Source organism: Pandoraea iniqua, assembly GCF_902459685.1.
Classification (GTDB): domain Bacteria; phylum Pseudomonadota; class Gammaproteobacteria; order Burkholderiales; family Burkholderiaceae; genus Pandoraea; species Pandoraea iniqua.
This window is the reverse complement of sequence record NZ_CABPSF010000001.1, coordinates 858282-914587: the sequence shown is the minus strand read 5'-3', so window position 1 is coordinate 914587 and position 56306 is coordinate 858282. Positions and strand designations below refer to the sequence as shown.

Annotated in this window: 54 protein-coding genes (2 of these 54 cut by a window edge); 23 read left to right on the top strand and 31 right to left on the bottom strand. The window is 63.5% G+C overall.

The window, feature by feature from the left end:
- A protein-coding gene (locus PIN31009_RS04070; protein ID WP_150789379.1) for a 2-hydroxyacid dehydrogenase crosses the window boundary here: on the bottom strand, positions 1-926 show its 5' portion. 22 nt of this gene lie to the left of the window's left edge; only the first 926 of its 948 coding nucleotides appear in the window; it begins with the start codon at positions 924-926; its stop codon lies beyond the left edge, outside the window.
- Between the two features lie 578 nt (positions 927-1504).
- Here PIN31009_RS04070 and PIN31009_RS04065 point away from each other — a divergent pair.
- Together PIN31009_RS04065 and PIN31009_RS04060 are read left to right on the top strand one after the other, a co-directional pair.
- On the top strand, positions 1505-2824 hold the full coding sequence (locus PIN31009_RS04065; RefSeq protein ID WP_150683088.1) for an MFS family transporter: 1320 nt from the start codon (positions 1505-1507) through the stop codon (positions 2822-2824).
- 195 nt (positions 2825-3019) lie between these two features.
- Positions 3020-4045 (top strand): MerR family transcriptional regulator, encoded by a 1026-nt coding sequence (locus PIN31009_RS04060; protein ID WP_150789378.1) that lies wholly within the window; start codon positions 3020-3022, stop codon positions 4043-4045.
- A gap of 43 nt (positions 4046-4088) precedes the next feature.
- Here PIN31009_RS04060 and PIN31009_RS04055 read toward each other — a convergent pair whose 3' ends face one another.
- The 11 genes from PIN31009_RS04055 to PIN31009_RS04005 form a co-directional block, all read right to left on the bottom strand.
- On the bottom strand, positions 4089-4997 hold the full coding sequence (locus PIN31009_RS04055; RefSeq protein ID WP_058377248.1) for a LysR family transcriptional regulator: 909 nt from the start codon (positions 4995-4997) through the stop codon (positions 4089-4091).
- A 37-nt stretch (positions 4998-5034) separates the two neighbouring features.
- Positions 5035-5616 (bottom strand): Holliday junction branch migration protein RuvA, encoded by a 582-nt coding sequence (gene ruvA / locus PIN31009_RS04050; protein ID WP_058377247.1) that lies wholly within the window; start codon positions 5614-5616, stop codon positions 5035-5037.
- Between the two features lie 144 nt (positions 5617-5760).
- On the bottom strand, positions 5761-6723 hold the full coding sequence (locus PIN31009_RS04045) for an amidohydrolase family protein (protein WP_150789377.1): 963 nt from the start codon (positions 6721-6723) through the stop codon (positions 5761-5763).
- A gap of 63 nt (positions 6724-6786) precedes the next feature.
- The gene (locus PIN31009_RS04040) at positions 6787-7725 is read right to left on the bottom strand and encodes a VOC family protein (RefSeq protein WP_150789376.1); all 939 of its coding nucleotides are present in this window, start codon (positions 7723-7725) and stop codon (positions 6787-6789) included.
- A 25-nt stretch (positions 7726-7750) separates the two neighbouring features.
- A complete protein-coding gene (locus PIN31009_RS04035; RefSeq protein WP_150789375.1) occupies positions 7751-8671 on the bottom strand; it encodes a fumarylacetoacetate hydrolase family protein in 921 nt (306 codons plus the stop codon).
- A gap of 59 nt (positions 8672-8730) precedes the next feature.
- Positions 8731-9132: a RidA family protein gene (locus PIN31009_RS04030; RefSeq protein ID WP_058377243.1), complete on the bottom strand. Its 402-nt coding sequence runs from the start codon at positions 9130-9132 to the stop codon at positions 8731-8733.
- A gap of 31 nt (positions 9133-9163) precedes the next feature.
- Positions 9164-10237 (bottom strand): Ldh family oxidoreductase, encoded by a 1074-nt coding sequence (locus PIN31009_RS04025; protein ID WP_150789374.1) that lies wholly within the window; start codon positions 10235-10237, stop codon positions 9164-9166.
- A complete protein-coding gene (locus PIN31009_RS04020) occupies positions 10227-10649 on the bottom strand; it encodes a cupin domain-containing protein (protein WP_087689703.1) in 423 nt (140 codons plus the stop codon). The genes PIN31009_RS04025 and PIN31009_RS04020 overlap by 11 nt, the downstream gene beginning before the upstream one ends.
- Positions 10650-10754: 105 nt before the next feature.
- The gene (locus tag PIN31009_RS04015) at positions 10755-11525 is read right to left on the bottom strand and encodes an ABC transporter permease (protein WP_087723885.1); all 771 of its coding nucleotides are present in this window, start codon (positions 11523-11525) and stop codon (positions 10755-10757) included.
- A complete protein-coding gene (locus PIN31009_RS04010; protein ID WP_150789373.1) occupies positions 11513-12373 on the bottom strand; it encodes an ABC transporter ATP-binding protein in 861 nt (286 codons plus the stop codon). Before PIN31009_RS04010 ends, PIN31009_RS04015 begins: the two co-directional genes overlap by 13 nt.
- The gene (locus PIN31009_RS04005; protein WP_150683080.1) at positions 12370-13401 is read right to left on the bottom strand and encodes an ABC transporter substrate-binding protein; all 1032 of its coding nucleotides are present in this window, start codon (positions 13399-13401) and stop codon (positions 12370-12372) included. Before PIN31009_RS04005 ends, PIN31009_RS04010 begins: the two co-directional genes overlap by 4 nt.
- 561 nt (positions 13402-13962) lie before the next feature.
- Between PIN31009_RS04005 and PIN31009_RS04000 the strand changes: the two genes are divergently transcribed.
- The gene (locus PIN31009_RS04000) at positions 13963-14721 is read left to right on the top strand and encodes a GntR family transcriptional regulator (RefSeq protein ID WP_174996937.1); all 759 of its coding nucleotides are present in this window, start codon (positions 13963-13965) and stop codon (positions 14719-14721) included.
- Between the two features lie 8 nt (positions 14722-14729).
- Here the strand turns inward: PIN31009_RS04000 and PIN31009_RS03995 are convergent, their stop codons facing one another.
- Positions 14730-15683 (bottom strand): LysR family transcriptional regulator, encoded by a 954-nt coding sequence (locus tag PIN31009_RS03995; RefSeq protein WP_150789371.1) that lies wholly within the window; start codon positions 15681-15683, stop codon positions 14730-14732.
- A 193-nt stretch (positions 15684-15876) separates the two neighbouring features.
- On the opposite strand from PIN31009_RS03995, the gene gtdA reads away from it, so the two are divergent.
- The 6 genes from gtdA to PIN31009_RS03965 all read left to right on the top strand — a co-directional run bounded on the left by gtdA (position 15877) and on the right by PIN31009_RS03965 (position 22213).
- Entirely contained in the window at positions 15877-16914 is a 1038-nt protein-coding gene (gene gtdA, locus PIN31009_RS03990) for a gentisate 1,2-dioxygenase (RefSeq protein WP_150789370.1), read from the top strand.
- Between the two features lie 50 nt (positions 16915-16964).
- Entirely contained in the window at positions 16965-17663 is a 699-nt protein-coding gene (locus PIN31009_RS03985; RefSeq protein ID WP_087689714.1) for a fumarylacetoacetate hydrolase family protein, read from the top strand.
- 13 nt (positions 17664-17676) lie between these two features.
- On the top strand, positions 17677-18318 hold the full coding sequence (gene maiA / locus PIN31009_RS03980; RefSeq protein WP_150789369.1) for a maleylacetoacetate isomerase: 642 nt from the start codon (positions 17677-17679) through the stop codon (positions 18316-18318).
- Positions 18319-18373: 55 nt separating this feature from the next.
- The gene (locus tag PIN31009_RS03975) at positions 18374-19591 is read left to right on the top strand and encodes a 3-hydroxybenzoate 6-monooxygenase (RefSeq protein WP_150789368.1); all 1218 of its coding nucleotides are present in this window, start codon (positions 18374-18376) and stop codon (positions 19589-19591) included.
- 101 nt (positions 19592-19692) lie between these two features.
- A complete protein-coding gene (locus tag PIN31009_RS03970) occupies positions 19693-21036 on the top strand; it encodes an MFS transporter (RefSeq protein WP_150789367.1) in 1344 nt (447 codons plus the stop codon).
- Positions 21037-21304: 268 nt separating this feature from the next.
- Positions 21305-22213 (top strand): 2-hydroxyacid dehydrogenase, encoded by a 909-nt coding sequence (locus tag PIN31009_RS03965; protein ID WP_087724166.1) that lies wholly within the window; start codon positions 21305-21307, stop codon positions 22211-22213.
- 38 nt (positions 22214-22251) lie between these two features.
- On the opposite strand, the gene PIN31009_RS03960 is transcribed toward PIN31009_RS03965, so the two are convergent.
- Together PIN31009_RS03960 and PIN31009_RS27825 are read right to left on the bottom strand one after the other, a co-directional pair.
- Positions 22252-22980 carry a helix-turn-helix transcriptional regulator gene (locus PIN31009_RS03960; RefSeq protein ID WP_150789366.1) on the bottom strand — a complete coding sequence of 243 codons (729 nt, stop codon included), beginning with the start codon at positions 22978-22980 and terminating at the stop codon, positions 22252-22254.
- Between the two features lie 270 nt (positions 22981-23250).
- Positions 23251-23457: a hypothetical protein gene (locus tag PIN31009_RS27825; RefSeq protein ID WP_174996935.1), complete on the bottom strand. Its 207-nt coding sequence runs from the start codon at positions 23455-23457 to the stop codon at positions 23251-23253.
- 79 nt (positions 23458-23536) lie between these two features.
- Between PIN31009_RS27825 and PIN31009_RS03955 the strand changes: the two genes are divergently transcribed.
- The 3 genes from PIN31009_RS03955 to PIN31009_RS03945 are packed head-to-tail and all read left to right on the top strand — an operon-like array spanning position 23537 to position 26140.
- Positions 23537-24457: an aKG-HExxH-type peptide beta-hydroxylase gene (locus tag PIN31009_RS03955; protein ID WP_174996933.1), complete on the top strand. Its 921-nt coding sequence runs from the start codon at positions 23537-23539 to the stop codon at positions 24455-24457.
- Positions 24454-24852 (top strand): carboxymuconolactone decarboxylase family protein, encoded by a 399-nt coding sequence (locus PIN31009_RS03950; RefSeq protein ID WP_217426754.1) that lies wholly within the window; start codon positions 24454-24456, stop codon positions 24850-24852. Before PIN31009_RS03955 ends, PIN31009_RS03950 begins: the two co-directional genes overlap by 4 nt.
- Positions 24839-26140, top strand: a complete 1302-nt coding sequence (locus PIN31009_RS03945; RefSeq protein WP_343039022.1) for an MFS transporter — start codon at positions 24839-24841, stop codon at positions 26138-26140. The genes PIN31009_RS03950 and PIN31009_RS03945 overlap by 14 nt, the downstream gene beginning before the upstream one ends.
- On the opposite strand, the gene PIN31009_RS03940 is transcribed toward PIN31009_RS03945, so the two are convergent.
- Together PIN31009_RS03940 and PIN31009_RS03935 are read right to left on the bottom strand one after the other, a co-directional pair.
- A complete protein-coding gene (locus tag PIN31009_RS03940) occupies positions 26134-26385 on the bottom strand; it encodes a hypothetical protein (RefSeq protein WP_217426753.1) in 252 nt (83 codons plus the stop codon). The genes PIN31009_RS03945 and PIN31009_RS03940 overlap by 7 nt on opposite strands.
- Positions 26386-26471: 86 nt before the next feature.
- Positions 26472-27125: a hypothetical protein gene (locus PIN31009_RS03935; RefSeq protein ID WP_246185492.1), complete on the bottom strand. Its 654-nt coding sequence runs from the start codon at positions 27123-27125 to the stop codon at positions 26472-26474.
- Between the two features lie 193 nt (positions 27126-27318).
- Here PIN31009_RS03935 and ku point away from each other — a divergent pair, with 193 nt between their 5' ends.
- Both ku and ligD read left to right on the top strand, forming a co-directional pair.
- On the top strand, positions 27319-28341 hold the full coding sequence (gene ku, locus PIN31009_RS03930; protein WP_150789361.1) for a non-homologous end joining protein Ku: 1023 nt from the start codon (positions 27319-27321) through the stop codon (positions 28339-28341).
- A gap of 8 nt (positions 28342-28349) precedes the next feature.
- Positions 28350-30944 carry a DNA ligase D gene (gene ligD / locus PIN31009_RS03925; protein WP_150789360.1) on the top strand — a complete coding sequence of 865 codons (2595 nt, stop codon included), beginning with the start codon at positions 28350-28352 and terminating at the stop codon, positions 30942-30944.
- Positions 30945-30957: 13 nt separating this feature from the next.
- On the opposite strand, the gene PIN31009_RS03920 is transcribed toward ligD, so the two are convergent.
- Positions 30958-31929, bottom strand: a complete 972-nt coding sequence (locus PIN31009_RS03920) for an AraC family transcriptional regulator (RefSeq protein WP_150789359.1) — start codon at positions 31927-31929, stop codon at positions 30958-30960.
- A gap of 344 nt (positions 31930-32273) precedes the next feature.
- Between PIN31009_RS03920 and PIN31009_RS03915 the strand changes: the two genes are divergently transcribed.
- A complete protein-coding gene (locus PIN31009_RS03915) occupies positions 32274-33323 on the top strand; it encodes an aldo/keto reductase (RefSeq protein ID WP_150789358.1) in 1050 nt (349 codons plus the stop codon).
- Positions 33324-33353: 30 nt separating this feature from the next.
- Here the strand turns inward: PIN31009_RS03915 and PIN31009_RS03910 are convergent, their stop codons facing one another.
- The 6 genes from PIN31009_RS03910 to PIN31009_RS03885 form a co-directional block, all read right to left on the bottom strand.
- Entirely contained in the window at positions 33354-34496 is a 1143-nt protein-coding gene (locus PIN31009_RS03910) for a porin (RefSeq protein ID WP_425495456.1), read from the bottom strand.
- Between the two features lie 158 nt (positions 34497-34654).
- Positions 34655-35995, bottom strand: a complete 1341-nt coding sequence (locus PIN31009_RS03905; RefSeq protein ID WP_150683069.1) for an MFS transporter — start codon at positions 35993-35995, stop codon at positions 34655-34657.
- A 161-nt stretch (positions 35996-36156) separates the two neighbouring features.
- Positions 36157-36909 (bottom strand): class II aldolase/adducin family protein, encoded by a 753-nt coding sequence (locus PIN31009_RS03900; protein WP_150789357.1) that lies wholly within the window; start codon positions 36907-36909, stop codon positions 36157-36159.
- A gap of 75 nt (positions 36910-36984) precedes the next feature.
- Complete coding sequence (locus PIN31009_RS03895) at positions 36985-37848, bottom strand: VOC family protein (protein WP_150789637.1); 864 nt, start codon at positions 37846-37848, stop codon at positions 36985-36987.
- Positions 37849-38023: 175 nt separating this feature from the next.
- Positions 38024-38944, bottom strand: coding sequence for a LysR family transcriptional regulator (locus tag PIN31009_RS03890; RefSeq protein ID WP_058380070.1), 921 nt, complete (start codon positions 38942-38944; stop codon positions 38024-38026).
- 134 nt (positions 38945-39078) lie between these two features.
- Positions 39079-39975: a LysR substrate-binding domain-containing protein gene (locus tag PIN31009_RS03885; protein ID WP_150789356.1), complete on the bottom strand. Its 897-nt coding sequence runs from the start codon at positions 39973-39975 to the stop codon at positions 39079-39081.
- A gap of 159 nt (positions 39976-40134) precedes the next feature.
- Here PIN31009_RS03885 and yfcF point away from each other — a divergent pair, with 159 nt between their 5' ends.
- Positions 40135-40812, top strand: a complete 678-nt coding sequence (gene yfcF, locus PIN31009_RS03880; protein ID WP_246185491.1) for a glutathione transferase — start codon at positions 40135-40137, stop codon at positions 40810-40812.
- Positions 40813-40846: 34 nt separating this feature from the next.
- Here yfcF and PIN31009_RS03875 read toward each other — a convergent pair whose 3' ends face one another.
- On the bottom strand, positions 40847-41203 hold the full coding sequence (locus PIN31009_RS03875; RefSeq protein WP_150683066.1) for a hypothetical protein: 357 nt from the start codon (positions 41201-41203) through the stop codon (positions 40847-40849).
- A 351-nt stretch (positions 41204-41554) separates the two neighbouring features.
- Here PIN31009_RS03875 and PIN31009_RS03870 point away from each other — a divergent pair, with 351 nt between their 5' ends.
- Both PIN31009_RS03870 and PIN31009_RS03865 read left to right on the top strand, forming a co-directional pair.
- The gene (locus PIN31009_RS03870; RefSeq protein WP_150789355.1) at positions 41555-42652 is read left to right on the top strand and encodes a branched-chain amino acid aminotransferase; all 1098 of its coding nucleotides are present in this window, start codon (positions 41555-41557) and stop codon (positions 42650-42652) included.
- A gap of 181 nt (positions 42653-42833) precedes the next feature.
- Positions 42834-43481: a YitT family protein gene (locus PIN31009_RS03865; RefSeq protein WP_087689746.1), complete on the top strand. Its 648-nt coding sequence runs from the start codon at positions 42834-42836 to the stop codon at positions 43479-43481.
- On the opposite strand, the gene PIN31009_RS03860 is transcribed toward PIN31009_RS03865, so the two are convergent.
- Positions 43466-44365, bottom strand: coding sequence for a LysR substrate-binding domain-containing protein (locus PIN31009_RS03860; RefSeq protein ID WP_150789354.1), 900 nt, complete (start codon positions 44363-44365; stop codon positions 43466-43468). The genes PIN31009_RS03865 and PIN31009_RS03860 overlap by 16 nt on opposite strands.
- Positions 44366-44545: 180 nt before the next feature.
- Between PIN31009_RS03860 and PIN31009_RS03855 the strand changes: the two genes are divergently transcribed.
- The 3 genes from PIN31009_RS03855 to PIN31009_RS03845 all read left to right on the top strand — a co-directional run bounded on the left by PIN31009_RS03855 (position 44546) and on the right by PIN31009_RS03845 (position 48574).
- On the top strand, positions 44546-45571 hold the full coding sequence (locus PIN31009_RS03855) for a DUF1338 domain-containing protein (RefSeq protein ID WP_150789353.1): 1026 nt from the start codon (positions 44546-44548) through the stop codon (positions 45569-45571).
- A 102-nt stretch (positions 45572-45673) separates the two neighbouring features.
- A complete protein-coding gene (gene amaB / locus PIN31009_RS03850) occupies positions 45674-47173 on the top strand; it encodes an L-piperidine-6-carboxylate dehydrogenase (RefSeq protein WP_150789352.1) in 1500 nt (499 codons plus the stop codon).
- A 201-nt stretch (positions 47174-47374) separates the two neighbouring features.
- Positions 47375-48574, top strand: a complete 1200-nt coding sequence (locus tag PIN31009_RS03845) for an aminotransferase-like domain-containing protein (protein WP_150789351.1) — start codon at positions 47375-47377, stop codon at positions 48572-48574.
- 351 nt (positions 48575-48925) lie between these two features.
- Here PIN31009_RS03845 and PIN31009_RS03840 read toward each other — a convergent pair whose 3' ends face one another.
- Entirely contained in the window at positions 48926-50380 is a 1455-nt protein-coding gene (locus PIN31009_RS03840) for a 2-hydroxymuconic semialdehyde dehydrogenase (RefSeq protein WP_150789350.1), read from the bottom strand.
- A gap of 203 nt (positions 50381-50583) precedes the next feature.
- Between PIN31009_RS03840 and PIN31009_RS03835 the strand changes: the two genes are divergently transcribed.
- Positions 50584-51369: a GntR family transcriptional regulator gene (locus tag PIN31009_RS03835; RefSeq protein ID WP_150789349.1), complete on the top strand. Its 786-nt coding sequence runs from the start codon at positions 50584-50586 to the stop codon at positions 51367-51369.
- Here the strand turns inward: PIN31009_RS03835 and PIN31009_RS03830 are convergent.
- The 3 genes from PIN31009_RS03830 to PIN31009_RS03820 all read right to left on the bottom strand — a co-directional run bounded on the left by PIN31009_RS03830 (position 51299) and on the right by PIN31009_RS03820 (position 55161).
- Positions 51299-52465, bottom strand: a complete 1167-nt coding sequence (locus tag PIN31009_RS03830) for a M20 aminoacylase family protein (RefSeq protein ID WP_150789348.1) — start codon at positions 52463-52465, stop codon at positions 51299-51301. The two genes, PIN31009_RS03835 and PIN31009_RS03830, sit on opposite strands and share 71 nt — an antisense overlap.
- Positions 52466-52562: 97 nt before the next feature.
- Positions 52563-53798, bottom strand: a complete 1236-nt coding sequence (locus PIN31009_RS03825; protein WP_150789347.1) for a diaminopropionate ammonia-lyase — start codon at positions 53796-53798, stop codon at positions 52563-52565.
- A gap of 64 nt (positions 53799-53862) precedes the next feature.
- Entirely contained in the window at positions 53863-55161 is a 1299-nt protein-coding gene (locus PIN31009_RS03820) for a Zn-dependent hydrolase (protein ID WP_150789346.1), read from the bottom strand.
- A 171-nt stretch (positions 55162-55332) separates the two neighbouring features.
- Between PIN31009_RS03820 and PIN31009_RS03815 the strand changes: the two genes are divergently transcribed.
- Positions 55333-55806, top strand: coding sequence for an Lrp/AsnC family transcriptional regulator (locus PIN31009_RS03815; protein ID WP_150789635.1), 474 nt, complete (start codon positions 55333-55335; stop codon positions 55804-55806).
- Between the two features lie 26 nt (positions 55807-55832).
- Here PIN31009_RS03815 and PIN31009_RS03810 read toward each other — a convergent pair whose 3' ends face one another.
- Positions 55833-56306, bottom strand: the final stretch of a protein-coding gene (locus PIN31009_RS03810) for a GlxA family transcriptional regulator (protein ID WP_150789345.1). The gene runs 492 nt beyond the window's last position; the window shows 474 of its 966 coding nt (coding positions 493-966); its start codon lies off the right edge, out of view; it ends in the stop codon at positions 55833-55835.

Genomic DNA, 56306 nt, shown 5'->3' with positions numbered 1-56306 from the left:
TAGACAAATGGCAGTGGCGCGCCTCGCAAGTGCGCACCGAGCACATCGGCCACCTGCCGCGCCCGCGCCGCGTACGACACGGTGGAGGCGATGTGCGGCGTGATGACGATCTTCGGATGGCGCCGCAGCGCGTCATCGGGTGGCAGCGGTTCGAGATCGAAGACATCGAGCACGGCCGAGCGCAACCGGCCACTGTCGAGGGCGTCGAGCAACGCCCGCCGGTCCAGATGTGCGCCGCGTCCGACCTGAATCAGACTCGCACCGGCGGGCAGGCGAGCGAATAACCCGCGATCCAGAATGCCCCGCGTCGCAGGCGTATCGGGCAGGAGATTGATCAGAATGTCGGTCTGCGCGAGCATCGCGTTGCGCTGCGATTCACCGGCGAAGACGTTCACGCCTTCAAGCGACTTCGACGTGCGTGCCCAACCGTTCACTTGGAAGCCATGCACACGCAGCCGCGACGCCACGGCCCGGCCCAGTTCGCCCAGCCCCAGCACACTGACACGGGTGTCGCGGGCGAGCCGCCCGGTGCGCGCGTTGGCCCACTCGCCGTCGCGCTGCGCGGCGATCAGCACCGGCATGTCGCGCACGATGGAGAGCGCCGCCCACGTCACGTAGTCGCTCATGCGCTCGCGCGTCTCGTCGGTCATCATGCGCACGATCGGCACATTGGCGGGCAACGCCGGGTCGGCCAGAATATGGTCGACGCCCGCCGCCGCGCTCAGAATCAATCGCAACTTCGGATAGTCGGCCAGCCGCCCGTGATCGGGCTGAAACACGAGCGCGTATTTCACGCAGCGTGCATCGACGAAGGGATCGTCCCAGCCGTACACCCGCAGCCCGGGCATCAGGCGGGCGAAGTGATGCTGCCACTCTGTGAGCGCCGCCTCACCGCCCGACTTGATCAATAACGTATCGCCTTGCATGACTTCACTGCTGGTTTGCTTCTGGCCGAATCGGGCCAAATCGGACCACTTCGGACGGCCCGCACGCGTGAGGGCCAACGGACGAAGTAGCCCTTCATGGTACTGACCCGCCCGCGCGCGGCTAACCAATGGATATCGAAAAGCAAATAAGTGCCTGCGAGAAATACGCTTCGCGTCCGGGTCATAACGAGTCATAACGGTTCGCGGCGGCTCGCTGCGGTTTGCAGCGGATCGCACCGTGCCATGTGGCCGCCCCCCGTCTCGCATGGCGAGAAATTCAAAGAATTTTTGCGCCCTCGTACTCCCTGCCGAAACAGGCCTTCACGCGGTGCAGATCACCGTCTGACGCGGCCGATCACCATGCTGCAACGCAACAATCCCGGCGATTATTTCCAATTCCGAAATGATCAATCCGGCGCGTGGGCATTGCCCCGGCCTGCGGGTAACCGCTATAGTTGCCCCGCCCCCGCGACGCGATGTGCGGATTCGTTAATGTGTGAAGTGCATATTGGATGGACCCATCGCATTTGCGTCATGTTGCAACGTGATTAACGCGATGCCGCACATCGCCAATAGAAATGAGAGACACAGTCACAACGAGCGCCGACACCACCAACGCCCCGCCCACGCCGGAAGAAGTGCGCAAACGCGTCTTCGCCATCGTGGCGGCCTCGTCCGGGAATCTGGTCGAGTGGTTCGACTTCTATATCTATGCGTTCTGCGCGATCTACTTCGCGCCGGCGTTCTTCCCGAGTTCCGACCCGACGGCGCAGTTGCTCAACACGGCGGGTGTGTTTGCGGCGGGCTTCCTGATGCGCCCGATCGGCGGCTGGATCTTCGGCCGTATCGCCGACCGTCAGGGCCGCAAGAACTCGATGGTCATCTCCGTGATGATGATGTGCTTCGGCTCGCTGCTCATCGCCGCGCTGCCCACGTACGCCAGCATCGGCAACTGGGCGCCGGCGCTGCTGCTGTTCGCGCGTCTGCTGCAAGGTCTGTCGGTCGGTGGCGAGTACGGCACCACGGCAACCTACATGAGTGAAGTCGCGCTCAAAGGCCGTCGCGGCTTCTTCTCGTCGTTCCAGTACGTGACGCTCATCGGCGGCCAGTTGCTCGCCGTGCTCGTGGTTGTGATTCTTCAGCAATTGCTCGACGAAGCCGAACTCAAGGCATGGGGCTGGCGCATTCCGTTCGTGGTCGGCGCGATCACGGCCGTGGTGGCGCTCATGCTGCGCCGTACGCTGCACGAAACGTCGACGGCCGCCAGCCGGACGAATCGTGAAGCCGGCACGCTCGCGGGCCTGTTCCGTAACCACAAGGCCGCGTTCTTCACGGTGCTGGGTTACACCGCCGGCGGCTCGCTGATCTTCTACACGTTCACGACCTACATGCAGAAGTATCTGGTCAACACGGCCGGCATGCCGATCAAGACCGCCAGCTACATCATGACGGGCTGTCTGTTCGTGTACATGTGCATGCAGCCGATCTTCGGCATGCTGTCGGACCGTATCGGCCGCCGTAACAACATGCTGCTGTTCGGTTTTCTCGGTGCGATTGCCGTGGTGCCTATCCTGACGGCGCTCAAGACGGTGCAAAGCCCGATCGCGGCGTTCCTGCTGATCTCGCTGGCGCTGGCGATCGTGAGCTTCTACACGTCGATCAGCGGTATCGTGAAGGCCGAAATGTTCCCGACGGAAGTCCGTGCACTGGGCGTGGGCCTGGCCTACGCGGTCGCTAACGCGATCTTCGGCGGCTCGGCGGAATACGTGGCCCTCGGCCTGAAGAAAGCCGGTCAGGAACCGACGTTCTACTGGTACGTGACGGCCATGATGGTGATCGCGTTCTTCGTCAGCCTGCGCTTGCCGCGTCAGGCAAAGTACCTGCATCACGAGCATTGATGCCGCAGACCGGCGCGCTGGGCTCGCGCCGGTCTGTCACTGCATGACACGTCCCGCCTCCCCGGCGGGACGCTCAGCCTCCCTCCTTGCTTCCGCCTTCCCCTCCCTTCGATTCCGTCGCATAAAATCCCTTGACCCTCACGTTACGTGAGCCTTCAGCCTTGTCTTACGCCAGAAGATGATGGGAGTGCCCGGATGTTGCTCAAAGTCGGTGAATTAGCCAAACGCTGCGGCCTGACGGTGCGCACGCTCCACCACTACGACACGCTCGGCCTGCTCACGCCTTCGGCGCGCTCCGATGCCGGATATCGACTCTACGACCGCAGCGACGTTGCCCGCCTGCACCAGATTCAGGCGCTGCGCCGTTTCGGGATGTCGCTCACCGACATCGGCACTTGGTTGGCAAGACCCGACGTACCGCTGGCCTCGCTGATTACCCGTCAGATCGACATGCTCACGCATCAGATCGACGAGGCCGCCCGGCTGCGCGACCGGCTCACTGGCTTGCGCACGCAACTGGACAGCGGCGAAGCGCCGGATCTTGCCGAATGGCTGACAACGCTGGAGTTGATGACCATGTACGACAAGTACTTCACGAAGGACGAGCTCGCCCGCCTGCCGCTCTATCAGAACGACGTCGCGCGCGAGACCGAATGGCCCGCAATGGTGGCCCATGTGCAGGCCCTGATGGCGAGCGGCGACACGCCGCAGAGCACGGCGGCGCAGGCAGCCGCGCGCCGCTGGATGGCGATGGTCGAGCGCGACACGGGCGGCGACGCCCGGCTGCTCGCCAAGCTCAATCACATGCACACGACCGAATCGCAGATGGTGACGCAAACGGGCATCACGCCCGAACTGATGCGCTTCGTGCAGGAAGCCTTCGCGCAAACGAAGTTCGCGATCTACGCGAAGTACCTCGACGAGGATGAATTCCGCTTCTTGCAGGCGAACTACCTGACCTACACCTACGAGTGGCCCGTGCTCATTGGCGAGCTACGCGATCATCTGGAAAAAGGTACGCCGCCGCAGTCGCCGGACGTCCAGACGCTCGTGCAACGGTGGATGACGTACTTCCGCTCGTACGCTGGCGACAACCCCGCGACACACGCGAAGATTCGAGCTGCCCACATGAACGAGCCGGAAATGATGGCAGGCACGTTGGTCGATGCGCGCCTGATCGATTACCTCAAGCAGGGCATGGCGTCGCTTCGGCCGCAATGACGCAGGTGAGTTGATCCAGAGGAAACGGGCCCGGTCGGCGCGCTCAAGGCGCGTCGTCGGCGTCGCGCTGGGCGGCCTGCCAGATGGCATCGAGCACGTGATGCGGCTGGTGGCGCCGCCGGTATAACGCAATGTCGAATCCAATCTGCCAATCCTTGCCGCCGACGATGGCGAGCGTGCCTCGGCTCACGTCGTCGGCCACCAAGCGCTGCGGCAGCCATGCGATGCCGGCACCGCGCCGGGCCATTGCAAGAATCGCCTCATAGGAGTCGGCCTGATAGACGGGCTTGAGCGTCGGCCGGTTCGGCATTTCCGCCAGATGACGCGCCAGTACGGCACGCAGTGTGAGCGTGCGGGCAAACGCCAGCCATGGAATGGGGGTCGGCCCCGCAGCCAGACGGTACTTTGCGCGCCCCTTCGCGTCGAGCGCGCTCACCGGCACCAGCACCTCGCGCGACACCGTCAGCCAGTCGAAGCGCTCCCGGTCGATGAGCAGCCGCGTGTGCGGGCTCGAATACACGAGCAGCAGATCGACTTCGCCCGAGGCCAGCCGCAGAATCGCTTCCTCGGCGCCGCTGGTCGACAGCGTGGCCGTGAAAAAGCCGATGCGCGAGGCCGTCGCTTCATACCAGTCGGGGAAAAACGTCGCGGCGAGCGTGCGGCCGGTCGCGATCTTCAGGTTGTTTTCGAGCGTGGGGGCGGCATCCTGCAAATGCGTGCGGGCGCCGTGCAGAATTTCGAGGGCGTTGGTCGCCGCATCGAGAAAGACGGTCCCCGCGGCGGTGAGTTCGAGCGGTTTGGTGCGCTCAACAAGCCGGGTGCCGACCCATTCTTCCAGCGCACGAATGCGCCGTCCGAACGCCGGGTGCGTGACGAAACGGTTCTCGGCCGCCCGCGTAAAACTGCGCGTGCGTGCGAGTTCGACGAAGTCTTCAAGCCACCGGAGTTGCATGCCGTTTCCTCACGCCAACAGGTTTGCGAGCGTCAGATCAGCCCTTCGAGAGCGACTTGAGCGCGTGCCGGATACCGTCGGACACGCTCGTGCCTTCCGGCACGGTCTTGACGGCAGCGAGCGCTTCCTTGTCGGAATAGCCCAGCGCCAGCAGCGCGTTGACCACATCGCTCTTGTGATCGTGCGGCTTCGCGGTACCGGGCGCCGTGCCCAGTTCTGCGCCGAGCTTGCCCTTGAGTTCGAGCAACAGACGCTCGGCAGTCTTCTTGCCGATGCCCGGAATCTTGACCAGACGGCCCGACTCTTGCAGCGTCACAGCCTGCGCAATGTCGGCCACGCTCATACCCGAGAGGATCGCCAGCGCGGTACGTGCGCCCACGCCGGAGATCTTCAGCAATTCGCGGAAGGTGTTGCGCTCATCGACGGAGCCAAAGCCGAACAGCAGTTGCGCGTCCTCGCGCACGATGAACTGCGTGAGCAGCGTCACACGCTCGCCGACGTTCGGCAAATTGAAGAAGGTGCTCATCGGCACCGAGATTTCGTAGCCAACGCCCTGACAATCGACCAGGAGGTGCGGCGGATTCTTTTCCAGCAGGATGCCGGAGATGCGGCCAATCATTGACGCCCCGAGAGAGTGACTTTTCAGGCGGCAAGTGTAGCAAACGGCGGGCATGACGCGGGGGCCAGCTTTCGGCGCCCCGGCCAGCATGGGTTACGACGACGCACGTCCGGCAGCAAACCGCGCAATGTCGTCCGAAAATGCTCAGCGCAGGCCGTCGAGCAGCTTGTGTGCGTTCTCCGTACGGATAGCCTCGGCCAGCGCCGGGTCGGCGTCGGCCAACTGCGTATGCGGTGTGAGCAGCCCCATCGGGAACGGCCAGTCGGAGCCGAACAGCACATGGTCTTGCCCGAACACCGATGCGCTCAGCGCAAGCGCCTGCGGATCGTGCACGATGCTGTCGACATAGAAGCGCCCGAGCGTCGTGCGCGGCGTCGGTAGCGACGTATCGACACCGGGCCGCGCCGTGCGATAACCGCGCTCGTAACGGCCGGCAAGCATGGCTGTCGCGCCACCGCCGTGGGCCAGACAGAAGCGGATCTTCGGATGCCGTGCGGCGACACCGCCAAACACCAGATGCGAAGCCGCCACGGCAGTCTCCACCGGGTTGCCCATCAGGTTCTCGAGATAGAAGTTGGCGAGGCGCGTGTCGCAGCAATGGCCCGGATGCAGGAACACGAACGCCCCCTGCCGGTCGAGCACACGCCATAACGGCGCATAGGCGTCGTCGGACAGCGTGCCGTCGTACCCGCCAGCCGCCGCTGCGTAACGCGTCTCCCGAGTGTTCGCCGCTGCGATTTCGTGCGCCAGTTCGGGATGCTCAAGCGGCAGATGCACCAGCGCGGCGAGTCGCGACTCGTGCTTCGCACAAACATCGGCCAGCGCATCGTTGACATACCGGCACCAGACACGTGCCCCCTCCTCGGGGAGATGCGCGCGATACAGCGGCGGGGGAATCGACACCCAAGCGCGCTCGATGCCTTGCTCGTCCATCCACGCGATCAGTGATTCCGGGGAGAACAGTGCGCCGATGCCGACGATGTGCCCGTCGACGTCGAGCTTGCGCTGCGACGCGTCCCAGCGCACGCCGTCGATGCCCAACAGCCGCGATGGCTCGATGGGGGCGAGGTGCGCGTGTACGTCCAGCGCGATGCGAGGTATTGCCATGGCCCTTGCTCCGGTTGTTTTGCCCACTGCCGCATGCCGGTCATCCGCCGGCTTCAGCGACGATTAGCGTGGCTCCAGATTCGCGTTCATGTCCTTGCCCCAGAACTCGGGCGACCAGCGCGGCCCCCACGTGTAAGGCAGGTCGTTCCAGTCGCGACACACCCACGCGCTGGTGATCTTGTCCATGTCGGCATAGAACTCGACCCAACTGCCCCACGGGTCGCGCACGTAGTGAAACAGGTTCGACGCGATGGCGTGCCGCCCCGGGCCGAACCCGTCGCCATAACCGGCGTCACGCATGCGCCACGCGCCGTAGCCGATATCGTCGAAGCCCGGCACCTGAAAGCTCGCGTGCTGAAAGCCCCGATGTGTGCTGTTGATGAGCCCGAAGCAATGGTGGTCGATCACACCCACACCCGCGGCCATAAACGCCACTTTGCCCGCCGCCCGGTCCGTCGTGCGCAGGCCTAGCACGTCTGCATAGAAGCGCTCGGCGCGCTCCCATTCGTTCGTGAAGATCAGCAGATGGCCGATACGCAACGGCACACGTGATTTGTCCAGCGTTTGCCACAAATTGACGTCCACCCGCCGCGACTCGCCGCCGAAGTTGTACGTCGGCATCGCCACACGCGGTAATGCTTGCGCCGCTGCGGGCAGCAGATGAATCCACGTGCCCCACGGGTCTTCGAACCACAGACCCGCGCGCTGCCAGTTGCCGGGCGGCTGCGTGTGCACCTTCAGACCATGCGCTTCGATTTGCGCGATGAAGGTGTCGACCGTATCGGGCTCGATGCGAAACGACAGATGATGCAGCCGCTTCTGATCGCCGCGTGTGAGCACGATTTCGTCGCCGCTGCGGCCAACGCAATTGCACAACAGCGCCTGCCCGTCGGCGGACGGCGTCACGTCAAGACCGAACGTGCTGTAGAACTTGCTCGCGCTCTCCAGATCCGGCACCGTCATGCCGAAGCCGTTGAGTCCGCTGACTGCCACCTTGTCCATGAGAATCCTCGTCGGGTTGCCGTCGTCAGGCCTGCACCGGTGCGTCGATCTTCACACCGGATTCGCCACGCAGATTCGCCTTCACCAGACGATTGCGCAACTCGCCCAGCCCGCTGCCGCGCACGATCACGTTGTCGCCTTCGTGCAGGAAAATCTGTGGTTCGCGTGCGTTACCTACACCACTCGGCGTGCCGGTGAGCAGCACGTCGCCCGCGCGCAAGGTCATGCCGAACGACAGTTCGGCGATGAGCTCGGGAATGGAGAACGCCATCTGCGCCGTGCTGGCCGATTGCAGCACGGTGCCGTTCACCACGCATTCGAGATGCACGCGTGCGGGGTCGATCTCATCGGCAGGCACCAGCCACGGGCCGAGCGGCATCGAGGCGTCGATCGACTTCCCCTTGAGCCATTGACCACCGTGACGGCGTTGCAGATCGCGTTGCGAAATATCGTTCGCGAGGCAATAGCCCCACACGTGCTCCATCGCGCGTTCCACCGGAATGCTGCGGCCCGTTTTGCCGATTACGACGACCATCTCGGCTTCGTAATCCCATTTGGCGGAGACGGTGGCGTCGTAAGCAATGTCATCGTACGGGCCGAGAACGGTGTCGGGCCCTTTGGTGAAGAACGTCGGCGCCGTCGGCTTCGGCACGTCCTGCCCGTCGCGCTTGCCCTTGCCTTCTTCGAAGTGATCCCAGTAATTCCAGCCCGTACACAGCACGTCGCGTCGAAAGCGCGTGATGGGGGCCAGCAAATGCGCGTCGCTGACCGGCACGCGCTCGGCCTGTGCCGACGTGGCGTACTCACGCGCCTGCGCGAGTGCGGACGCACCGCCTTCGATCAAAGCCACCATGTCGCCCATGGCGACCGGCAGCAGCACCCATGCATCGTCGTGACGGATGGCAATACGTTGTTGATTCTTGTGAAGCAGCGTAGCGAAAGCCATGACGTGTCTCAGTTGTCTCGCGTTATCTTGTGGGGTTTGAATCGCATCAAGAAAAGCGATCAGGCGTTAGGCAACACAGCGATCGCGTTGATCTCGATGAGATAGTCGGGCGACACCATTTTCGTGACTTCCACCATCGTCGATGCGGGCAGTGGCGGACGGAAGTATTCGCGACGCACTTTGTGAATGGCTTCGAAGTGCTCCATGTTGCGCACGTACACGTCGACACGGCACACGTCATCGAGCGTGCCGCCCGCAGCGGTCACCGCGTTCTTGATGTTCTCGCACACCTGACGCGTCTGCGCTTCGATGTCGCCGACGCCGGCAATGCTGCCGTCGGGGCAACGCGCCGTCATGCCCGAGATGAAGACGAGCTTGCCGCGTGCCTCGATGGTCGTCGCCTGCGAGAAATGCCCGTTGGGTGTGCGCAGGGCGTCGGTACTGATCTGTTCTTTTGCCATGATGAGAGTCCTGTTCTGCTGCGGGAAAACGTCAAAGGGATCGCCATGCGGCAGGCACGTCGATGCCCGCTTCGCGTGCGAGTGCGCTCAACTGTCGGGCCGTATCGGCCGACACGGGACACTGTTCGCAATGGTCCTGCGCGAACTGCCAACTCTGTTCGCCGGGACTGAAGACACGCGCGACACCCGGTGCGAGCTGCGATTCACGCACGGCGCGCGCGAAATCGCTGGCACGTTGTGCGAGCGGTTGTTGCAACCCGAAGTGCGAGGGATCGATGGCGAGAAATGCCTGAGCGCTGCCGTAGGCTGTGGCGGCGTCGCCATACAGCGGCTGCACCTGATCGCCCACGGCGCCGTCGGACAGGCCGCCACACAACAGATCAACCATGAACGCCAGCCCAAAGCCTTTCGGCCCGGCGGCCGGTAGCAACATGCCGGCAATGGCGGTCGCCGGGTCGCGGGTCGGCGCGCCTTGTGCGTCGGTGGCCCAACCGTCGGGAAGTGTTTTGCCAGCGCGTTCCGCGAGACGAATCTTGCCCATCGCGCTTGCGCTCATCGCCATGTCGAGCACCACCGGGACATCGTCGGTGTGCGGCATGGCAATCGCGAGCGGGTTGTTGCCGACACGCCGTTGCGCACCACCGGGGGCAGGCATCAATGGCCGCGTGTTGGCCATGGCGATGCCTACACAACCCGCATCCGCCATGCGACGCGCCCAGTAGCCCGCTTCGCCGAAGTGAAATGCGTTACGCACGGTCACCATCGCAAGGCCATATTCCCGCGCCCGAACGGTGGCGAGATGGCAGGCCTGATGCGCGCTCAATTGGCCGAGACCATGCGCGGCGTCGAGCACCATCGTGGTCTTGCCGTCATGCACGATCTGCGCTTCGTCGGCAGCCGTCACCGAACCTGCCTTCATGCGCGCCAGATACATCGGTACCAGCATGACACCGTGCGACGCCTTGCCGCTGATGTCGGCCGCTACCAGTGCGTGCGCGACGATCTCCGCGCCGGCCGCCGACACGCCCGCCGCCGAGAACAACGCGGCGATCAGCGTGTGCAGTTGCGCGGGCGGCAGACCGTCAGGAACGTGTTCAGTGGGCATCGCGCTCGTCCGTGTACCAGTCGGGCTTTTGCGGGTAATGCGGCCCGTCGTAAATCTCGACGACGATGGTCTCTTCATGCGCCATCGTCGGGCCGTGCACATTGCCTTTGGGATTGCAGTAGAAGCTGCCGGGCAGCAGCGTCACGCCCGTGGAGGTGTATTCGTATTTCCCGCTCAGGCAATACATGAACTGGTTCGACGCATGCGAATGCGGTGCCGGAATCCCCGCGCCTTTCGAGAACTTGATGAGCGCGATGGATGCGCCAGTGGCCTCGTCGCGCCAGAACATCTTTTCGGCAATACCGGCGAGCGACTTGTCGCGCCACGGCATCGCTTCGCTGTGCAGCAGGATCTCGGCAAGCGAGGGCATCGGGGCACCGGTGGGTGCGGACTGGCGGTCTTCACTGCTCATGGAGCGATCTCCCTGTATGACTTGTCGGACGTATCGGTGCGCCGGTGTGCCTGTACGACGGCGCGTTTGATGATGCGTAACCCTTCGGTAAGGCTTCCGTTCCTGCTACGCGGCCTCGGCGGTATGCGGCAGCCACGGTTGCAGCGCCACTTCGATCAGCGCGACGGCGCCGTACAGCCCGAGACCCAGAATCGCGAGTGAGATCAGGGCAGCGAACGCCAGCGGCGTGTTGAGTTGCGAGTTCGCCACGAGCAGCAGATTGCCCAAGCCCTCGTTGCTCCCCACGAACTCGCCGATCACGGCACCGATGACCGCCAGCGTCACGGCGATCTTGGCTCCCGAGACGATGTGCGGCAGCGCCGCCGGCATCTGGATCTTGGTAAAGATCTGCATGCGGGTGGCGCGCAGCGACGTCGCCAGTTCCAGCAGACTCACCGGCGTGTTGCGCAGCCCGGCGGCGGTATCCACCACGATGGGGAAGAACGCCACGAGCCAGACGAGCGCCAGCTTCGATTCGATGCCGGTGCCCAGCCACACGAGAATGATCGGTGCGAGCGCGACCTTCGGCACCGACTGCATCGCGATGAGCAGCGGATAGAACATGCGATTGAGTACGGGGGAATTCGCGATGACGAAGGCGATGGGCACGCCCACGATGAACGCCAGCCCGAAGCCGTAGATGCATTCCTGCAACGTCACCCAGCCTTGCGAGACGAGCGCGGCACGATCGCTGACGAACGACTGCGCAATCTGGGCAGGCGTGGGCAGCACCGCGATGGAGACGTTGAACATCGTGACGTAGAGCTGCCACAGCACGATGACGAACACGATGCCGAGCGTCGGATACGCCACCGCACGGAGATTCACTTTTGACATTTCACGACTCCCAGCGACGCGCTCGCATGGCGCTCGTACGCGGTGAACTGCGGCGTGAAGCGCATTTCTTGCGTGCGCGGATACGGCAGATCGATGTCGATGCGCTCGGCAATCTTTGCCGGGCGGCGGCTGAACACGAGTACCTGATCGGAGAGATAGATCGCCTCGGAAATGCTGTGCGTCACGAACATCACGGCCGCTCGCGTGTGCTCGCGCACGTTGAGCAGCAGGTCGTGCATTTCCATACGGGTGAAGTCGTCGAGTGCGCCGAACGGCTCGTCCATCAGCAACAGGCGCGGCGCGTGAATCAACGCGCGGCAGAGCGCCACGCGCTGCTGCATCCCGCCGGAGAGTTCGTGCGGTCTGGCCTCGGCAAACGACGCCAGACCGACCAGCTCAAGCAGCTCTCGGGCGCGTGACTTGGCAGCAGCGTCGGCGCGTCCGAGGATTTCCATCGGGAACAACACGTTGGTCAGCACGTTGCGCCACGGCATCAGATTCGCACTCTGGAACACGATGCCGAAGTCGCGCTGCGCGCCCGTGATCGGCTGGCCGTCGATGCGCACCACGCCGGTCGTCGGACGCGTCAGCCCGGCGACCACGCGCAACAACGTGGTCTTGCCGCAACCACTCGGCCCCAGCAGCGCGACCAGCTGGCCGGCTTCGAAACTGCAACTCACACTCTCCAGCGCGACCGTCTGCGCATTCTTGCCGCGCGGCGGGTAGACCTTGCTTACGCCCTCAATTTCAGCGAATGGCTTGGAAACAAGTTGAACAGCAGATTGAGCAGCGGAAGCCGCGCTGGCTTGAGACGCAATGGCGTGCGCGGCGTCGCGAGGTGCGTTCATGCGCCCACCTTCGGGAGAAATTCTGTCGTGTACAACTCGGCCGCCGTGGGGGCCTTGCCGGTGATGCCGATGTTCTGCGCGATGAAGTCGAGGCTGCGTTTCATGCGATCGGCGTCGATCCAGCCCAACCCGTTCTGCTGGGTCGCCGGGCTCTGCGCGAGCGTGGCGAGCAACTTGATTTCGCCCACGGCGACTTCGTGATTGAGCCCCGGCACGTAGTTCGCCATGACGGTAGCGGCGCCCTCGGGGTCAGCCAGCGTGTCGCGCCAGCCCTGCATCGCCGCCTTGACGAAGGCGCGCACGGTGTCGGGCTGCGCCTTGATCATTTCGTCTTTCACCAACAGGCCATTGGCATACAACTCCAGCCCGTTGGCCGCGAGCAGCAACGTGGTCAGTTGCCCCGGCGGCAAGACTTTCTCGATGCCCACCTGACTGAAGATGAAGTTCTCGATGGCCGGCACCTTCTTGCTCAGCAGCATGCTCACGCGCGCCGAGCCGTCGACGTTGACGAACTTGATCGACGCCGGGTCGAGCTTGTGCTGTTTCATGAAGCCCTGAATCACCTTGGGCGAGAAACTGCCCGCGCCGCTGGCGACTTCGAGACCGGTGAGCTTGTCGGGCGAGCCGGCATTGGCTCCCGATGCGAGCGAGAAGATGGCGTAGGGCGCGCTCTGGTAGTTCATCGCTACGAAGCGCGCGCTGCTGGCGCCGCGAGCGCGGGCCAGCGCCAGCGACACCACGTCGGAAAACGCAAACTGCGCGATCCCCGATTCGAGTGCCTGAATCGCTTGGGCGGTGCCCTGCCCCGGCACGATCTTGACGTTCAGACCGGCCTGTTTGAAGTACCCCTTGCCCAAGGCGACGTACCACGGCGCGTGACGGCCGAGCACCGTGAAATCGAGCGACAGGGTGAGCTCGCCCGGCGGTTTGCTCTGCGCCTGCGCGCTGCCCCACGACCCCGCCATCCAACCCGCTGTCGCGGCCCCGATCGCCTGTACTACCTGCCGACGCTTGCTGTTCATTGCCATTACCCGACTCCCAAGGAGATACCAGCCGATGACACTTGCACGCCAATGCTCACGCCCAGCTGCGGGTAGGAACTACACCCTTCACACTTCCCAGAAAAGCAGTTGTGTGCGCTTGCGGGTCGTAATATAGTGTGTGAAATGTTGTGTGATATGTTACAGAATTGCAACCGGAAAATTATTCATGTCGAGGTTTCTGGGTCATGAGGTCATGTCGACGCGGCTTCTGAACATTGGCAGCGCGCTTCGGTGCGCGCTACGTCGGAAGATGCATCAGACGATGCGCCGGTCGTTGCGGTTATGTCGTCGCGCGGCAGTCGGACTGCTCACGCGGCGCCTCAACGCTGCCGGTGTGTGCGCCGCGTCGCTGGCGGCGTGTCGACAGCGGCAGATGCGCGATGGCGCTGCGATAGAATGCGCGCAGCCTGTCGTGGCCGATGCCATCGCTACGTGGCGCGACGTACGCCGCTCGGTTGCCCTCGCGCAACTGGCCATTTGCCTGACCCCGAAGTGGCAACGCCGCGCTTCCCTGCCCCGCAGGCGTCATTCCGTTGGAAAGAATCGATGAAGAGCTTTAAAGAGATGCCCGCCGAGATGCCCGCCACGGCCAGCGCCGCACAACCGATCCGCACGTCGCGCGCCGCGCCCTCACGTGACGCCAACGGCAACGCGTCGACACGCATCCGCAAGGGGCCGTCGCTTGCCGAGCAGGCTTACGACGAGATCAAACGCCGCATTCTGTCGCTCGAATTCGGTCCCGGTCAGTTGTTCAATGAATTGATGATTTGCGAGCTCATCGGCTTCAGCCGCTCACCGGTGCATCACGCGATTCAACGCCTCAAGCTCGAAGGCCTGATCGACATCATTCCGCGTAAGGGCTTGCAGATTCGTCGCGAGTCGATGGACGAGATTCTCGATTTGCTCGAAGCGCGATGGGCCGTCGAAGCCAACGTTGCAGCGCTCGCGGCCCAACGTCGCACCGACGAACAACTGGTTCGTATGCGCGCGTTGCTCGCAGCGTCGAGCGAGTTGAACCGTGACGACGATCGCGACCGCTTCATGCAGATCGATCACGACTTTCATGCTGTGATTGCCGAGGCCGCAGGCAACAGCGCACTGACCGACATCATGCGCTCGCTGCACGAGCGCTCCGCACGGCTCTGGAAGCTGCGGGTGTTGGCGCCCGGCGACCTTCCTCACACGCAGGACGAGCACCACGCTGTGCTCGAAGCGATCGAAGCGCGCGACAGTGTGGCGGCGTCCAATGCGATGGCCGCGCATCTGGCATCGCTGCGACGCCGGCGTGTCGCGCCCACAGGCTGATTACCCAGTTACTGCCCGTCGCTTTCGATGCCCGCAACGGCATCGCCTAACGAGCGATTCGCCGCACTGCGCAGGCAATCGAGCGCGGCAACCACGGCCGCGCGGTTTGCGCCGTCGTCGCGCCAGTACATCGAAATGGCCCCGAACCCTGCGAGTCGCAGCGGCACGATACGCAATGCCCCCAGTGCCTGCAAGCGGCTCGCCGTGCGATGCGACGCCAGCCCGATCATGTCGCTATTGTTGAGCAGCGTGAGGTTGAGGATGGTGGAATTCGATTCGACCGTATCGCTCGGCAACGGGTAGCCCGCCTCAGCAAGCGCCGCCTCCAATGCATTGCGAATCGGCGTGCCGCGCGGCCACACCACCCAGCGGTAGCGCTGCATGTCGGGCCAATCCACTTGATCGAGCGAAAACACCGGATGACGCGCGCGCGCCACGAAGTGAAGCGGCTCGAGATAGAGCGCTTCCGCGCGCACGCTGCGATCCTGCAATTCCGGCGCCGAGCGCCCCACCACGATGTCGATCTCGCTGTGCGCGAGCTGGTTCATCAACCGGTCCATCGTGTTTTCAATCACCCGCGCCTGAACGCGCGGCATGCGCTGCAACAGCAGTAGCACTGCGAGCGGCACCGTATCCGCCGACGACGCGCCCGACGTCCCGATCGCCACCAGCCCACTGCCGCCTTCGCGCATCGCGTCGAGATCGTCGCGTGCCGTGTCGAGTTGCGCCTCGATGCGGCGCCCGTGTTCGATCAGGGCTTCCCCGTAGGCCGTCGGCCGCAAGCCGCGCGCCTGACGCTCGAACAGCGGCAGGCCGATATCGTCTTCCAGATCTTTCAGCCACTTCGATAAGCCGGGCTGCGTGGTGTTGAGCAACGCCGCCGACTGGCTCATGTTGCCGGTCTCCGCGAGGGTCAGCAGCATCTGCAAGTTGCGCAGACGCAAGCGATGGGTCCAATCCATGCGCAGTCTCCGGGCACACGTCGGTGCCTTCAATTCGACTCAAAAACCTTCCGAGCCATACGATTTTTCGTATGGATCCGATGATTTTTTCATTTCAGAAGTTATGTCTGGCCGAGTATAACGCTATCCATAGACCGACCGGGACCCCGTCCAGCGGGGCCACCGGGCCAAAAACACCGATATGGAGACACGCATGTCCGAACGCGCCCCCAGCGCCGAGCGCGCTGCCTATTACGAGCACATCGGCCGCAACCACATGGCCCCGCTGTGGGAATCGCTGCACAGTCTCGTGCCGCCCCAGCCGCGCCCGCGTGTGGTGCCTGCCATCTGGAAATACAACGAAGTGCGCCCGCTGGTGATGGAAGCGGGCCGTGTGATCAGCGCCGAAGAGGCCGTGCGCCGCGTGCTGATTCTGCAAAATCCGGGCACACCGGGCTCATCAAGCATTACCGGCTCGCTGTACGCCGGGTTGCAGTTGATTCTGCCGGGCGAGATCGCGCCGAGCCACCGTCATACGCAGTCGGCCCTGCGCTTCATCGTGGAAGGCCGAGGCGCGTGGACTGCCGTGAACGGCGAGCGCACCACCATGCATCCGGGCGATTTCATCATCACGCCGTCGTGGACATGGCACGACCACGGCAATCCGGCCGATGGCGAGCCGGTGGTCTGGCTCGACGGGCTCGATATTCCGCTGGTGCAGTATTTCGACGCCGGCTTTGCAGAGAACTACCCCGAGTCGCAGCAGCCGGTGCAACGCCCCGAGGGCGACAGCTTCGCGCGCTACGGCTTCAACATGCTGCCCGTGCGCCACAAGGTGAGCGACCCGACGTCGCCGATTTTCAGCTATCCGTACGCCCGCTCGCGCGAAGCGCTGGACACGCTGTATCGCAATGGCGAACTCGATCCGTGGGACGGCATCAAGCTGCGTTACGTCAATCCGGCCACCGGTGGCTGGCCCATGCCGACCATGGCGACGTTTATGCAGTACCTGCCCGCCGGCTTCCAAGGCAAGACCTACCGCAGCACCGACGCCACTGTGTTCTCGGTCGTCGAAGGGCGCGGCACGGTGCGCATTGGCGACGAGCAGTTCCAGTTCGAACCGCGCGATCACTTTGTCGTGCCGTCGTGGGCACCCGTGCAACTCGCCGCGTTGGAAGACGCGGTGTTGTTCAGCTACTCGGATCGCCCGGTGCTCACCGCATTGAATCTGCTGCGCGAATCTCGCACCTGATCGCCGCGCACGACACTTCACTATTTCATTTCTTCGTCGAGTCAAACACTATGTCTTTCGTCTTCGCTCCGCCTGCCACCGTCGCCGTCCCCGTTGCCGGCAGCAACGACCAATTCGCCGTGCGCCGCGTGTATTGCGTGGGCCGCAACTACGCCGCCCATGCACGTGAAATGGGCTTCGATCCGGACCGCGAACCGCCGTTCTTCTTCTGCAAGCCGGCCGACGCCGTGCTGCCGGTGGCCTACGGTGAAACGCTGGAAGTGAAGTACCCGGCGCAGACGAGCAACTATCACTACGAAGCCGAACTCGTTGCCGTCATCGGCAAGGCGGGTTCCGATATTCCGCTCGAACAAGCGCTGGAACACGTGTGGGGCTACGCCGTGGGTCTGGACATGACGCGCCGCGATCTGCAAATGAAAATGCGCGAAATGGGCCGTCCGTGGGAGATCGGCAAGGCGTTCGACGCATCGGCACCGATCGGCCCGATCCATCCGGTGTCGAGCGTGGGTCACATCGCGAAGGCCGCGATTTCACTGACCGTCGACGGCGTGCAAAAGCAGAAGAGCGACATCACCCACCTGATCTGGTCGGTGGCAGAAACCGTGTCGTATCTGTCGCAATTCTTCCGCCTCGAACCGGGCGATCTGATCTACACCGGCACGCCCGAAGGCGTGGGGCCGGTCAAGGCAGGCGAGACGATGGTCACGGCCGTCGAAGGTCTGGGCGAGATCACCGTGCGCGTGGTCTGAGGCAAGCACGGTCATGCAGCTCTACAGCTTCTTCAATAGCTCGACGTCGTATCGCGTGCGCATCGCGCTGGCGCTCAAGGGCCTCGCGTTCGACACCATCGGCGTGAACATTCGCGTCGGCGAGCATCGCGCCGAGGCCTATGTCGACGAGGTCAATCCGTCGGCCGTCGTGCCCGCGATTGTCGACGGCGACTTCACGCTCGGCCAGTCGCTCGCGATTCTCGATTATCTCGACGCGAAGTACCCCACGCCGCGCCTGTTGCCGCAAGACATGGAAACGCGCGCCCGGGTGCTGGAACTGGCCGCGCTCATCAGTTGCGACATCCATCCGGTCAACAACCTGCGGATTCTGAAGTATCTGCAAGGCACGCTCGGGCTGACGGCCGCGCAGAAGGATGCGTGGTATCAGCACTGGATTGCCGAAGGCATGGCCGGTGTGGAGCGTCTGCTGACGAAACACGGCCACGGTCCGTGGTGTTTCGGCGAGGCGCCGACGCTGGCCGACGTGTGCCTGATTCCGCAAATTGCGAATGCCCGGCGCATGGGCTGCGATTTGTCGGCGTATCCGCGCGCGTTGGCCGTGTTCGAGCATGCCGCCGCCCATCCCGCCTTCGTGGCGGCAGCGCCCGACAAGCAGCCGGATTTCACGGCGTGAGATCGACAGCAGAGAAAGACAGCAGTAGCGCCAGAAGAGCCAGCAGGAGACAACCATGACACAACCCCATCAACCGAAAGCGCTCGTCGTCGGCGGCGGCATCGGCGGTCTGGCCACCGCGCTCGCCCTCGCGAATCAGGGCGTGCGCATCGAACTGCTTGAGCAGGCCGAGACCATCGGCGAGATCGGCGCGGGCATTCAGCTTGCGGCCAACGCTTTCGCCGCGCTCGACGCGCTGGGTGTCGGCGAAGCCGCACGCGACCGGTCGGTCTTCACCGATCACATCACGCTGCGCGACGCCATCGATCGCAGCGTGATCGCCGAAGTCGACGTCGGTGCGCCGTATCGCGAGCGCTTCGGCAATCCGTATGCGGTGATTCACCGCGCCGACATTCATCTGTCGATTCTGGAAGCAGTGCAACGCAATCCGCTGATCCAGTTCAAGACGGCCACCCGTGTCGTCTCGCTGGAGCAGGACGACAGCGGCGTCACGGTGATCGATCAGCATGGCGAGCGGCATGCGGCCGACGCCGTGATCGGTTGCGATGGTGTGAAGTCCGCCGTGCGCGATGCGCTCATCGGTGACGAGCCGCGTGTGACCGGGCATGTGGTGTATCGCGCCGTGGTCGACGTGGAGAACATGCCGAAGGATTTGCAGGTCAACGCGCCGGTGGTGTGGGCAGGCCCGCATTGCCATCTGGTGCATTACCCGCTGCGCGGCGGCAAGCAATACAACCTCGTGGTGACCTTTCACAGCCGCGAGCAGGAAGTCTGGGGCGTGCGCGACGGCAGCAAAGAAGAAGTGCTGTCGTATTTCGAAGGCATCGACCCGCTTCCGCATCAGATGCTCGACCGCCCGACGTCATGGCGCCGTTGGGCAACGGCCGACCGGGACCCGGTGGAGCAATGGAGTTTTGGCCGAGCCACGATTCTGGGCGATGCCGCACACCCGATGACGCAGTACATCGCGCAGGGCGCCTGTCAGGCACTGGAAGACGCGGTCACGCTGGGGGCCGCGTATGTCGCAGCCAAGGGCGACTTCGTCGACGCCTTCCGCCGCTATGAACACGCGCGCATTCCGCGCACGGCACGCGTGCTGTACGGCGCGCGCGACATGGGCCGCGTGTATCACGCCAAGGGTGTGGATCGCTGGGTGCGAAATTCGCTCTGGCAGGGCCGCACACAGCCGCAGTTTTACGATGCGCTGCAATGGCTGCACGGCTGGCGCGCAGAAAACTGTCTGTCGCAAACACCGTGGCTGCGCGACGCATAACAGCATTGGCATTGCTGCTCAGATAACTACAAACAGCGCAATGCATTCGCGTACGTGGCAGTCATGCCACGACGCTTCTGGCACCTTCGAGGAGACACCCCATGCCAGTGAGTCCCATCAACGTGACGGCGTTCATCGACCGGCATCGTATTTCGCCGTTTCAGGTGATGATCGTCGTACTGTGCTTTCTGATCGTCGCCATCGACGGCTTCGACACGGCCGCCATCGGCTTTATCGCCCCAGCCATTCGTGCCGAGTGGTCGCTCACGCCCGCGCATCTCGCACCGCTCTTTGGCGCGGGTCTGGCGGGCCTGATGGCGGGCGCGTTCCTGTTCGGACCGCTTGCCGACAAGTTCGGCCGCAAGTCGATCCTTATTTTCTCGGTCGTGTTTTTCGGACTGGCAAGTCTCGCGTCGGCATGGTCGATGGAACTGTGGCAGCTGATTGCACTGCGCTTTCTGACCGGGCTTGGGCTCGGCGGCGCGATGCCGAATGCGATCACGCTGACCTCGGAGTACTGCCCGGAGTCGCGCCGGTCGTTTCTCGTGACCACGATGTTCTGCGGCTTCACGCTGGGATCGGCGTTCGGCGGGCTGGCATCGGCCGGGCTCATCGAGGCGTTCGGCTGGCGTTCGGTGCTGATCGTGGGTGGTGTGATGCCGCTCGTGCTTGGTGCCGTTCTGGTGCGAGCGTTGCCGGAGTCAGTGCGATATCTCGTGATGGCCGGCAAGGCCCCCGAGCGTATTGCAGCGTCGCTGCAACGGATTGCGCCGAATGAAGACCTGCGCGGCGCGACGTTCAACATTGCGACTAAGCCGTCGACCACGTCGCCCGTTGGACATCTGTTTAAACCGGCACTGCTGCGCGGCACGTTGCTGTTCTGGCTCACGTTCTTCATGAGCCTGCTGGTGATCTACCTGCTCTCGAGCTGGTTGCCCACGTTGCTGCGCACTAATGGGTTGACGTTGCGTAATGCCGCGATCGTCACCGCCATGTTTCAGGTTGGCGGCACGCTCGGGGCGATTGTGCTCGGCTGGCTGATGGACCGTTTCAATCCGCATTACGTGCTGGCGGCCGCTTATGCGTTGGCCGGTGTCTGCGTCGCCGCCGTGGGCCCGCTCGCCAGTTCGCCGGTGCTCGCGTCGGTGGCTGTGTTCTGGGCAGGGTTCTGCGTGTCGGGCGGGCAAGTCGGTGCGAATGCGTTGTCGGCCGAGTTCTATCCGACCGACTGCCGCGCAACTGGTGTGAGCTGGGCCAACGGCGTGGGCCGTCTTGGGTCGGTGGTCGGGTCGGTCGGCGGTGCGTCGATGCTTGCCATGGGCTGGTCGATGCCGGCACTGTTCGCCGCCATCGGTGTGCCGGCCGTGCTGGCGGGTCTGACCATGCTGACGCTGGGCCGCCTGCGTCATCGTGAAGCGGCGTTGGCGTTGGAAGCGACGGCGTGAGGGACTCGGTACGTTCAAGTGATTTTGGCTCGCGGTTTCGTCAGACGTAACGCCGTTGATGATGTGACCTAATGCCATGCGATGCGGGCGCCTTTCGCTTCATGCGGGGGCGCCCGCAGGCATTTGGGGCCTGCCTTTCGTCGACACGAAGAAATTGCGATGCTGCATTGCGCAAGACATCGCAGATAGGAATAAAGTATCGGCTGTCATTCCACCCTGTCGCCGGAGATTGAAGGTGTCGCTGCCCCCACTGCTGGTCATTATCCCGATGCATCCCGAGCAGTTGTCCGAACTGCAAACCCATTTCGATGTGATCTATCGTCCGAGCCATCACGCCACGCCGGAAGGCTGGGGTGACGAAGGCGCGCGCGCACGCTTCGTGCTGACCAATGGCTCACGTGGCATAAGCGCCGCCGAGCTGACGCATCTGCCGAAGGTCGAGTTGGTCAGTGCGTTGGGCGCTGGTTACGAAAACCTCGATCTCGATGCGTTGCATGCACGCAAGATCGTTGCCGTGAACGGTGCCGGGGCCAACGCGCCGACCGTGGCCGATCAAGGCTTTGCGCTGCTGCTGGCCGCCGTGCGCCGCATTCCCGAATACGACGCCGCATGCCGTAAGGGCGTGTGGCGCGACGCGTTGCCGATGCAACCGGGCGTGTCGGGAAAGAAGTTGGGGATCGTGGGGCTGGGTGCGGTAGGCAAGCAGTTTGCCAAGCGCGGCGAGGGCTTCGACATGCAGATCGGCTATCGCAACCGCAAACAACGCGACGACGTGCCGGCGCATTATCAGTATTTCGATAGCGTGGTCGCGTTGGCCGAATGGGCTGACTATCTGGTCGTGACGGCGCCGGGCGGCGCGGAAACGCTGCACATGGTGAATGCCGAGGTGTTGCGCGCGCTGGGCGAGCACGGCTTTCTCGTCAATCTCGGCCGAGGCAGCGCAGTGGATACCGCTGCACTCGCCGACGCACTGCGCAACGGCACGATTGCCGGCGCCGGGCTGGATGTGTACGAGGGCGAACCGTCACCGCCGAAGGCACTCATCGACTTGCAGAACATCGTGCTGAGTCCGCACGTCGCCGGCCGGTCGCCGGAAGCCGAAGCCGCCACGATCGCCATGTTCATCGAGAACACGCGTCGCTATCAGGCAGGCGAAGCGGTGTTGACGCCGCTGTAAATTGACTGAGTCGCATCGGATCTCGTCTTTTTTCGATCTCACTGGCGTGGCGTCAACACCACCGACAACTGACGGTTGAACAAAGTGGCGGGAATCCGAGTCAGGTAGCCGAGCGCGATGGCCGAATCCATCAGCTCGGCTCGTGTACTCGCGCGAAATTTTTCCTTCAATACCTCCAGGTGCATCTCGACCGTGCGCGGTGACACGCCCAAGACTTTGCCTATCATCTTGGCCGACCAGCCACGCACATAAAAGAAGATGACCTCGCAAGCGCGCGACGACAACGCGATATCGATATGCCGATCGATCGCAAGACTGGTCTGTCCTTCGCGCATCGTTACCCTGTCGCCGCACCACATCTGATTCAGCAACGGCCCGAGCGCGACATACGCCGGCACGCTGGACAAATTCGCGCCGTGAAAGATAGTGCCGACGACTTGACCGGCATCGTCCATCAACGGCGTCTTCGTGACGACGTGTGCCTGCCACTCGTCATCGGCGTACGGATGCCAGTCGAACACCTCCAATGTCCGTCGGGTACGCATGACTTCAGCGTCTTGCGCACGAAACTCGCTCGCACACTCGACGGTCCGGCACGGCAGCTCAAAGTCCGTTCGCCCCGGAAGGTCCATTGGATGGGCAACACCCATTAGCCGCGCGTAACTCTCGTTGGCATAGAGAAATGCGGAGTCCACATCCTTGCAACCCCAGCACCCGGGCATAGCGTCGAAAAAGCTCCTGAGTCGTTGTCCGATATCGACGGTCATTCGTGTGTCCCTTCGTCTTGACGATGACCCACATCATGCCGCGTCGCACGTCATCAATCCGTCATCGGGGACCCGTCGACAGCCTCATCGGAAAAATCCCAAGCATTGACACCAATCGCTCCAATGCGCTCGATAGATGACCTCTTCTGCACGATTCGCGTCCCTCGTAATCGATACGATTCCATCGGCACGCAGGCCATCCTAGGATGGGGTCGTGCGTTACCGAACATTCGACCGGCGATGCCTGTGGCGCACATTTCGTTCACTCATTCAGGAGCTTTCACCATGATCAAGAACATCGAAGCCCATCGTATCGTTCACCTCAAGAATCAGTCCTCGTGCGCCATTATCGTGACCGTTGGCGAAGGCTGATCCGCCATCGTCGCGAATCGCGCATAGCGGGTGTCCGGGTGGGTCTTCACCGCTCGGACACCGTTCGGACAAGTGCCTGCGAATGACGATGAGGAGCGATTTCATGGATATCTTTGACCCGCGCCCGAGTGCGGAACGCGCTGTCTGGTTGGCGCGAGAAAACCTGCTGCACAGTCAAAAATCGTTGGACTATCTGCTCGATGCCTGTGAAGGCTGTCTGCCTGACGCGTTGCGCACGGCGAGTCATGATTTCCTTCGTTCGCTATCTGATGATTCAACGGCACGGGCAAGCGGATTGGTATTCACCGCAATCTGGCGTCTGGCGAACGCGATACGGCGCAAGGATGAATCCGAGATTCACATGGTGCTCACCAATCTGGTGATGGGCTCTGCGTTGAGCGCCCGGTCATGTCGATTCCTCGTGGGAAGCGCGGCGGGGGCTTGCGGCGCAGATCGCAACTTCCTCCACGGGCTGGGAGACGACACCTACGAGACCGTCTTTCACGATGCCTCCCCGAACGCAGCACTCGCGCGAATGCATACACTTGACGACTGCCTTCGACGGCTCCGCAGCATCGACCCGGTGCTGCACGGTGAAGTCGCCGAGATCGTCAACGAGATTTATCTGTTCGAGGCAACCACATGCCACTCGCGCGACACGCTGTATGCCGGCAGCGACTTTCACCGGCTCGGATGCCTCTACGTCAATGCCGTCGCAACTTCAAAACCCGCCTGGTTCTGGCTCGACAAGCTGGTTCGCGAGTCCGCACATCAGGTGATGTTGTCGTTGATGATTCACGACGAGTTCGTATTGAACGACGACAGCGAGCGCTATACCTCGCCTTTGCGCAAGGAACCTCGCACGGTGACCGGTATTTATCACGCGATGTTCGTCGTCTACCGCATCGTGCATTGCTTTCGGCGCGCCCTCGCCACGCAAACATTGACGGACGCGGAGCGTAGTTATATCGCGGACTCGATCACGCAATACGAAAGAAAATTTTCCGATGCCCATCGCGTGCTGATCGAGCACGGCAAGTTGACGGCAGGCGCAAGGCACATGCTCGACCAATGCCGTCATCTTATGCAGGAGATACACGCGTGAGTTTTACCGAGAGTCTGAGCCCGCGCGCTCGCGAACTGATCAACGCTTTCGATCCGGGGGCACTGACGCGTATTGACGAGACGTTGCACCCGATTGCCCCGCACCTCGTCGAACGGCTGGTGAAATCAATCTATGAAGATGCCTATCAACGCGACGAACTGTCGTTTCGCGAGCGCCATATCGCGACCTTGTCGGCGTTGGTCGCTTTCGGTGACACGGCGCGACAACTTCGATTTCAGGGCTACGCAGCATTCCGCCATGGATTCACGTGGCGCGACATCGAAGAAATTCTGATTCAGAACGCCGTCTTTTGCGGCTTTTCGCGAGCCATCAATGCGGCATTGGTGCTGAACGAGGTGTACCACGCCTTTGAAGCGGAGGGTGGAGGTGCCTGAAGCACGCAGCATCCCCCCGAATCGCGCCCCATGGACGGCCTTTGTCTTTTATCAGTTCTCGGATCTGTGCTTTTCCGCATCCATCAGAATTTGCGCGATGAGCTTTGCATGGATCATGATCGAGCGATATCACGACGACCACTTTCTCGGTAATGCGCTTACGCTGGCGTGGTCGCTGCAACTGGTCGGAATGTATGTCGCGGGCAAGCTCGGCGATCGCTTTCCGAAACAGCGCATTGCGATGGCCGCGGTGATGTCGGGATGTGTCGCAACGCTGGTATTCGCGCTGATGGGTGCATCGGGCTCGCCTTATTGGCTCGCCGGCATGTTCTGCCTTATTTCCGCAGCGGGCGGCGTCTGTCAGCCGATACATGTCAGCATTACCCCCGAACTCTGTCCGACAGGAAAGACCGGTGAAGCCTTCGAGCATCGTGGCAAGGTCAGCTCCGCGAACCTGATTCTAGGACCGGCATTGTCCGGCGGATTGATATCACTGGCAGGAATCGCAGCGACGTCAGTTTTTTCGTTCGCTGCCGCGCTCATGGCGTGCATGTTCCTGCGCGGTACGCAGCGGTGTTCGCGATACGTTTCCCCCGCCGTCAGACGTAAAGAAGGCCGTCCGTCGGGCGCCGCGTTACTGATACGCCTGCCGACTGAGCGAGCACTGGCCTTGTTGTCGGCAGCCTTCAACTTTGTCATTGTCCCGTGGCTGACACTTCTGCTGCCCGTGTTGGTCCTTCAACGGCTGTCGCTAGGTGCGCTCGCACTCGGCTGTGCAGAAGGTGCCTTCGGCATTGGCATGATGCTTGCGAGCGGCAGGGTTCTGTCCACCGCCAATTGCCGCATCGGCCGTGCCATGACAACCGTCGTCGGTGGTGTCGCGATGGCCACGATGCTGATCTGGGCGTCTTGCACCCAATCGCTCTTGTGGATCTGCATCGGCTCGCTGTTGGGAGGCGCGGGTCTGATTCTCTTCAATGTGAACACGATGACCGTACGCTGCATGGCGACACCACCCGAATATCGGAGCCGCCTTGAGGCATGCTTCTTGATGGTTTGCGCCGCCTCCATCCCATTTGGCACCGCATGCTTTACCCGCGCGATGGTGAGCGCAGAGGTTTCGGACATCATCGGCTACGCGGGCTTCGGGCTGCTGGCCTGCTCGATTGCGCTGATGGTTGTGCCGAACTTCCGGTATCTGATGGCGCTGGACGACAAATCTCTCGAGGGCGCCTACCTTCGGCGCTACCCCGAAGCTTTCCGATCACGCGCGCAGCGCAATCAGTGATTATCGAGCCCGTCGATGCTCCGCTCGGGAGAGGATGTGAGTGTCACGCCGTCGTTGACGGGTTCGAATTCGATGCTGCTCTTCGCACTTCCCGTCGCGAAGACGGTGTCGCAGGTGGGGCATTTCACCTGCGCATCGGAATGCAGATAGTCGTGGAGGGCCTGCACGGTCGGTTCGCTCGCGGCGACGGCAAAGCGGGACTTGCAGGTCGGACAAACAACGAAACCGGTGTGAATCGACAGCATGGCAAGCCTCCTGCGAGGTAAGTCACTGAAGAATACATGGGCCTGACCGGGATTGCTCATCGCGAGATAGCCCGTCTCGGGCCGGCTCACAGCCAATCGGTGCGGCGGGGTTTTCGCCCTGTCGACGCGTCCGGCGACGGATGGTCGTTTGCCGCGACGCCCACGGTCGGCTCGCCGGGACCATCGGTCGCGCCTGCATTGCGGCCGCGCTGACGTGGATCGAAGTCTCGCCACTCCCCATCTTCCCAGATACCATCGGCTTGCTCGATCGCCGCAGCACCCGCATCGCGCAACACCGCGATGGCCGTATCGGCATTCGATTCGCTGACATGCGTCGCGAGCATGACGCCCGCGTCGCGCATGCCCGCCTGCGCCGCTGACACGGCCTCACGGCCCCGCAGGCGGCGCAGCGCGCCGAGAAATGCACCCAGATAGGCCCCCGCCATCATGCCGACCACCGGCACGAGCCAGAATCGCCACACGACGACAAACAACAACGCACCGACGGCCAACCCGAAGGCACCGCCCGCAATCACGCCCTGCGCCGCACCCTTGCCTGCCGGGCGCGCCGCCGCATCGGCGTCGACATCACCACCGGTGGGGTACGTCGCATGCTGTCCGGTCGGATTCAGAAAGAATACCGACACGTCGGTCGGTGGAAACGCCCGGTCATATAGTCGGCGCGCGACCAGATTCGCCTGATCGAACGTCGTGAATCGGCCTGCCACGATCATCGCCATCGAAAACCTCCCTTGAGTCGTCTGGTGCTGACCTACGACACCTATGCTTGTGGGATGGAAGGTTGACCGCTTTGTTTCATTGAGGAATTCTTACGCTCAATGCGTATGCATTGAGAAAAACAATGCCCGGGAACCCCGCTGCCGCTTCACCGCTCGCACCTCCATGGCGGGGAGACCGAACAAAGGAGCATCCATGGCTCGCGCGATCTGGAAAGGTGCCATCAGTTTCGGACTGGTCAATGTGCCGGTGTCGTTGTTTCCGGCGTCGACCACGCATACGCTCGATCTCGACTGGCTCGACAAGCGCACCATGTCGCCCGTCGGCTACAAGCGGGTGAACAAGGAAAACGGCAAGGAAGTCCCGCGCGATCAGATCGTGCACGGCTACGAGTACGAGAAGGGCAACTATGTCGTGCTCAGCGACGAGGAAATACGCTCGGCCAACCCGGCAGCCACGCAGACGGTCGACATTCTCGCGTTTGTGGATGCCACCGACGTATCGTTCATGTATCTGGACACGCCCTACTACCTCGTGCCCGAGCGCAGCGGTGCGAAGGCCTACGCCCTGTTGCACGCGGCACTCATCAAGGCGGGAAAGCTCGGCATCGCGCGCGTAGTGATGCACACACGCCAGCATCTCGCCGTGCTGGCCCCCGCAGGCGACGCGCTGGTGCTCGATACGTTGCGATGGCAAGACGAGATGCGCGACCCCGCCGAAGTGGGTCTCACGAAAGACAAGCTGAGCAAGCTTGGCGCCCCCGGCGATCGCGAACTGGACATGGCGATGAAGCTCATCGCCGAGATGTCGGAGCCGTGGCGGCCCGACGCCTATCACGATACGTTCCAAGACGACCTCAAGGCCCTGATCGAGCGTAAGGTGGCGTCGGGTCAGACACGTGAAGTCGCGCAGATCGAAACCAGCGCGCCGAAGCTCACCGGCGGCGCCAACGTCACCGACCTGATGGCGCTGCTCAAGCAAAGTCTGGGGACGAAGCGCAAGGGCGATGCCGTGACCATCGAGGCGCAGGACGTCGAGCCTAAACCGGCGAAAACGGCGAAAACGGCGAAAGCGGCGAAAGCGGCGAAAGCGGCAGGGAAATCGGCGAAAACGGCCACAAAAAAGAAAGCCAGTAAGGAAGCCAGCACGACGAAAACGAAAACGAAGCCAAAGACGAAAGCGGCGGCGGGCCGTGCATCGCGCGCCAAGACAAAGTGATATTGCCGATGGCCTCGTCATCTCAACGCACAGCAGCAAACCGGCCGAAGACGCACAAGACGCCGTCGCGCAAAGCGTCCACGAAAGCCCGCCGCGACCCGCTCTCTGCCTACGACGCCAAACGGAATTTCAACGCCACGACGGAACCACGCGGCGGCACAGCATCCACTGGCCGTGCGTTGCAATTCGTCATTCAGCGCCACGATGCGAGCCACCTGCATTACGACTTCAGACTCGAACTCGACGGCACATTGAAATCGTGGGCACTGCCCAAGCAACCGAGTCAGGATGTCAAAAGCCCGCGCCTCGCCGTACAAGTCGAAGACCATCCGCTCGCTTACGCCAGTTTCGAAGGCGATATTCCACAAGGGAATTACGGCGCCGGGCATGTCGACATCTGGGATAGCGGCACATGGATTCCCGAGGGCAATGCGAAGCGTGATTACGCGAAAGGAAAACTGTCGTTCACGCTGCAAGGCACACGCATGCGCGGCCACTGGACGCTCGTGCGCACCGACAAGCCCGCACGGCAACCGCAATGGTTGTTGATCCATCGGAAAGACGGCGCTGCGGTGAAGTCTGTCGCACCGGCAAAAGGGCAACGCAAATCGTCGCAATCGCCGCGCTCTTCCGCAAGCCCCCCCGACACCCTGTCGCCCATGCTCGCCACATTGGCCGACGCCGCCCCGGACCCGGCCGGCTGGCACGCCGAACCCAAGCTCGACGGTTATCGCGTACTGATTCGCATCGCGGGCAGCGACATTCGTGTTTTCACACGCTCGGGGCAGGACTGGAGTCATCGATTCAAGCCGACAGTCGACGCCTTGCGAACGCTCAAGTTGCCCAATGCATGGCTCGATGGCGAAGCAGTGGTACTCGATGCGCGCGGACTTCCCGACTTTCAGGCGTTGCAGCGGGCGTTCGATGCCGGCACCACGGACGACATCGTCGTCTACGTGTTCGATTTGCCGTGGTGCAACGGGCAGGATCTTCGCGACGCCACATTGCAGACGCGGCAAAGCGCGTTGGCCGCGCTGTTCGACGGCAAACCCCTCGATGAAGTCCGCGTCCTCGAACCTGTTCACGGCGCCCTTGCCGACTTATGGCATGGCGCGTGCGAAGCCGGGCTTGAAGGCATCATCGTCAAGCGCGACGATTCCCCTTACGTGACCGGCCGAAGCGACGCATGGCGAAAGCTTAAGTGTTCGCAGCGTCAGGAGTTTGTCGTGCTGGGCTTTACCGATCCGGCGGGATCTCGACAGGGCTTTGGTGCCTTGCTGCTCGGCTATTACGACGACGATGGCAAGACACTGCGTTATGCGGGAAAAGTCGGCACAGGGTTCGACACCGCCGACTTGCTGCGCATGCGCAAGCGCCTTGACTCGCTGGTCACCCGGCGCGCGCCGCTCGATCCGGTGCCCCGACTCGCGGGCACCCACGGGGTGCACTGGTTGCGACCGACGCTGGTCGCGGAGGTCCGGTTCGCCGAGTGGACGCGTGACGCTCACGTGCGTCAGGCATCGTTTCTTGCCATGCGCAGCGATAAGCCTGCGACACAGATCCGGCGCGAGGTACGCACCGCTGATATGCCCGATACGTCCGATTCGCCCGATACGCCCGATACGCCCGATACGCCCGATACGCCTCCGGAGACATCACCCATGTCTGGTGCCACTCAATCGAAACGCAAGTCCACCGCGCAGGCCGTGAAGTCTTCGCGACCGACGCCGGTCAGGCTCACTCACGGCGAGCGAGTGATGGACACGCACTCGGGCGTCACCAAAGCCGAGCTCGCGGCGTATTACGACGCCGTCAGTCCGTGGATGCTGCCCCATCTCGCTGAACGTCCCGTTGCCGTGTTGCGGGCACCGGAGGGCATTGGCGGCGAGATGTTCTTTCAGAAGCACGCGGCGAAAACGATACAAGGTGTGCGTGCGCTCGATCCGTCGCTCGATCCCGATCACGCGCCGCTGATGCAGATCGACGACCGGCGTGGCCTCGCGGGCGCGGTGCAGATGGGGAGCGTCGAATTTCACACGTGGAATGCGCGTTCGGATCTGATCGAACGGCCGGATCGCGTGATCTTCGATCTTGATCCGGGCAAAGGCGTCGCGTTTGCGCAGATCGTCGAAGGAGCGCAATTGATTCGCGGGCTGTTGGAGGCACTCGGTCTGGCAGCGTTCGTGAAAACGAGTGGCGGCAAAGGCCTGCATGTCGTGACGCCGTTGGCGCGGCGCCACGACTGGGATGTTGCAAAGGGCTTTGCCGAAGCGGTCGCCCGGCATATGGCCAGCGTTTTCCCGGACCGATTCACCGCGACGATGGGGCCGAAGCATCGCGTGGGCAAATGCTTCATCGACTATCTTCGCAACTACCGGGGAGCGACGACGGTGTGCGCCTACTCGGCGCGTGCGCGCGAAGGAATGGCCGTGTCGATGCCGGTCAGTTGGGAATCGCTCGACACGTTGCCGGGCGCCGATGCGTGGAACGTCCGCAATGCCGTCGAATACCTCGAATCGCTCAAGCAGGACCCGTGGGCGGATTACGAGACATCGCAATCGCAACGCGTGACGAAGTCGATGCTGGCCAAGTTGGGCGGATGAGACCCCACACCCGCTAGCGTGCCCCCGTCCCCGCATCGCCCTCTTGCAGCCATCGACGCTTGTCACGCAGTGGCGCTTCACCGAACACGCGCGCGTATTCGCGGCTGAACTGCGATGCGCTTTCGTACCCGACCGCCTGCGCCGCGGCGGCCACCGCAATGTCTGCCGCGAAGATCAACCGGCGCGCTTCCTGCAACCGTAACTGCTTCTGGTACTGCAACGGGCTCATCGCCGTCACCAGCTTGAAGTGGTGATGCAGCGACGACACGCTCATATGCACTTCCTGCGCCAGCGTATCCACCCGTAACGGCTGCGTGTAATGTTCGCGCAGCCAGCGCACCGCATGAGCGATGCGGTTCATCTGGCTATCCTGCAACGCCATTTGCCGCAGCAGCACGCCCTGCCCGTTCATCAGCAGACGATAAACAATTTCGCGCTTGATCATCGGGGCAAGGATCGGAATGTCTCGCGGGGTCTCGAGCAGCCGCAGCAAACGCAACACGGCATCGAGCAATAACGCATCAAGACGATTCACGTACATGCCGCGTCCACTTTCCGCAGGCGCGGGCGGCGGCAAATTCTCGTCGCCAATCATCGCCGTCACGTCCTCGACCGCGAGATCGAGCCGCAGACCAAGATACGGCGCATGCTCGCTTGCCCCGCTGACTTGCGCCACCACCGGCAAGTGCACCGACGAGACCATGTAGTGCATCGGGTCGTAGGCATAACTTTCCTCGCCGATCTGCACGCGCTTTGCGCCTTGTGCGATCACCGCAAACGCCGGCAATTGCAACGCCGGCTTCGGCCCGCCCGGGTGAAGAATACGGTGCACAAAAAGGCCTTCGACCGCCGTGGGCGTCGTCCCTTCGAGCCCGTGCGTCGCGCGGTCCAGCAATCTCACCAGTTCACTTCGCGCCGTATGCGACGGATCGTCGGCAAACGCGCTCGCGGGCGTCACCGGCGGTTGGGTTTTGACCAGATGCATGTGAAAGGCTCCACCAGCCAAGGCGTGTAAGACAACAATGACGCACAGCATACGCCCGCCAGCGGAATTTGCCTGATCCTCCAATCACAGATCGGCACGATCGAGCACGAAATCCGGAGAATCCGGCAATTTCCGTCAGCACACGTTGCCCTGACTGTCATCTCGCAGCCATATTCCGCGCCATTTCGGGGCATTCGGATCGCGATTGCAGAATCAGGCAGGAAATGTGCAGGAACAGGTACTGCTTGCCTGATGCACCGCGACGCATAATGCATCCCATCCCGTGCCTGCCGTCTCCCCCGATGGCAATCAGCAACGGGTGGCGACTTCAACGGAGCAATGCAATGCGACAAAGAAAACTCGGCAACACCGGCCTGTTCGTCTCGGAACTGTGCCTCGGCACGATGACCTTCGGCGGTCAGGGCGAGATGTGGAGCAAGATCGGACAATTGCAGCAGAACGACGTCGACACCCTCGTGGGCCGCGCACTCGACGCCGGTATCAACTTCATCGACACGGCCGACGTCTACTCGGAAGGCCAGTCGGAGATTCTCACCGGTCAGGCGCTGCGCAACCTCAAGGTGCCGCGCGATAACGTCGTGGTCGCCACCAAGGTTTTCGGTGTGACCGGTGCCCAAGGCACCAACTCGCGCGGCCTGTCGCGTTACCACATCATGGACGGCATCAAGGCCAGCCTGAAACGCACTGGCCTCGATCACATCGATCTGTATCAGGTGCACGGCTTCGACCCGGCCACGCCCATCGAAGAAACGCTCTCGGCACTCGACACCCTTGTGCGTCAGGGCGACGTGCGCTACATCGGCGTGTCGAACTGGGCCGCGTGGCAAATCACCAAGGCGCTCGGCATCTCGGCGCGGCTCAACCTCGCGAGCTTTGCGTCGCTACAGGCGTACTACACGGTCGCCGGACGAGATCTGGAACGCGAAATCGTCCCGATGCTGCGCAGCGAGAACGTCGGCCTCATGGTGTGGAGCCCGCTCGCGGGCGGCCTGCTCTCGGGCAAGTACACCCGAGACGGTCAGACGGAAGCCGGTAGCCGCCGTCAGAGCTTCGACTTCCCGCCCGTGGACGTGGAGCGCGCCTACGACGTCATCGACGTGATGCGTGGCATCGCGACGGAAAAGGGCGTGTCGGTCGCGCAGATCGCCCTCGCATGGCTGCTGCATCAGCCGGTCGTCTCGACGGTCATCATCGGCGCCAAGCGTACCGATCAGCTCGATGACAACATCGCGGCTACCTGCGTCAAGCTCGAAGCCCGTGAGTTGGCCGCCATCGACGCCGCGAGCGCCCTGCCCGCCGAGTATCCGGGCTGGATGCTCGCACGCCAAGGCGACCCGCGCCGTGCGCAACTGACCGAAGCCGGTCTGCTGTAACCCGCGCCGCAGGGCATGCGGCACACGTCATCAGAACGTGTGCCGCATGCCCACGTTCACGCCGAGCTGATTCGTGCCCGGCGTGGGCGACCCGCCCGCACCGCCCGAACTCACGGAATACGCTGCATGCTCGCTGTTGGCGAGATAGCCCACTTGGGTATAGACGGCAGTGCGCTTCGAGAAGAAGTACGTGCCGCGCAGTGTCGCCATCGTCGCCCGCGTGTTCTGCCGCGCATTAAGCATGCGGAACACTTCGCCATCGACAGCGAATGACGGCGTGAACTGGTACAGCGCACCCACGTAGAACATATCGGAATTGACGTCGGCCACGGCCGCCGACGCGGTCTGCACGCGGCGGCCCAGCCAGCCTGCGCCGGCCTTCCAGTTACCGCCCTTCACATACCCGTTCAACTGCCAACGCGTGTCCTTGTCGGCCGAACTCGTGAGCGGCACTGCCGCCGCACCGTTGAAGAAGCTCGCGGCCGCGCCAGTGCCGCCGCGCTGCTCGTCCCATGCGCCCGCCACACCGAACCACGCCGTGTCGTACTTGAGCATCGTCGACACCTGCCGGCAGCTTGTCATCTGCCCCGGCACCTGCCCCGCGCACGTGCCCTGCCCCGGTGAGTTGCCGGTGCCGCCACTGTCGCGTCCGAACGAGTAAGTCGCACCCACCGTCAGCCCCTGAAACACGCCCTTGTAGGCCACGGTGTTGTCGCTGCGCGCATTCGGGATGTAGCTGTCGAGCGAGCCGCTGCCGTACAGGTCCGGCCCGAGAATGTCGGCGTCGGCCATGACCCAGAACGTCATCGAATACTGACGCCCGATCGACAGCGTGCCGTATTGGTTCGACAAGCCGACCCACGCCTGACGGCCGAACAATCGACCGCCCTGATTCAAGTCGCCGCCACGCACGTTGAAGCCGTTCTCCAGCATGAACAAGGCATGCAAGCCGCCGCCAAGATCCTCGTCGCCACGCATGCCCCAGCGCGACGGCAGCGAGCCCGTATTGGCGGGCATGCGAACGAGCGAGCTGTTGTTGGTGCCCGCGTGAGAAATGTATTCGACGCCGGTATCGAGAATGCCGAAGAGCGTGACGCTCTGCGCCATCGCCGGGGTTTGCGCCAACGCGATGCCGGCGGCCAGCGCAAGCGCGGGCAGTACCTTGTGGGTCACGGTGTTGTCTCCTGTGAAGCGTTGTGGTGGTCCGGCCTGTGTCGGCCGGTAACAAGCGAACCGCCACGCACGCGTCGGGGGACGCTCGCGTGGCGGGTACAGCAATCAACGGGGGAAAACGTCGCCGGCGCAGTGCTGACGGCGACGCCAGCGACCGATCAGACGGCGCGTGCCGCCGGCTTCGCGGTGCTGGGGCTCACGGCGCCGTCACGGCCGACACGTCGACGCATCACGAGCATGAGCGCCGCCGCGATGAAGGCCGGAATGGCGACGATCTGGAACGCCTGTGCCGTGCTCGATGCCGTCGCGATCAGCACTCCGCCGAGACTGGAACCGAGAATCGAGCCCAGCCGGCCGACGCCCAGCGCCCATGCCACGCCGGTGGCCCGCGAGGCCGTCGGGTAGTAAGCCGCCGTGAGTGCGTTAGCACCCGTCTGCGACCCAGCGATACCGAAGCCCGCGAGAAAGACGACTGCCATCAGCCAGCCGGATTGGTGGGTCACCGTGCCGAGAATGCACAGGGCAATGCCGGCCATCACATACGACGCCGCGAGGACGCGGTACGGGCTCGTGCGGTCCATCGCGAAGCCGATCATCACGGCGCCCACGGTGCCACCGAGCGGCAGCATGGCGCCGATGCGAGCCGCTTCTGCCAGCGTGTAACCCGAGTCCTTAACGACCAGCGGCAGCCAGCTCGTGAGCAGATAAAACGCGCACAGCGTGCAGAAGTACGTGGCCCACAGCAGCAGCGTGCCGATCACATACCGGGGCGTGAAAAGCCCGCCCACCGCCGACGTGGCCGCGCCTGCCGGGGTGGCCTCGGGGTCGATGCGCGAGACCAGCGGATCGATCTTTCTCGCGATCGCCAGCAACTGCTCGCCACGATCCCCTCTTGCGGCGAGGTAGCGCATCGATTCGGGCAACCAGCGCATGAGCACCGGCACGACGGCCAGCGGCACCACGCCGCCCGCGATCAATACGCCGCGCCAGCCGATGTGCGGCAACGTCTGCGCGACGATTTCGCCGCCGATGGCGAAGCCCAGCGTGAAGCCGCAAAACGTGGCCGTGACCAGCAGCGAGCGAATGCGCTCAGCGCAGTACTCCGAGCTGAGCGTGATCGCGTTGGGCATGGCGCCGCCAAGGCCGATGCCGGTGATGAAGCGCATGATCGCGAGTTCGGTCGGGCTATGGACAAACGCCGACGCGATGCTGCCCAGCGAGAACATCACTACCGAGACGATCAGCACGCGCTTGCGGCCGATGCGGTCGGCGAGCGGGCCGAAGATGAAGCAGCCGAGCATCAGGCCGCCAAGCCCGGCCCCGAAGACCGTGCCGAGGCTGGTCGTTGCCATCGCCCATTCGCTGCGGATGGCGGGTGCGAGATAGCCGATGGCGGCGGTGTCGAAGCCGTCGAGCGTCACGATCAGAAAGCACAGGGCAATCACGCGCCATTGAAATGGCGTGATGCCCCGTCGATTCATCAAAGCGGTTATTTCCATGTCTGTCTCCTGTACGGCGAGTGCCGTGGGCTAACGTCACCGGCCATGGCGTCTGTCGAAAACGCTCTTGGAAGGCCGATGCCGGTGGGGGGGCGATTCAGGTAATTCGGGGTGTTCCAGTTGTGCTCGGGTGCATGACTTATCGGATGGGTGTCGTCGTGTTATCGGAGGCTATCGGAGGCGCTGTCGCGCAGCTCGGGATCGCCGACCGACAGGTATTCCCACATACGCTCGATGATTCGGCCCGAGCGGGTGGCGCGCGCTTCGCATTGCGCAGCGTCGAGCACGGCCGCAGGCAAAGTGGCTTCGAGCGCGAGCACGTCGAGATCGACGCGCGCGGCGTCTTCGAGATACCAAGTGAGGGCCACCATCGCTTCGAGCGTGTCGGCAGCCACTACCACCCCATTGCCACGCATCACCACGGCCGCGTTCTCGCCCATCGTGTCGATGACGGCCTGCGCCTGCGCGTCGGAGCGAATCAGTTGCGGGTCGTCCCACAGCGGCACGCCCGGCGCGAAGTAAGTGCCCGGGCCATGTAGCGCGCGCGGGGTGCGACGCAGCGTCGAGAGCGACATCGTCTTCGGCGGCATCGTGCGCGCCACGGCACCGATGCCGGGACGGCGGCGGTAGATCTGCTGGTGCAGACGCACTTCGCCAAGGACACCGTCAGGCAGCGGGCCGTTGATAGGCACGACCGTGCCCGCTTCGCCCACACCGATGAGTCCCATCGGGCGGGCGGCGCACACGAGAAAGTGCTCGTCGTCCAGACGCACACTGCAATGTCCGTAGGCGTGTGCCAGTCCTGCGCGCGCCAACGTGCGGGCGGCCACGCGCACGGCGCGGTCGGCTTCGGAGACGTCTGCGCGCGTCGCGGAGGGCGCCAGCGAGGGCGCAGCGTGTGTGTTCTGTGTCATGGGGAAACCGGGCGTCGCCGCCACAGGTAGGTAAGCGGCAGCCCGGGCCATGCCCGGACTCGCCACCTACGGCAATCAGGCCGAAAACTCGGGAATCTCGGGCTTCGCGCCCCACATGCAGAACCCGGTCGGATCGAACGGGAACTGGCGCGGCACGTACGTGGCTTCGTCTTCGGGCGCGATCTTGCGCACGCCGGTGGAGTATTCGTAGACCATGCCGTCCGGCCCTGCGAAGTACAGGAACATGGCGTGCGATGTCGGGTGACGCCCCGGGCCGAAGCGAATCGGCACGCCCTGCTCGCGCAGGAAGTACCACGAGCGCATCAGGTCGTCGATGCCGTTCACCTGAAAATTCACGTGCTGAATGCCCGCACGTTTGGCCGGGAACAGCGCGATCTTGTGATGCACGTCGTCGATGCGCAGCAACGGCGCGTCGCCAATGCGATCGGACACCCGCGCGTTGCACACGCTCGTCCAGAACGCTTCGTCGCGGCGCGCGTCGGTGGTGCAGAGCCCCACGTGGCTGAACGAGTCGATACCGGCGTCGCGCTCGCCGTGATAGCCGCGTCCGGTTTGCGCGGCGCGCAGCACCAGTTCAATCTGGTTGCCCGTCGGGTCGCGAAACGTGAGGAAGTCGGCCACGCGGCGCATGTCGGCTTCATCGCGGGTGCCACGGCGAAACTCGATATGCATCGTTTCGAGCTGGGCCGCAGCGGCGTCGAAGTGCGCGTCGCTGGCGACGTCGAACGCCACGGTGTGGTCCGCGGGATCGCCTTCGAAATAGCAGACGGAATGGTCGCGGCTGTCGCTGCGAAGGTACACGTAGCCGGCCTCGCGGCGCACTTCCTGCAACCCGAGAATGGTGCGTGCGTAGCGCGTGGCACCTTCGAGGTCGCGTGTGCCCAGCCGCACGTAACGAATGTCGTGCAGATTGATCACCGCCTGTCTCCTGCGGATATTGTTCGTGTTGTTCGTATTGCGGGCGAGTGCCCGGTTGGTGATGAACACGATAAGGAGCGCCGCCGCATGACGCCAACGAATTGCGTAAATGCGGGGTATTTACGGCGTGAATCAGGGGTGCAGCATTGCGCGAAAGTGCCGGACCGGGTGGTGGTCAGTCTTCGCCGTGGAAGAGGCGGAACATCGTGCTGCGCAGCCAGCGATGGCCGGCATCGGTGTGAAAGCGTTCGTGCCAGAGTTGCGAGATGTCGAACACCGGGCTCTCGAACGGCAGCGCACAGGTGCGCAGTTCGGCGGCGGCTTTGAGGGCACGTCCGAGCCGGGTCGGCACGCACACCACGAGATCGCTCGCCGCGATCAGCGCCGAGAGGCCCATCGAATGCGCCATGCGAAGTGCCACGTGACGCTGTCTGCCTGCCTGCGCAAACCACTGCTCGACAGCCGTTTCGAACACATCGTGATTGCCTGCGGTCGGGCGATAGACGGCATGTGCGGCGCTGAAAAACGCTTCGGCACTGAGGCTTTCCTGCACGGCCGGATGCCCATCGCGCACGAGGGCGACGTAGTGTTCGCGAAAAAGACGCTGCTGGTGAAAGCCCGACGAGAAGCGGGTGAACAGGCCGAGGGCAAGATCGATATCCCCCATCGCCATCGCGTTCTGCGCTTCACGCGGTGTGGTGTCGACGGTAACGATGCGCACACCCGGCGCCTCTTTGGCCAGCGTGGCCATCAACTTCGGGATGAAGATCAGTTGGCCGATGTCGCTCAGGTAGAGACGGAACGTGCGCTGCGCATTCGCGGGCACGAAGTCTTGCGGCGCTTCGACGGCGCCGCGAATCAGGCTCAGGCCATCGGTCACCGGCTGGGCGAGTTGTCGCGCAAGGTCGGTGGGCAGCATGCCCTGCGGTGTTTTCACGAACAGCGGATCGCCGAACGCCAACCGCAGACGTTTGAGCGCATTGCTCACGGCCGATTGCGTGAGGTTGAGCTCCTCGGCCGCTACGGTCGTGCTGCGCGTGCGGAGCAGCGACTCGAAGACGAGCAGCAGATTCAGATCGAGCGAGCGTAGGTTCATCCCCTGCCGTGCATCCATGCCAGAACGGTGACGCGACGCATTGTAGGCAACCTGACGCGTTGTGCGCACTGCGGGAAACCCCCGCCAGCGTCGCGGCGCGTTCGTGGTATTTGCGTGCGCGTTGCCCAGTTGTCTCAGTACCCGCTCGCCGTGACGGCGGCGCGCAGGCGCGCGATCACTTCGAGCACTTCGGGGCGTTTTTCGCGCTTGGAGGTCACGATGTTATAGCGCAGCGGACATTCGACTTCCACGTCGGATACCCGCACAAGTCGGCTGCGCGTGAGCCACGCGTCGGCGAGCGGCGTGCGCGCCAAGGCAATCCCGAGCCCGGCCTCGGCCGCGGCGAGCACCACGGTGTAGTCCTCAAAGCGCCGGTCGCGCGCACGCGGGCGCAACGTGACGCCCTGCGCCCCGCACCACGCACGCCAGCCCGTGAGGTCCGAGTCGTGCAGTAACGGAAATGCCAGCAGGTCAGCCGCACTCGAGCCCTTGAGGCGCGCCGCAATCTCGGGCGACGCCAACGGGTAAAGCGTCTCGGGCAGCAACGGCTCCCAATCGACGTTGGCCCATGCGCCGCGCCCGTAGCGAATCGCGACGTCCACTTCGCCCGCCCCCACATCGGCGTTGCGATGCTCGGTGGTTACCTGAATGTCGATAAACGGTTTGCCCGTTTCGAGCGAACCGAGACGGTCGAGCAGCCAGAGCTTGGCGAACGACGGCACGACGCTCAACCGCACCGCAGGGGCCTTGCGCGACTGATGCCATTGATCGGCCGCGGCATCGATCACGTCGAAGGCATGTTCGACGCGGCCGAGAAATCTCTGACCGTCGCACGTCAGGCTCACCCCGCGCGCATGCCGCTCGAAGAGCAGGCAGCCAAGCCAGTTTTCAACCGCGCTCACTCGCCGGCTGATCGCGCCGTGCGTGAGGCCGCTGGCGTCGGCGGCTGCGCTGAACGAGCCGTGCCGCGCGACGAGGCAGACGGTTTCGAGATTGGCCAACGGCGGACGGGCGCGAAGCGGTGCGTTCATGGTGGAGGGGCGTTCTTAGGTGTGAATCTGGCTCACAGCCTGCTATCGAATAGTGAAGTAGCTTATCACCCCGTCAGTACGGCAACATAGGCGCTTGCAGGCAATGTTTGCCTCGCAGATCTTCCATCAGCTTCCGTCAGCTTCCGTCAGGAGTTCACCGTGTCAGCCGCCCCGATCACCCCATTCATCCTGTACGCCGACGCACAGTTCAGCAGCCCTTACGCGTTGTCGGTGTTCGTCACGCTGCGCGAAAAAGGTCTGCCGTTCGAGCTGCGCACCGTCGATCTCGCGCTCGGGGCCAATCACGAAAGCGGCTATGCCGACCTGTCGATCACGCGACGCGTGCCCACGCTGGTCCACGGCGACTTCACGCTGTCGGAATCGTCGGCCATCACCGAGTATCTGGAAACGATCTCGCCCGCCGTTCCCGTATATCCGGCGGACGTGCGCGAACTCGCCCGGGCACGTCAGGTGCAAGCGTGGTTGCGCAGCGATCTGGCGGTGTTGCGTCAGGAGCGCTCGACGGAGTGCATCTATTACGGCCCGACGGACCAACCGCTCTCAGACGCTGGCTATGCGGCCGCGAGCAAGCTCATCGGCATTGCGCAAAGCCTGCTGCCCGGCGGCCGGATGTCGCTGTTCGATAAGTGGTGTATTGCCGACGTGGATCTGGCGTTGATGCTCAACCGGCTGGTCTACAACGACGATGTGGTGCCGAGCGGGCTGGCCGAGTACGCCCGCCGTCAGTTCGCCCGGCCGGCCGTGCAGGAATGGATTGCCATGTCGCGTCCGCCGCGTCCGGGCGATGAAGGGTACGTGGCCGACAAGGCGGCCTGATTCACGTCAGCGCTCAGCGGCCGGCGATCATCGCTCAGGCCGCGTCCATCGACAGGCGCTGGCGATGGATGCTGATGTGGAACAGCACGAGCAGGCGGTGCGGGCAGTCGTCGCGAACGGCGACTCTGGCGTTGCCGCCTTGCCCGTCGTCCTGCGTGGCGTGACGGCTGTTGAGTGCCGCTTGAAACGCCACACCGGCGAGCGAGCGGGCGGCGAGAATCAGCAGCACGAGCGAGCCGGCCATCGACAGGCGGAAGTCAGTGGTGCCAAAGATAGTTTGCGGCACGTCGAACACCAGCATAGCAATCACCACGCAGGCGTCGATGCAAGTGGCTCCCAGCGAAGCCACGAGCAGATAGGCGCGCAACATCCGAATCGTTGACGATTGCATGTGTCTTCTCTCCCATTGCTCACATCAGGCATGATCCGCTCCTGATGTTAAATGTCGAGCGTCGTCCGGCTCCTGACCGAAACGTTTTTTTACACACTGTTACCGTACGTCGTTACCGTCTCATGTTAGACGGCCCTTCGGCAACGATCCGCTAAATTTCGCGATTTTCTTGCGAATAACCACCAAATTGCGACAATTTCCAGCGTCTGACTGGCGAGAAGCCCGCCGAGACGCGTCGGACGGTGAATTCAGTCGACAGGCAGGCCCCGAAAGGAGGAAAATATCGCCACCTTGCCGTTTACGTTAACGGCATAGACGACCAAGCCAACTCTGCCGAGACACTGAAGAAACATGAGCGCTGACAACCAACTGCGTTTTGTCGTGGAGCCGCACGCCAACCCCACCCCCGCCGACCAGATCGCCGCCAAGCTGGCCAACCCGGTGTTCGGCCGTGTATTTACCGATCACATGGTCACGATCCGCTGGACCGAAGGCACGGGCTGGCATGACGCCAAGGTCGAAGCGCGCCGTCCGTTCGAGATCGATCCGGCTTGCGCCGTGCTGCACTACGCGCAGGAAATCTTCGAAGGCATGAAGGCCTACCGTGGCGAAGACGGCAAGATTTCGCTGTTCCGCCCGCAGGCAAACGCCAAGCGTTTCCGCGATTCGGCCCAGCGCATGTCGATGGCCGATCTGCCGGAAGCCGTGTTCCTGGAAGCCGTGGAAAAGCTGGTCGACATCGACCGCGCATGGATCCCGGGCACCGAAGGCAGCAGCCTGTATATCCGCCCGTTCATGTTCGCCTCGGAAAGCTTCCTTGGCGTGCGCGCATCGCATGAGTACATCTTCTGCGTGATCGCCTGCCCGGTCGGCCCGTACTTCAAGCCCGGCAAGTCGGCCGTGACCGTGTGGGTGTCCGACCAGTACACGCGTGCGGCCCCGGGCGGCACCGGTGCAGCCAAGTGCGGCGGCAACTACGCCGCCAGCCTGATTGCCCAGACCGAAGCCAGCGGCAAGGGTTGCGATCAGGTCGTGTTCCTCGACGCGGCACAGCATCGCTGGATCGAAGAGTTGGGCGGCATGAACGTGTTCTTCGTGATGGACGACGGCTCGCTGCAAACGCCGCCGCTCTCAGGCACGATTCTGCCGGGCATTACGCGCGCCTCGATCATCGAACTGGCGCGCCGCAACGGCATGACCGTCAACGAAACGCCGTACGAGTTCTCGCAATGGCAGGCCGACGCCGCCAGCGGCCGCGTGAAGGAAACCTTCGCGTGCGGCACGGCAGCGGTGGTGACGGCCATTGGCCAGATCAAGCATGCCAAGGGCGAGTTCAACATCGGTGACGGTGGCGAAGGCCCGGTGACCAAGCGCATTCGCGACGAACTTACGGGCATTCAGCGTGGCAAAGTGGCCGATCCGTTGGGCTGGGTACACCACGTTGCCTGATCGCGCGTTATAGAGTGATCGCGTTATCGCGTTATTGGCGTGATAGATTCAACTGACGTTCAAACATAACAGGCAGTCAAGCTGCGCGTCGCCAGAGACAGCGACGCGGGAAAGTACCGGCGGCGCGTTACGACAATAGGAGAGTCGGACGCGCCGTCTTGTTGTTCCTGACTTTAAGATCATGAAACACGAATCGGGCGCCGTATCCGGCGTCATGGCGGCCACCGACACAATCGGCGTGCCGCACTCCGTGCTTGAAGACATCTACGCGATGATCATCGGCATGGCATTTGTGGTGGTCGGTCTGGTGCTGCTCAAAGCTGCCGGGTTAGTGACCGGCGGCGTGGCAGGCATCGCGCTGCTCGCCTCTTATATTTTTCCGCTACCGGTGGGCACCATCTTCACGCTGGTGAACATTCCGTTCTTCCTGTTCGCGTATTTCACGATGGGGCCCGGCTTCGCGCTCAAGTCGACGATCGCGAGCTTCGGCATCACCTTCGCCCTCGCGGCCATGCCGCAGACCCTGCACGTCGCGTTCGTCAATCCGCTGTTTGCCGCGTTTGTCGGCGGCACGCTGTGCGGCATGGGCATCCTTGCGCTGGCGCGTCATGGCGCAGGCGTGGGCGGTACCGGCATCGTCACGCTCTGGCTGCAACGCCGGCGCGGCATCAACGCCGGCATCTCGCAGGTGTGCATCGATGCGACGATCCTGCTGGTATCCACCGCGACGATTCCGCTCGGACGCGTGGGCTGGTCGGCCCTCTCGGCCGTTGCCATGAGCGCCATGGTCGTGGCGTGGCATCGCCCGGGCCGCTATACCGGACGGTAAGCGCTCGCTTGGGTCAGCAGCCATTGGCGGAACACCGTCAGTGGCTGACCATGCGTGAGTTCCGTCGGATAGACGAGGTAGTAGGCCGATTCGGCCACGCTTTTCACCTCGAACGGAATCGTGAGGTCCAGCGCCCCTAGCTGGGCTTCGACGAAGAACTTCGGCACCAGCGCGATCCCCAATCCGGCCGCAGCACCGGCGATCAGCATCGTATGCAGTTCGTAGCGCAGCCCCTGCACCGTGCGGTTGTCTTCGATGCGTTGCTCGGCAAACCAGCGTGTCCACGCCGAAGGGCGCGTGGTCGAGTGCAGCAGCGGGTATTGCAGCAGATCGGCTGCCGTATGCACCGGCCCCCGCAGCAATGACGGGCGGCACACCGGCACCACCTCTTCCCCGAACAGATAATCCGACGACGTGCCCGGCCACGTCGGCTGGCCGAAGTGAATGGCCGCCTCGAAGTGGGTCTCGTCAAACGTGAACAGGTCCGTGTGCACGCCCATGTTCACGCGCACGTCCGGGTGACGCTCGTTGAAGTCCTTCATGCGCGGAATCAACCACTCCGAGGCGAACGTCGGCAGCACCGCCAGCTCCAGATAGCCCCCGCCACTGCCGTGCGCCATGATCGACAGCGTGTCGCGGTCAAGCTGCTCCAGCGTACGGCGTACCTGCGTGCTGTACAGCCGCCCGGCGCGCGTGAGCACCACGCGTTGCTTCGCCCGGACGAACAGGCGCACGCCGAGTTGGGTTTCCAGCGTGGCGATCTGCCGGGACACGGCACTTTCCGTCAGAAACAGCTCGCGGGCCGCGTGGGTAAAGCTTTCGTGGCGTGCGGCGGCCTCGAAAGCCAGCAGCGCGCCCGTGCTCGGGGTTCTGAACTTGCGCATGTTGATTCCAAAAACGCATCAAGTGGCAATTTTATCTCGCTTTACGCGCGTGTCATCCCTTTCAATAATGCTGTCACTGCAAGAAGGCGCGAGGTGACATTCCCGCGCGCCTGCCCCGACACCCTGCGGCGCTGCCTGACATCAAAAAAGCGACAGCGCCCTACCCTGCGAGACATTCCGATGCGCAATGCCAATGTGCAGTCGTTGCTGGTTTCCCTGCTGGGAGAAGCGCGTACCGACGCGCTTTTCGCCACGCTCAACTCGCCGTCGATTCTGGCGGTGTACGAGCCGGGTCAGGTCACCCGTGCCGAACTGGCACAGGCCATGAACATGGCCTTGTTCGAAGGCTTGCTGGCGCGCTCGCAAAACGGCCGCACCTACACCGAAGAAACCATCGGCAATGGCGGCAGCGTCTATCTCGACCATGGCGCGTTGCGCACCGTGCGTTGGGCCAGCAATGGCGCGTTGCCGCCGGGCGAAGCTGCGTTCACGCGGATTCTGCGCCCGCTCGGCTTCCGCCCGAACGGCCGTTACCCGCTAGACCGGCTCGGCATGACCGGCCGCGCCTACGCCCACGAAGATGCGCCCGAAGAGATCTCGCAGTTCTTCGTCAGCGAGTTGCACCCCGAGCGTTTCTCCGAAGGGTTCCAGCAGGCTGTGTCGAACGTTGTGGGGACGTCGAAAGACCCGCTGACGCCGGCCGCCGTCGGCCAACTGTGGGAGCTGGAACGCGACGGCACGCTGCCGCTCGAAACGGCGCAGGCATTGCTGCCCGTCATCGTGGGCGCGTTTGCGCGTCAGCATGACGTGCCGAGCGAGGCCGACTACGACGTGCTGCTGGCCGAGTCGGCCGAGATGGCGTGGATTGCGACCGAGGGCAACGCCTTCAACCATGCGACCGACCGTGTCGACGACGTTTTCGCGCTGTCCGACGCCGAGAAGGCGAAGGGCCGTCCGATGAAGCCGGAAGTCGAGCGCTCGCGCTCGGGCCGCGTGTTTCAGACGGCGTATCGCGCCGACGTGGTGCGCCGCGAATTCCGCGCGGCCAACGGCGAGATCGTCACGCGCGACGTACCGGGCTCGTTCTACGAATTCATCACGCGCCGTCGCGAGTACGACAACACCAAGCACTGCTGGAAGATCGACCTGCGTTTCGACGCAGGGAATGCGCAGGGCATCTTCAAGATGACCGCCAACGCCAAATGACCGTGCGGCGCGGCATACGCGTCGCGACGGGCGCACAATATGCCCGTCTGACGCCCGCTGCGTCGATTGCCTGCTACCACCGGATTACATAGGGACTTCAACGTGAACGCCACCTCCATCCTCAACGAACTGGGTATTGCCAAGCTGGCCGAGACCGGCGACATCGCCGTGCACTCGCCGATCGACGGCGCCCTCATCGGTCGCGTGGCCAGCGCTAGCGTGAGCGACGCGCAAGCCGCGCTTGCCCGCGCCCATACCGCATTCACCGCCTGGCGCAACGTGCCGGCCCCGCGCCGCGGCGAGCTGGTTCGCCTGCTGGGCGAAAAGCTGCGCGAACGCAAGCAGGCGCTCGGCGCACTGGTCACGCTCGAAGCCGGCAAGATCCTGCAAGAGGGTCTGGGCGAAGTGCAGGAAATGATCGACATCTGCGACTTCGCCGTCGGCCTGTCGCGTCAACTGTACGGCCTGACCATCGCATCCGAGCGTCCGGGCCACCGCATGGCTGAAACGTGGCATCCGCTGGGTGTTTGCACCGTCATTTCCGCATTCAACTTCCCCGTCGCTGTGTGGTCGTGGAATGCGGCGCTGGCGCTCGTGTGCGGCAATGCCGTCGTGTGGAAGCCGTCGGAAAAGACCCCGCTGACCGCGCTGGCCGTCAACAAGCTGATGGAAGAAGTGATTGCCGAGTTCGGCGACGCGCCGGAAGGCCTGACCGCCTTGATCATCGGCGGTCGCGACGTGGGTGAAGCACTCGTGGCCGATCCGCGTTCCGCCATCGTGAGCGCAACGGGCAGCACCGAAATGGGCCGCAAGGTCGGCGTGGAAGTCGCGCGCCGCTTCGGCCGTTCGATTCTCGAACTGGGCGGCAACAACGCCGGCATCGTGACCGGCAGCGCCGACATGGAACTGGCCCTGCGCGGCATCGTGTTCTCCGCCGTGGGTACGGCAGGTCAGCGTTGCACCACGCTGCGCCGCCTGTTCGTGCATGAAAGCGTGTACGACAAGACCGTCGATCGCCTGAAGAGCCTGTACGGCAAGGTGTCGATCGGCAACCCGCTCGAGCGTGGCACGCTGATGGGCCCGCTGATCGACGAAGGTGCCTTCCAGCGCATGCAGGGCGCGCTCGACATGGCACGTGCGCAGGGTGGCAAGGTGACCGGCGGCGAGCGTCATGCCGTGGCGGGCGCCGACAAGGGCTTTTATGTGAAGCCGGCCATCGTCGAGATGTCGTCGCAGACCGACGTCGTGTTGACCGAAACCTTCGCGCCGATTCTGTACGTGCTCAAGTACAGCGATTTCAACGAAGCCATCGAGGGCAACAATGCGTCGTCGCACGGCTTGTCGTCGTGCGTGTTCACGACCGACTTGCGCGAGGCGGAACGCTTCACGTCGTCGGCCGGCAGCGATTGCGGCATTGCCAACGTCAACATTGGCCCGAGCGGCGCAGAAATTGGCGGCGCGTTCGGTGGCGAGAAGGAAACCGGCGGCGGTCGCGAGTCGGGTTCCGATGCATGGAAGGGTTACATGCGCCGTGCCACCAACACCGTCAACTACTCTTCCGCCCTGCCGCTCGCGCAAGGCATCGACTTCTCGATCGAGTGATATCGCACTAAGGCGTGCCCGGCATCATGGACGCTCACGAGCCATCTGCCGGGTGCACCGCGACTCTTGCAAGCGCCTGCCCGCCGCTGTCGGCGGGTGGCGCTTACCACCTCCCGAATTGCATTCTCGCGTCACGCGTTCTGCACGCCGCACGCGCTCCACGCTCACTACGCTCACCACGCTTTCGATAGCGAGGCCCACATGTACGCCTTCACTTCTCCGTTTGCCAATCCGGCGGGCTCGCCCATTCGCGAGCTGTTCAAGTACTTGTCCGAGCCGGGCATGATTTCCTTCGCGGGCGGCTATCCGGCCAGCGACCTGTTCGACGTCGAAGGCTTGGCGGCAGCGCAGGCACGCGCCTTCGCGCAGCCGACACGTTGCCTGCAATATGGGCCGACCGACGGCTTGGCCGAACTCAAGACCCAGATCATCGCGTTGATGGCGACGCGTGGCGCGCGTTGCGCGAGCGACGAGTTGTTGGTCACAACCGGTTCGCAGCAAGGACTGGATTTACTGCTGCGCGTACTGGTAGCGCCGGGCGACGTGGTGGTGACCGAGCAACCGGCGTATCCGGCGACGTTGCAGGCGTTGCGACTTCAGCAGGCACAGGTCGTGACGGTGCCGGTCGATGCGCACGGTCTGGACGTCGGCCATCTCGAAGCGCTTTTGCGTGAAGGAAAAATTGCCACGCCGAAGCTGCTGTACACCGTGCCGACCTTTGCCAACCCCACGGGCGCGACGCTTTCGCGCGAACGGCGTGTGGCGTTGCTGAAGCTGGCGGCCGAATATCGCTTCATCGTGGTCGAAGACGATCCATATGGAGATTTGCGGTTTGCGGGCGAGGCACTTCCCACGTTGCTGGAGTTGACGGATGACGTCCCGGGTTCACGCGAATGGCTGGTGCACTTTTCGAGCTTGTCGAAAATCGTGGCGCCGGGGTTGCGGGTGGGCTGGACGATAGCGCCGCCGGAGATCGCGCGCCGTTGCGTGGTGGCCAAGCAGACGGTGGATTTGTGCAGCGTGCCGTGGACGCAGGCGGTAGCGGCGGAGTATCTGGCAGACGGTGCGCTGGAGCGGCATTTGCCGAGCATCAAGTTGGCGTACAAGCGCAAGTGCGATGCGATGTGCGAGGCGCTGGGGACGTTGTTGGGTGACGAGATCCAGTTCCATGCGCCCGAGGGCGGGATGTTCGTTTGGGCACGACTGGCGGCCGTGAAGACGAGCGAGTTGTTGCCGCACGCGATCGCAGAGAAGGTGTTGTTCGTGCCGGGCACTGCGTTTTACGCAGAAGACGCCGATGCGGCATCGTTGCGCTTGTCGTTCGCTGCGCCGGGTGTGGATGCCATCGAAGAAGGGGTAAAGCGTTTGCAGCGGGCGATGCAAGCCGTGGGGGAGAAGTAGGAATAAGGCAAGCGCACCAAGGGTTGCAACGAATCGTGGGAGTGAAAACGAGTCGGCGGCGCATCCGAGCATTTGCTGATGCGAAGTGACGCAAATGGTCGGATGTGGCGACGACCGACCGGTAGCGCGAGCTTGCGGGGCGGGAAGCGTTGCCTGGGTGGCGAGACGTAGGGATGGGTTGCGACGAAGAGGTGGGGGATGACGAGCCGTCGGTGCGCTACCCGTTTTCCAAAGCGAATTACGTGGAGCGACGAAAACGGGTGGCGTGCCGGCGGCCGACCACAGGAGTGGATAGCGGGTCCGCGCCGGAAAAGACCGACGCGGTGTGAACCATTCAAAACTTGTAGCGAATCAAAGCTTCACACAGACATTCCGAAGTTCGGTGTAGAACTCAAGCGAGTGCACGCCGCCTTCGCGTCCGATGCCGGATTGCTTTGCGCCACCGAAGGCGGTACGAAGATCGCGCAGGAACCATGCGTTGATCCAGCACACGCCCACTTCCAGCGCGGCGCCCATGCGGTGCGCCCGGCTGACGTCCGTCGTCCAGACCGTGGCAGCAAGGCCGTACGGTGTAGCGTTCGCCATCGCAATGACTTCGTCTTCCGTATCGAACGGAGCGATATGGCAGCACGGTCCGAAGATTTCTTCGCGGATCACCGAGGCGGTTTCGGGCAGTCCGGTCCAAATCGTCGGCTGCACCCAAGCCCCGTCTTTCATCGCAGCGGGCATGTCGGGCACGCCGCCACCGGTGACCACCGTCGCGCCTTCCTCGCGAGCCTTCGCGTAGTACGACAATACTTTCTCGCGATGCACCTGCGAGACGAGCGGGCCGAAGTTCGTGCCTTCCGCGTACGGATCACCGATCTTCAGCGACTCCGCGCGTTCTTTCAACGCGGCCACGAAGCGATCGAAAATCGGCCGCTGCACGTAGACGCGCTCCGTCCCCAGGCAGACCTGTCCGCTGTTGTCGAAGCTCGAGCGCGTGATACCCGCTACCGCCTTATCGAAGTCAGCATCGGCAAACACGATGCCCGGGTTCTTGCCGCCCAGTTCGAACGACACCGGACGCACGCCATTTGCGGCGGCCTTCATGATCGCCTCGCCCGTACGGGTTTCGCCCGTGAACGTGATGCCATTCACGCCCGGGTGCTCCGTCAGGAACGCGCCTGCCGACTCGGGACCAAAGCCGTGCACCACGTTGTAGACGCCCGCCGGCACCCCGACTTCGTTCATCACTTCGCCCAGCAGCGTGGCTGTCGCGGGCGTTTCCTCCGACGGCTTCACCACCACCGTATTGCCGAAGGCCAGCGCCGGGCCAACCTTCCACGTCATCAGCAGCAGCGGCAAATTCCACGGACACACCACCGCGATCACCCCGCGCGGCGTGCGCACGCCGTAGTTCAGCGCGTTGCCGCCATCCGGCGTCACCATCGCGAACGACTCCGTCGGCACGTTCTTGATCATGTCTGCGAACACCTTGAAGTTCGCGGCGCCGCGCGGAATGTCCAGATGGCTCGCCAGACTGTGCGGCTTGCCAGTGTCCGCAATCTCGGCGGCCAGAAAGTCGTCGAATCGGCGGTTGATTCCGTCTGCCACGGCGTGCAGCAGTTCAACCCGCTGGGCCACCGTCATCTTGCCCCATGGGCCTTGCAGGGCGGCACGCGCGGCGCGCACGGCGGCGTCCACCTCCGTGCGGCCGGCCTCATGCACTCGGCCAATCAGGCTGTTGTCCACCGGGTTGCGGTTCTCGAACGTGCGGGCGCTAGACACCCACTCGCCGTTGATGAAGTTCTGGAAGTCTTTCATGTCTCGCTCTCGATTTATCTGGGAATGACGGCCATCGGACGTGCCGATGCGACATGACCACACGATAAATCGCGCCCCAGACCCTCGTCAATATTTTCTCGAGAATTTTTATTTATCTCGATTATTTTGTCGTTTTGCGACAATTTTAATCAAACTGCCTATAATCGCGAAACTCGATCAAACCCGCGATCACCGAAAGCCTCATGCTCAGTAACGCCACGTCCGCCACGTCCGCCCAAGCGCCCGACGCCACCCTAGCGCAAAGCGCTTACCTGCGCCTGCGCAGCGACATCGTCGACGGCGTGCTGATGCCGGGCGAAAAGCTGCGGGTCGAACATCTGAAGGATCGGTATGCGGTGGGTGCCGGCACGCTGCGCGAAGCGCTGGCGCTGCTGGTCGCCGATGCGCTCGTGGTGCAACAGGGACATCGGGGGTTTCGGGTGACACCGATCTCGCTCGCCGATTTCATCGACATCACCGAGACGCGCGTGCAGTTGGAGACGGAGGCATTGCGCCAATCCATCACGCTGGGCGACGACACATGGGAAGCCAGTCTGACGAGCGCGTTTCACCTGCTCACACTGGCAGAAGAACGATTGGCGAGTGGTGCCGTGGGCGGAAGTGCCGGCGCGGAGGCTTTCGCGCAGTGGGAAGAACGCAATCGCGCGTTCCACGAAGTGCTGATCGCCGCGTGTCCGTCACGCTGGCTGCATCACTTTCTTGCGATTCTCTACCGGCAGTCCGAGCGCTACCGCCGTCTGTCCATCACGCACCAGCCCGTGCCGCGCGACGTGCATGAGGAACATCAGGCCATCTTCGATGCGTGCCTCGCGCGCGATGCGACCAAGGCGTCCGAGACCCTCGCCGCCCACATCCGCAAGACGCTCGAAGCCGTGCGTGAACTGCCCGACGCCGTCATCAACGCGGCAAACTCTCCCGCACAATCTGCGCGAAATACTTCGCTCCCAGCGGCAGAATCGCATCGTTGAAGTCGTAGCAGGCGTTGTGCAGCGGTATCGCGCCGGGTTCATCGCGCGTGCCGTTGCCGATGAACGCGAAGTTGCCCGGCAGATGTTGCAGGAACACCCCGAAGTCTTCCGACGCCATCACCGGTGCGATGTTCGGCTCGACCATCGCGTCACCCGCCACCGCCCGTGCTGCGCGCACCGCAACGTCAGTGTTCGCCTCCCAGTTCATCGTCGGCGCAAACTCGTGCGTGTACTCGAACTCGCACTGCGCGCCGTGCATCGCACAGATCCCCATGCAGATGTCACGCATGCGAGTCTCGAGCAACCGCTGCACCTCAGGCGTGTAGCTGCGTGTGTCGCCCTTGATCACGACGTTCGTCGGAATCGCATTGCGAATGCCGTCGGTGATGAATTCCGTACACGACACCACCGCCGACTCGCCCGGGTCGACGCTACGCGACACTACCGTTTGCAGCGCCACCACGATCTCGGCGCCGATCACCAGCGGATCGATCCCCATATGCGGCCGCGCCGCGTGAGTGCCTTTGCCCCGAATCCGGATCACGAAGTTATCTTCGCTCGCCATGATGCCGCCCACGCGCGTGGCGATCTGCCCCGCCGGAATGCCCGGCATGTTGTGCACCCCGTAAATCGCATCGATGGGAAAGCGCGTCAGCAGCCCGTCGGCAATCATGGCCTTCGCCCCGCGACCATGCTCCTCGGCCGGCTGAAAAATGAAGCGCACCGTGCCGTTGAAGTCGCGCGATTCACATAGCAACTTGGCGGCACCCAGCACCATCGACATATGCCCGTCGTGTCCGCAAGCGTGCATCTTGCCCGCCACCTGCGACGCGTGATCGCGCCCGGGCGCCTGCTCGTTGATGAGCAACGCGTCCATGTCCGCGCGAATGCCGATCGCCCCCGGTCCATCGCCGACCTTGAGACTCGCCACGACACCCGTGCCGCCGATGCCGCGATGCACGTCCAGCCCGAAGCTCTCGAGTATCGTGGCCACCGTCTGCGACGTTCTGAGTTCTTCGAAACCCGTCTCCGGGAGACGATGGAACGCATGCCGCCAGTCGGTCAGTGCCTTCGCGAAATAGGTGTCCTGCGTCATCTTCGGTCTCTCACAATGTCAAAGGGCGGATGCGGTCGCGGTTAGCAGTCAAAGCAGTCAAAGCGGTGAAAGCAGTCAAAGCGGTGAAAGCGGCGATTCAGCGCGACAACCACGCGCGTTGACGCGACAACACCTCGTCCGCCGTCTCGCCCACGAGTTCAGCGTAGACCGACGGTGCCGTAGCGCCCTCGGTGTTGATCAACAGCACGCGGGACGCGCCGTTCAGCCCGATCGCAGACGCCCACGCCGGTGACGCTGATGCCGCCATCAACCCGGCCAGCCCCGCCACGCCCGACTCACCGGCAACGAACGGCACATCGTTTGCGCTGCCCTGTGCGAGCCGGCGCATCGCATCCACGGCCTGCGCATCGGTCACCGTCATGAATGCATCGACGCACGGTTGCAGAAAACGCCACGCCAGCGGCGACGTCTCACCGCAGGCCAGCCCCGCCATCACCGAATCGACCGTGCCCGTCGCCTGCGCCGGCCGCCCCGCCATCGCGCTTTGATACAGACAATCGGCCTGCTCCGGCTCAACCACAACGAACGTCGGACGGTCGGCGCCCCACTGCTCCCACAAGTAGCTGGCAACGCCTGCGGCCAGACCGCCCACGCCCCCTTGAAGAAACACATGCGTGACAGCCGAAGCGTCATCCGCACGCTCCGAATGTTCGCTCGCCAGCGTCTCGACAACCTCAGCAGCGATGGTGCCATAGCCTTGCATCACATCGCGTGGAATCTCTTCGTAGCCGTCGTAAGACGTGTCCGAAACCACATGCCAGCCGTTGCGCTGCGCGAGCGCCGCCGCCTCGGTCACCGACGCGTCGTAGTTGCCCGCGATACGCACGATCTGCGCGCCATACGCGGCAATCGCTTGCTCGCGCTCTTCGCTCACGTGCGCATGCAGCACGATGACGCAACGGCAACCGACGCTCTTCGCCGCAGCCGCCAGCGCCCGGCCGTGATTCCCATCGGTCGCGCTGATCGCCGTGAAGCCGGCAAGCGCCTCGCGATGCGCACCGGCAAACAAGGCCGGCGCCGTGAAACCCTTGCCCTCGAAGGTCCGCAGAATCAATCGCACAAGGGCAATCGGTGCACCCAGCGCCTTGAAACTCCTCAGCGCCGAGCGCAACGCTTCATCCTTCACCAGCACGCTTTGCACGCCCAGCGACGATGCCAAGTCGGGCAATTCGCGCAACGGCGTGCTGGCCGCGTGCAGACCGTCCCATTGCATCAGCCATTCGCGGCTCTGGCCGGCGCGGGCGATGCTCATCACGTTCTGAAGTTCGGCGGGATACGACGTGCGCGACGCCCGGGGATTCACATACAGCATGGGGGGACTCCGGTGTTTCGATATCTTTGAGGGCAACGATGCCAAGTCTTGATGCGACGCGCGATCAACCGAGCGACAAGACACCCAGCCGTTGCGCGACCACGTCGAGCAGGACTTCGGCGCCGCTGACCAGTTGTGCGTCGTCGGTGTGCTCGCGCGGGTTGTGGCTGATGCCGCCACGGCTCGGCACGAAGATCATCGCGGCGGGGGCGATGCGCGAAATCATCTGCGCGTCGTGCCCCGCTCCCGAGGTCATCCGCTTGTACGAGAGGCCGCGTTTTTCGGTGCACGCGGCAATGACATCCGCGAGCGCTGCGTCGAACACCACCGGTGAAAAGCGTGCGAAACGCTCCGTCGTGACACGCACGCCTTCTTCCTGCGCGATCTGCGTCAGGAACTCGGCCAGTCGCGCCTCGCCCGCGGCCAGACGCTGCTCGTCCGGGTCGCGCATATCGACCGTGAACACCGCCTTGCGCGGAATCACGTTGATCACGCCCGGCGACAGTTGCATCGTCCCGACCGTGGCGAGCGTCGTGCCCGAGTCGCGCGCGATGCGGCGCAATTCCGTCACCACGGCGGCGGCGACATAACCCGCGTCATGCCGCAGATGGGTAGGCGTCGTGCCAGCGTGATTGGCGTTGCCGTCAATGGTGATCTGCTGCCACGAAATGCCTTGCAGGTTCTCCACCACGCCGATGGCCAGCCCTTCCGCTTCCAGAATCGGGCCCTGCTCGATGTGAAGCTCGAGATATTCGTGCGGCACCAGCGTGCCCGGTGTCATGTCACCCGCATAGCCGATGCGCACCAGCTCGTCGCCCAGCCGTGCGCCATCGGTGCCGATCGCGTCCAGCGCTTCGTCGAGCGAGAACCCGCCCGCGTGGACGAGCGATCCCATCATGTCGGGGTGGAAGCGCGCGCCTTCTTCATTGGTGAACGCCACCACCGTGATCGGACGCGACGGCACCATGCCCGCCTCGCGGAACGCCCGTGCGACGGCCAGCCCGCCGAGCACACCGTAGCAACCGTCGAGGGCGCCGGCGTTGACAACGGTGTCGATATGCGAGCCCATCATGAGCGGGCGAAGTGCCTTGCCCTCGGCATCCGTCGCGTCGGACGGCAGTGTGCCGAAGATGTTGCCGATGCGGTCGACCTGAATGTCGAGCTCGAGCTCGCGCATCCACGCGACGACCTGATCGCGGCCCGCCTTCTCTGCATCGGTGAGGGCCACGCGGGTGCGGCCGCCGTTGACGGGGTCCGCACCGATCTCGCCCAATTCGCGAAGCTGTTGCAGCAATACGGGGCCGTTAAGACGGAGCGTGGAAGTCGCGGTATCAGTGGAGGAAATGTGTGCGTGGTCGGACATAAGACAGTGGAGTCGTGGGCCTGCGTGTGACTTGTGCGCCCCGGTAACGCCCCTTCGTGCAGGTGGCGAGTTACCGCTGGCGGAGTATCATCGGATGACCTGAATAATATTCCGGACAACGCGTACGATTCACGCGTTTTTGCGTATCCAATCGAATTTTTATTGCGCACCATGCCCCTCGACAGCTACGACATCGCCCTGCTCGGTGCGATCCAGCAGGACGCGACGACACCGCAGCATGCCCTCGGCGCACAAGTGAATCTGTCGTCCGCCGCCGTCAACCGGCGCTTGAAGAAGCTCGCTGACGAGGGCGTGACGCGCAAGACCGTGTCGCTGATCGACCCGGCGCGTGTGGGCTATCCACTCACGATCATCACCGAGATCGAAGTCGAGAACGAACGGCTCGATCTGCTCGATGCCATGCGCCGCAGCTTTCTCGCCTGCCCGCAGGTGCAGCAGTGCTACTACGTCGCCGGCGAGTGCGACTTCGTGGTGATCATGGTCGTGCAGGACATGGCGCAGTACACCGAACTCACGCGTGCGCTCTTCTTCGAAACCAATAACGTGAAACGCTTCAAAACGCTCGTGTCCATGAGCAATGTGAAGGTCGGTCTGGAAGTACCGATGGACGGACTGAGCGGCTGAGCTCACGCCATAACGCCGCTACTACATCACCGCATTTCCGCGCGAAGCTCGCGCACGCCACGCCCCAATTTGCGACGCAGCAACGTGCGTAACGTCGCCGAATCGGCGTAGCCCACTTCGGTGGCAATCGTCTCGAGATCGCAGCCGGTAGAAACGAGATGCTGCGCGCGTTCGATACGCAGGTCCTGAAAGAACGCCAACGGCGATTTGCCAAGCACCGCCTCGGTACGGCGCTGTAAGGTGCGCGGCCCGACGGCCAGCGCGCGCGCCGCGTCCTGTAGCGAAAAACCCTTTGAGAGATGCCCGCGCGCCCAGCGCTCGAACTTCGCGATCAACGGGTCGGCATTGGCCAGAAAGTCGGGAATCACGTATCTGGCCTGCGACGAGCGCGTGTCGATCAGCATCAGACGCGCCACCAGCGCCGCCAACTCAGGGCTCGCCTGCCGCACCAGCCAGAGCGCCAGATCGAGGTGCCCCATCATCGCGCCGGCCGTCACGAT

What these genes read in the sequence shown, in the direction of transcription:
- PIN31009_RS04065 (WP_150683088.1), top strand. Translation starts at nt 1,505, where the DNA reads ATGAGAGACACAGTCACAACGAGCGCCGACACCACCAACGCCCCGCCC.
- PIN31009_RS04060 (WP_150789378.1), top strand. Translation starts at nt 3,020, where the DNA reads ATGTTGCTCAAAGTCGGTGAATTAGCCAAACGCTGCGGCCTGACGGTG.
- PIN31009_RS04055 (WP_058377248.1), bottom strand. Translation starts at nt 4,997, where the DNA reads ATGCAACTCCGGTGGCTTGAAGACTTCGTCGAACTCGCACGCACGCGC.
- ruvA (WP_058377247.1), bottom strand. Translation starts at nt 5,616, where the DNA reads ATGATTGGCCGCATCTCCGGCATCCTGCTGGAAAAGAATCCGCCGCAC.
- PIN31009_RS04045 (WP_150789377.1), bottom strand. Translation starts at nt 6,723, where the DNA reads ATGGCAATACCTCGCATCGCGCTGGACGTACACGCGCACCTCGCCCCC.
- PIN31009_RS04040 (WP_150789376.1), bottom strand. Translation starts at nt 7,725, where the DNA reads ATGGACAAGGTGGCAGTCAGCGGACTCAACGGCTTCGGCATGACGGTG.
- PIN31009_RS04035 (WP_150789375.1), bottom strand. Translation starts at nt 8,671, where the DNA reads ATGGCTTTCGCTACGCTGCTTCACAAGAATCAACAACGTATTGCCATC.
- PIN31009_RS04030 (WP_058377243.1), bottom strand. Translation starts at nt 9,132, where the DNA reads ATGGCAAAAGAACAGATCAGTACCGACGCCCTGCGCACACCCAACGGG.
- PIN31009_RS04025 (WP_150789374.1), bottom strand. Translation starts at nt 10,237, where the DNA reads ATGCCCACTGAACACGTTCCTGACGGTCTGCCGCCCGCGCAACTGCAC.
- PIN31009_RS04020 (WP_087689703.1), bottom strand. Translation starts at nt 10,649, where the DNA reads ATGAGCAGTGAAGACCGCCAGTCCGCACCCACCGGTGCCCCGATGCCC.
- PIN31009_RS04015 (WP_087723885.1), bottom strand. Translation starts at nt 11,525, where the DNA reads ATGTCAAAAGTGAATCTCCGTGCGGTGGCGTATCCGACGCTCGGCATC.
- PIN31009_RS04010 (WP_150789373.1), bottom strand. Translation starts at nt 12,373, where the DNA reads ATGAACGCACCTCGCGACGCCGCGCACGCCATTGCGTCTCAAGCCAGC.
- PIN31009_RS04005 (WP_150683080.1), bottom strand. Translation starts at nt 13,401, where the DNA reads ATGGCAATGAACAGCAAGCGTCGGCAGGTAGTACAGGCGATCGGGGCC.
- PIN31009_RS04000 (WP_174996937.1), top strand. Translation starts at nt 13,963, where the DNA reads ATGAAGAGCTTTAAAGAGATGCCCGCCGAGATGCCCGCCACGGCCAGC.
- PIN31009_RS03995 (WP_150789371.1), bottom strand. Translation starts at nt 15,683, where the DNA reads ATGGATTGGACCCATCGCTTGCGTCTGCGCAACTTGCAGATGCTGCTG.
- gtdA (WP_150789370.1), top strand. Translation starts at nt 15,877, where the DNA reads ATGTCCGAACGCGCCCCCAGCGCCGAGCGCGCTGCCTATTACGAGCAC.
- PIN31009_RS03985 (WP_087689714.1), top strand. Translation starts at nt 16,965, where the DNA reads ATGTCTTTCGTCTTCGCTCCGCCTGCCACCGTCGCCGTCCCCGTTGCC.
- maiA (WP_150789369.1), top strand. Translation starts at nt 17,677, where the DNA reads ATGCAGCTCTACAGCTTCTTCAATAGCTCGACGTCGTATCGCGTGCGC.
- PIN31009_RS03975 (WP_150789368.1), top strand. Translation starts at nt 18,374, where the DNA reads ATGACACAACCCCATCAACCGAAAGCGCTCGTCGTCGGCGGCGGCATC.
- PIN31009_RS03970 (WP_150789367.1), top strand. Translation starts at nt 19,693, where the DNA reads ATGCCAGTGAGTCCCATCAACGTGACGGCGTTCATCGACCGGCATCGT.
- PIN31009_RS03965 (WP_087724166.1), top strand. Translation starts at nt 21,305, where the DNA reads ATGCATCCCGAGCAGTTGTCCGAACTGCAAACCCATTTCGATGTGATC.
- PIN31009_RS03960 (WP_150789366.1), bottom strand. Translation starts at nt 22,980, where the DNA reads ATGACCGTCGATATCGGACAACGACTCAGGAGCTTTTTCGACGCTATG.
- PIN31009_RS27825 (WP_174996935.1), bottom strand. Translation starts at nt 23,457, where the DNA reads ATGAAATCGCTCCTCATCGTCATTCGCAGGCACTTGTCCGAACGGTGT.
- PIN31009_RS03940 (WP_217426753.1), bottom strand. Translation starts at nt 26,385, where the DNA reads ATGCTGTCGATTCACACCGGTTTCGTTGTTTGTCCGACCTGCAAGTCC.
- PIN31009_RS03935 (WP_246185492.1), bottom strand. Translation starts at nt 27,125, where the DNA reads ATGGCGATGATCGTGGCAGGCCGATTCACGACGTTCGATCAGGCGAAT.
- ku (WP_150789361.1), top strand. Translation starts at nt 27,319, where the DNA reads ATGGCTCGCGCGATCTGGAAAGGTGCCATCAGTTTCGGACTGGTCAAT.
- ligD (WP_150789360.1), top strand. Translation starts at nt 28,350, where the DNA reads ATGGCCTCGTCATCTCAACGCACAGCAGCAAACCGGCCGAAGACGCAC.
- PIN31009_RS03920 (WP_150789359.1), bottom strand. Translation starts at nt 31,929, where the DNA reads ATGCATCTGGTCAAAACCCAACCGCCGGTGACGCCCGCGAGCGCGTTT.
- PIN31009_RS03915 (WP_150789358.1), top strand. Translation starts at nt 32,274, where the DNA reads ATGCGACAAAGAAAACTCGGCAACACCGGCCTGTTCGTCTCGGAACTG.
- PIN31009_RS03905 (WP_150683069.1), bottom strand. Translation starts at nt 35,995, where the DNA reads ATGGAAATAACCGCTTTGATGAATCGACGGGGCATCACGCCATTTCAA.
- PIN31009_RS03900 (WP_150789357.1), bottom strand. Translation starts at nt 36,909, where the DNA reads ATGACACAGAACACACACGCTGCGCCCTCGCTGGCGCCCTCCGCGACG.
- PIN31009_RS03890 (WP_058380070.1), bottom strand. Translation starts at nt 38,944, where the DNA reads ATGAACCTACGCTCGCTCGATCTGAATCTGCTGCTCGTCTTCGAGTCG.
- PIN31009_RS03885 (WP_150789356.1), bottom strand. Translation starts at nt 39,975, where the DNA reads ATGAACGCACCGCTTCGCGCCCGTCCGCCGTTGGCCAATCTCGAAACC.
- PIN31009_RS03875 (WP_150683066.1), bottom strand. Translation starts at nt 41,203, where the DNA reads ATGCAATCGTCAACGATTCGGATGTTGCGCGCCTATCTGCTCGTGGCT.
- PIN31009_RS03870 (WP_150789355.1), top strand. Translation starts at nt 41,555, where the DNA reads ATGAGCGCTGACAACCAACTGCGTTTTGTCGTGGAGCCGCACGCCAAC.
- PIN31009_RS03865 (WP_087689746.1), top strand. Translation starts at nt 42,834, where the DNA reads ATGAAACACGAATCGGGCGCCGTATCCGGCGTCATGGCGGCCACCGAC.
- PIN31009_RS03860 (WP_150789354.1), bottom strand. Translation starts at nt 44,365, where the DNA reads ATGCGCAAGTTCAGAACCCCGAGCACGGGCGCGCTGCTGGCTTTCGAG.
- PIN31009_RS03855 (WP_150789353.1), top strand. Translation starts at nt 44,546, where the DNA reads ATGCGCAATGCCAATGTGCAGTCGTTGCTGGTTTCCCTGCTGGGAGAA.
- PIN31009_RS03845 (WP_150789351.1), top strand. Translation starts at nt 47,375, where the DNA reads ATGTACGCCTTCACTTCTCCGTTTGCCAATCCGGCGGGCTCGCCCATT.
- PIN31009_RS03840 (WP_150789350.1), bottom strand. Translation starts at nt 50,380, where the DNA reads ATGAAAGACTTCCAGAACTTCATCAACGGCGAGTGGGTGTCTAGCGCC.
- PIN31009_RS03835 (WP_150789349.1), top strand. Translation starts at nt 50,584, where the DNA reads ATGCTCAGTAACGCCACGTCCGCCACGTCCGCCCAAGCGCCCGACGCC.
- PIN31009_RS03830 (WP_150789348.1), bottom strand. Translation starts at nt 52,465, where the DNA reads ATGACGCAGGACACCTATTTCGCGAAGGCACTGACCGACTGGCGGCAT.
- PIN31009_RS03825 (WP_150789347.1), bottom strand. Translation starts at nt 53,798, where the DNA reads ATGCTGTATGTGAATCCCCGGGCGTCGCGCACGTCGTATCCCGCCGAA.
- PIN31009_RS03820 (WP_150789346.1), bottom strand. Translation starts at nt 55,161, where the DNA reads ATGTCCGACCACGCACACATTTCCTCCACTGATACCGCGACTTCCACG.
- PIN31009_RS03815 (WP_150789635.1), top strand. Translation starts at nt 55,333, where the DNA reads ATGCCCCTCGACAGCTACGACATCGCCCTGCTCGGTGCGATCCAGCAG.